Genomic DNA, 57,671 nt, shown 5'->3' on the forward strand with positions numbered 1-57,671 from the left:
CAGCCGTCAAGTCCCCTTAATAGGTTCTGAATTTCACGATCGCATTTTTTCAGATTGGGGAGGAGGATATTTTCGATCCAAACTAATTCTTGGCGGGTCAATTCCCCTGGGAATTCCTGACTATTTTGGCTGATTAATTGGTCGATTAAAATCGCGGCTTGGTCTTCGATTAAGGCGATCGCATCCCCGACCGTCCTACAGATTTCACTGTTTTTCTGGTCGCCTTCCACCTCCCATAAATCCCCCGGATTAGCTGTTAATGGGTCTAATTCCCAACCCCAATCTTGAGCGATCGCCCTGGTTAAACCCCATCGATTTTGGCTGGGATGACGCGCTATGGCTATGATTAAATCCCGCAATTGTCTCCCTTCTGGACAGCGCCCCAAAATATGTAAACCGTCGCGGATTTGACTTTCTTTGAGTTCACATAAATAACCGTCAATTGTGCCAAATAATTCCGACACCATTTCCCCGTCAGAGATGCCCAAATCCCGGTCTAACTTTTCCTTGCGGATTAACTCCACAATGCGATCGCTGATAGTTTTTAACCGAGATGGATCTAATACTTGAGCCTCATAATACTCGTCAATTAACCCTTCTAATTGTTGCAAAGGTCCATATAATTGAGCCCTAGTCATTGGCGGCGTTAAATGGTCTAAAATTACCGCCTGCGATCGGCGTTTCGCTTGGGAACCTTCCCCAGGGTCATTAACAATAAACGGATAGAAATTCGGTAAAGGTCCCAGGGCGATTTCTGGGTAACATTCCTCCGACAGTCCTACCCCTTTACCCGGTAGCCATTCTAAGTTACCATGTTTCCCTACATGAACCACCGCATGAGCCTCAAAGTGGTTTCTTAGCCACTCATAAAAAGCCAAATATTCTGGGGTCGGTTCCAAGTCCGGCGCGTGATAATTCAGACTCGGATCAATATCATAACCTCGTGATGGTTGAATGCCCACAAAAACATTGCCAAATTGTACCCCAGCAATCGGTAATATCTCCGGCGGATTCTCAAAAAAATGCACCCCCCAACGTTCTTTAATTCCCCCTTGCACAACGGCGGGTAAAGTGTTAAAATAAGTCAGGTAGTCTTGCCATTTTAAAAACTGCTTAACTTCCCGAAAATCTCGCCCTTCTGGGTCGTTAGTCACTCCCCTGGTCAGTTCCTGAATCAGATCATCTCCGGTAAGGGGAAAATCGCTGACGGTATATCCGGCTAATTTTAAAGCCTGGAGAATTTCTACACAACTGGCGGGGGTATCTAGTCCGACACCATTGGCGAGGCGACCGTTACGGGTGGGATAGTTGGCTAAAATTAGGGCGATGCGCCTTTGGTGGGTGGGGGTTTCTGAGAGTTTGACCCAGTTGGCCGCGAGGTCGGCTACAAATTCTATGCGATCGCTTTTGGGTTGATAATGAACAATATCTGTTTCTAGTCTGGTATCGCTATTTTTGACAGTTTTAAAGGAAATTGGGCGGGTAATAATGCGGCCGTCTACTTCTGGTAAAGCGATATTCATCGCCACATCACGGGGAGGTAATCCGAGGGGACTTGATTGCCATCTCTGTTCGCTAATACCACTCAGAATGGCTTGTAATGTGGGGATATCTAAAGAAAACAGAGGGGCGCTGGGTAGGTCGGAATTATCCAGGGATGAAATCGAGAAACTTGTGGTATTTATTAAGAGTCTGGCTTTGGTTAAATAGGCGATCGCCTCCTGTTGGATTTCTGGATCTCGCAAGGATGAAACAAACAGGGGAACCGGGTTAAGTTGACGAGCCGCCAAGGCTTGACAAAGGCTATCAATGGGGGCAGTATTTCCTGATAGATAATGGGCGCGATAGAATAAGATTCCCACTTCCCGATAGTTAGAGACGGGGGACAGCGCGCGCCACGGATAACGACCGACCCTGGGAATGGCTACAGGTGGCGGCGGGTTGTAATTAGTGGCTAAATAGCGATCGCTTATATATTGCAAAGCTGCGATCGTATTTTCTACCCCTCCCTCACTAAAATATTGCCAAACTCGGTTAGCTACAGTTAGGGGAACCGTAGACTGAGTAATTAAATCCGGGTCGCCGCCATCATCTCCCGGTAAAATAATCAATTCTACCCCTTTAGTTTCCGCGATTTCCGCCAAAACTTCCAAACCGTAGGACCAATAGGAACGTCCCCCCAACAGTCGCAAAACTACAACCTTCGCCTGAGATAAGACCTCCTCAGCATAGGTGTCTATAGTAAGCTGCTGTTGCAGGTTCAGCAAATTAGTTACTCGTAAATTGGGAAAGTCTGAGGGTAACTCAGCTATGGCTGCTGCTAAGGTTTGAATTTCTGTATCCGCTGCAGTTAAAACAATAATTGGCGCGGCAGTTTGTTCAATAAAGATAACCCCCTCTGTATCGGGGTTCCAGCCTCCTGGTATCGCTGCAATTCTGTGCATCTTATTTATACCCAATCATCACTATCTCGGTTTTTAGCGCGGTAAACATGACCCTCAGCATGAATGGCGCGAGTTTTCTCGAAGAGGCTGTCTTCCGTGTAATTCCACATTTGCAAAAGTCGATCTAGGTCTTTTTGGATATCCCAAGCGCCGGGGAACCCCTGGTAACGGATTTTCAGACGCGCAAGTTCCGCCAGTTCTAAGTCTCCCGGTGACTGATTGGCCAAAAGCTGATCAACCATTCGGCGATCGCTTTTGTACTGTGGGTGTTTCTGTTGGCGATCGTCCATCGTAGCAGCATTCCTAGAACTCAGGTTAATTATAGCCGCAGTTAAGCATTATTACCAGATAGGTCTAGCTAATGGGGGGAAGGTAGGGGCAATTAATGAATCCGTAAAATCCCCTATTTTCCAGTGATTAATGATTTCCTAGTTATCCCATTTTGCGATTTTTCCCGGATAGCTGATATCCCGCTGGTATTAGATAGTGGAAACTTTGATAAGGACATTCCCTCATGCGTCTTTCCAGTTTAATTATGCTATCTGGCTTGGCACTCATTAATCTAGCTAATCAACCCAAATTGGAGACTACAGCTACCCCGTCTGAGTCTTCCCATGAATCAATTTATGAGCTAGCTCAAGTCAATGAAAACCAAATACCAGAGACTGAATCCAGTCCTACCCCCCACCGAGGTAGCGGCAGGAAAGGCTAAGACATCCAACCATGTAAATATACTTTATTACCCGCAATATATCAGATAGTCTCCTCAATTAACCCTTGTCAATTGAGGGATTATTTTCATGGGTGATACTGCTGGCGTATCCAGAATGAGTGATTACCGTAACTTCTGGCTAATATTACGCCGAATATATCTGAATTATTCCGTTGACTGTCTCCCCCCCCATGTCTTCATAAAATTCTGATTGTCATCCAACTAGACTAGAGATTTTTGGGAAAAATTATATTTTTTTCCGGATATGGAAATCTAGCCCAAGTATTTTAAGCAAGTTCTGTTACCACATATCGATAGGGTCTTTAAAAATGCTATATAATGCTTTGGCTTCCTTGGCTATTAGTGCTGCGATCGCTTCTGTAGGCGCTGCTGCCTTAGTCGCCCCTTCCCCCGCGCAGACAAAAACCATCTCCGTGGCTTCCCTAGATTTTCATACACAATTGACCCAAGAGATGGCGACCATTGTTGATAGCCAGATTATGGCAGTCGATAATAAGTCCCCAGAGGAGTCTCCCTCCTATCCTCAGCCAGGAGATGGTCGGCGCTAGTCGGTCTCTACCTACCTAGCTAGTGGTCAGCACTAGACACCAGGAAGCTACCACTCATGGGAGTACCAATTTTAGTGGTGGTTTCCGGGAACTTTTGATCACCGATCGGAGACTTATAGATATATATGCCCCCCGATCGCCTTTTTGGTAGATAATTACCTGCCCCAATTCCCTAACCCAACCCGTCCGCTTTGGGGCGGTTGTCCGCTAGGTGGCTGCACCAAGAAAATTTTTGATGATATGTTAGTGTTAGTATTTGTTGGTATCCGGTTCGGTGCCAAACTCTCGTTGGTTAGATACAAGTAAACAAGCCAAACTAAATGAAATAAACGGGCCAAAAATAAAAATAATCAGTTCCAGACCGGTCATAATAGACCTCCCCCAGATGAATGCGAGTTAGTATGTAAGTAAAATCACTGGCTTTTGGCTTGAACTAATAGACCAAGTTACATGAGTAATTCAGTAATTTTACTGAGAATCTTTTGCCCCTAACACCACCGAGATATTTTGATAAATTCCCTATTTCAAATATACCCGAAAGGTGGCAAAATTCAAAGATTCTATAGATGATCTGGAGGCTAGTTTCATCAACTCTTTACAAAATCTTTACAAAGCCATGACTTAGTACCGGGGGGACTAGGGAGAATCTAGTTGTTGAAGCGATCGCCTGAGTGTAGGAAAGTTATTGATAGTATCTGGTAAGTTATCCCAGTCAAAGTCTGCAAATTGCTGATCGAGAATGGTGACATAATCTTGGAGAGGCTTCCAGGGATAGTTTTTAGCTAACTTTTGTAAGCGTCGCAAAAACGATCGCAACTCTCTTTGAGTCATGCGATCGCGTAATTCTGGCCATCCTTTCTCTTCTTCCTTGCGTAAAATTTCCTTTAACTCTAGCAATTGATTCAAGGGTAATTTAGTGATATTAATTGCTGTTTTTTCAGTTAATTGTTGAGGTATGTTAGGCGGTTGAATATCGATTTTGCGTGCTAAAATATCGGATAATACAGCGGCGAGTTGCTCTCTATTGACAGGTTTGCGTAGATATCCCTGACATAAATTTTGACTTAATTCAAAATCTTTGGCGACCACAGAAGCGGTTAACATAACAATGGGAATATTAGCAGTGTGGGGGTTTTGTTTGATGAGTTGACTGGTCGCAATGCCATCTAAATCGGGCATTCGTAGATCCATTAAAATGACATCAGGATGATGAGTTTCAACCATAGCGATCGCCTGGTATCCATCTTTAGCCTCTAGCAGTAGGTGTTCTGTGGTATCAAAATAACCAGCAATTAGCTTGCGGTTAGACTCGACATCATCGACCACTAGGATAGTAGAGGGGATTAAATCTGACAAATAAATGGCGGGTTGTAGATTAATTAATTGATGAGATTGTGTAATTTGGACATCAGGAAAGGTAAAAGTAAAAACGCTTCCTAAGCCTAACTGACTGTCGAGAGTTAGTGTACCTCCCAACAGATGGGTAAGTCTTCGAGTAATAGCCAAACCGAGTCCAGTCCCACCATAGCGACGATTACTTTGTCCCTCACTTTGTACAAAGGCTTCAAAAATCTGTTGATGCTGATCTGGATTTATTCCAATACCAGTATCTGCTACCATAATTTCCAGAGTGATGCGAGAATCATCATCACAATTTTGGGCGCGAACCGAAATCGTAACGGAACCATCTTCGGTAAATTTGATAGCATTTCCGACAATATTAAAGAGAATTTGGCGGAGTCGGACTTCATCAAATGCGATAATTTTAGGAACATTGGGTTCAAAATTAATCTGTAGTGATAAACCCTTAGCCATAGCTGTGGGTAAAAATATTTGCTGGATTTCCTGTAGTAATATTGGCAAATAGACATGGTGATACTCAAGTTCAAGTTTTCCCGCCTCAATTTTGGAGAGATCCAAAATATCATCAATCAAACTAATTAAGGCTCGACCCCCAGCGGCGATCGCATCGAGATAAGATTGTTGTTTATCATCTTCAACCAATCCTTTGAGTAAATCACAAAAACCCAAAATGGCATTCATGGGTGTGCGGATTTCATGGCTCATATTAGCCAAAAACTCACTTTTAGCTCGATTCGCCATTTCCGCGCGTTTCGCAACTTCTTCTAAGGCGAAATGAGAGAAATGCAAAACCGCCAACATTAAAGTATTGCGGAGTTCCATGGCGGCGTTAATTTCTAATTCATTCCAACCCAAAGCATGACCACTAACTGTTTCTTTCCAGGCTTCAAAAGATTGGCGAGGAGATAGGCGCATTTGGTTATGATCATCAATAACAACTGCTTTGTTAGGATTCCCCCCCCAAGTAACAGTCTGGATAATTTCTGAACGAAACCAAACTATTTGATAAGTGGCTTGATCTAAGTAAATGGAAATAGCCAGCAACCCAGCGGCTTTGTTGATGTAATTTTGAGCAGGTGGGTAAATTTCAGCGAGGCGATCGGTATAAAAAATTTCCTGTGGGTAATAGCTACGCAGCCAGGAGAGTAGATCATCTAAATCGGGTTGAGGGAGAGTTTCTCCGAACTCAGTGAGTTCTCCCTGTAAGCCAATGACGACACCTTGAGCATTAACTAATTCTAGTAAATGTTGACCACTAGAATCAATCATTGTCCTAATTCGATTAATTAAATCCGATTCATGTACGGAGAGTTCTTGTCTAAAGAGTTGCTGAATTTTTTTGACTTTAATCTGATAGGCTTCCCAATTTTTTTGATATTGACGGAACAGTTCCACTGACATAAATTGCCCTAATAATTCGCAGGCTTGGCGCAATTCATAGGAGACAAATTTAGGGCTGTAGTGATGACAAACAATTAAACCCCATAGTTTTTGGTCATTAATGAGAGAAATACACAAGGAAGCGGAAACCCCCATATTTTGCAGATATTCAATATGGATAGGGGAAACACTCCTAAGAGTGGCATAACTCAAATCGATATGTTTTTGAGTAATGGGATTATGAAGAGGGTAAATAGCGACGGGATTATCATTAACATTAACAATAATCCTCACCCAGTTTTTAGAATAGAGTTGTCGGGCTTGTTTGGGGATGTCGGAAGCGGGGTAATGGAGTCCGAGAAAAGGCTCTAATTCTGGTTTTTTATCTTCGGCTACGACAATGCCACTCCCATCAGTTTCAAACCGATAAATCATAACGCGATCGTATTCGGTTAATTGGCGAATTTCCTGGGCTAAAAATTGGGCAGATTCCTCGAAACTGTTTTTATTTTCAATAGCGGGAAGGGAAGATTGAATTTGTGCATAAATGCCATAAGCGCGGTGGGTTTGTGTGGGTATATGTGGCTCTAACTCCAGGATTAATACATGATCATGTCGATGGACAATAGCGGTCAATTGTTGGGGGGTATTGTTATGGGTTAATTCGATATCAATGGGGTTTGAATATTTGAGATCATGGGATTTCAGAGATTGGGAGATTTTTTGAAATGCGATCGGGGTAAATACTTGGCTTAAAGTTTTGCCAACAACAGCCTCTACTTCCCGCCCCAAAAATAGTTTAGTATTACAACTGGCTTGTAAAATGATTAGTTCTGGTTCCTGGAGAACTAGCAAACAACCGTGAGATTGAATCTTACCGGGAATATGGATGGGTTCACGATCGCAATTACTGAGATCAACAGATGTTAAGGCAAAATTTTCGACTTTATCCATTATCTAATTAACTCCTAGTTGTTAATCATAAAAGTAACCCAGCATTAGCCCCGATGATTTGTGAGCATAAAATTGTCAATAGAGCCTAACATATATATTATGTACCGAAAAACTTATATTGGCAATCAGCGATAAGTATTTCCGGGTAGCTACATCAAGTTAACCTCTGAGATTTATAATTAGGTGTGACTTCACGCCCGAATACTATGCTTGACCTAACTCAACTGGCTCGCCAAATGCAAGGGATGAGTAAACACTTGACCCGTGAAGCCCAAGCGGCGAGCGATCGCCTACAAGCAGCACAAAACCTGCTGACAGAGGCCCAAAAGCATCAAGAAGAATTGATAGAAAGCCTGAATTACTGGGTAGATCGGATTCCCTTTCATCCCGCCATCCCCATAGACCAATTAGATAGCTGTTTCACGATTCAAGCACCACCCGCCGCCCATACAGTTTTTGCCACAGACGGGTCCCAAATCGCCCCTAACGCCCACGAAATCGCCTATTGTTACCTAATCAACATCGGTAGGGTTGTCCTCTATTACGGTCAAAGTCGCCACCCGATCCTTGATAGTGTTCCCGAAATTTTTTATCGTCCCGAAGACCTATATATTTCGCGCCAGTGGGGTATTCGCACAGAGGAATGGATGGGCTACCAACGCAGCATTTCGGAAGCGATCGCCCTCGCGGAAACAGCCCGGGAGATTGCTACAATTCAAGGGGACAACCTTAACCCGGCCCTCGCCTTAGTAGATGGTTCCCTAGTTTACTGGTTTTTGGAAACATTGCCAACAGAAGCGCGCGATCGCATTATCGAACCGATTTTAGAAGCCTGGGATATGATTAAAGTGTCTGGTATTCCGATGATGGGTTATGTCAGCGCCTCTCGCAGTAGCGAAACTATTTCGTTTCTGAGATTGCAAGGGTGTCCGTATAATGAACCTGATTGTGCGCGAAATTGCCCAGATTTCGGTCAAGTGGACAAAAAAGGCAAGATTAAACAAGCCCCCTGTCAAATTTCTGAACCTCTGCGAGATACGGTGCTATGGTCTAATTATCTGAAACCAGGACAACGCAGCCCCCTCTGGCGATCGCGATCGCGTATTTTGGATTATTATGATTTTGATTCCATCTACTTCTGTTATGTGAATGTTGGCACGGAAATCGCTAGAATTGAATGTCCGGCTTGGGTAGCTGAAAATACGGAACAATTTGAGTTAGCTTTATCAATTATGTTAGCCCAAGTTTATAAAGGCTATGGTTACCCGGTGGCTTTAGCGGAAGCCCACAATCAAGCGGTGGTGAGAGGAGGCGATCGGACTCGGTTTTTTGCTATGCTAGAAGACCAAATGATTCGCGCCGGACTCCCTAACGTCGGTATCTCCTACAAAGAAGCACGCAAACGCGGAAGTATTGCTTAACACACCTTTAATTATGTCTGAACCATCTGATACTGATAGCAATTTACCCCCAGAACCTTCTCAGTCTTACCAGAATCATCAAAAACAGCCCAATAAAGCGCCATGGGAATCTCTTGGCGAAGGATTGAAAAAAGTCTTGACTCTAGGGAAAATAACTGATAAAATTGGGGGATTATTTAATGTTAGTGAGAGCGAAGTTGCTGAGATTTTAGAGCGCGTCCGGGCTGAACTTCCAACTACAGAAGCGCTGCTAATTGGGAAACCTCAAGCGGGTAAAAGTTCCATTGTTAGGGGATTAACAGGAGTTTCGGCGGAAATTGTCGGCCAGGGATTTAAGCCCCACACCCAAAACACTCAACGATATGCTTACCCTTCCGGGGATCTACCTTTACTGATTTTTACGGATACGGTCGGACTGGGGGATATTAATCAGGATACGGATGAGTTGGTAGCGGAATTGGTGGAGAATTTACAGCAGGAAACTCGCGGCGCACGGGTGCTAATTTTGACGGTGAAAATTAATGATTTCGCTACAGATACCCTGCGAACTATTGCGGCTAGTTTACGGTCAAAATACCCTGATTTACCCTGTTTATTGGTGGTAACTTGTCTCCATGAAGTCTACCCCACAGGAACGGCAAATCATCCCGCCTATCCGCCGGATTTTCCAGACTTTCAGCGAAGTTTTGATGCCATACAAGAGGATTTTGATAATTTATATAATCGCCTAGTTGCCATTGATTTTACCCTAGAAGAAGATGGCTACACCCCGGTATTTTATGGGTTAGAAACTTTTAGGGATACTTTGATAGAATTGTTGCCAGAAGCGGAAGCCAGGACTATTTATCAGCTTTTGGAAGGACAGGCGGGACAGGAATTAAGTAGTTTATATCGAGACGTGGGAAGGCGCTATATTTTAGCTTTTTCAATTATGGCGGCTACTATAGCAGCGGTTCCCCTACCTTTTGCGACTATGCCAGTTTTAACAGCCCTACAAGTGTCTATGGTGGGGTTACTAGGAAAACTCTACGGTCAAACTATTACCCCCTCCCAAGCTGGGGGTATTGTTAGTGCGATCGCTGGTGGATTTCTCGCTCAGGCGGTCGGTCGGGAATTAATTAAGTTTATTCCGGCTTTTGGAAGTGCGATCGCCGCTTCTTGGGCTTTCGCTTATACGGGAGCTTTAGGTGAAGCTACTTGTGTATATTTCGGGGATTTAATGGGTGGAAAAAAACCCGATCCTAAGCGAATTCAATCGGTGATGAAACAAGCCTTTAAAAATTCTCAAACCCAAATCGACAATGGACCATGAAACTCCCCCTCCCTCTGGGAAAGGGGTAGAAGGAGACAAAGGACAATTTGTTGGGGCGAAAAATTTTTCGCCCCTACTGTTCGCCCCTACTGGTGGCTAAGATTGTCTACAGGGGATATTGAAGTGCCAAGTTTTGATCTAAGATAGAATTTAAGATCGCTTAATATATATTTGTTATGACTACATCAGTTCCGCATTTAGGGAAGCAATTAAGGCCCAGTGGCGAACATATTTTGGCTTCTATTGACCTAGGAACCAACTCTCTGCACATGGTCATAGTGCGAATTGATAAGAGTCTACCCGCATTTACGATTATTGCCCGAGAGAAAGATACCGTAAGACTCGGAGACTGTGGACCAAAAGGACAACTCAAGCCGGAAGTCATGGACAGGGCGATCGCCACCCTCAAACGCTTTCAGGAACTAGCCAAAACCTTTAACGTCGAGCAAGTTGTTGCTGTCGCTACCAGCGCAGTCCGGGAAGCCCCCAACGGTCGGGATTTTATCAAACGAGTATCCGACGAATTGGATCTCGAAATTAACCTGATTTCTGGTCCTGAAGAAGCCCGGAGAATTTATTTGGGTGTCCTCTCGGCTATGGAATTTCACGACGAACCCCACGTTATTATTGATATCGGAGGGGGTTCGACAGAGTTGATTTTGGGAGATGGTGGAGAACCTAAATTTCTCAGTAGTACCAAGGTCGGGGCTGTCCGTCTCACTCAAGAATATATCAAAACTGACCCTATATCTCGCACAGAATTTCTGTTTGTACAAGCCTATATTCGGGGAATGTTGGAACGTCCCGTTGATGAGTTGCGTCTTCATCTACAACCCGGAAAAGTACCCCATTTAGTCGGTACTTCCGGTACGATTGAAACCTTAGCGGTAATGATTGCTAAGGAAAAATTAGGCACTGAACCTACACCTTTAGCCGGATACCAAATTACTTTAAATGAGTTACATAATATCGTTAGTCGTCTGCGGAAGTTATCCTACCAAGAAAGGTTGCAAATTCCTGGCATAAATGATCGGCGGGCGGAAATTATCCTGGCTGGGGCTCTAATTTTACAGGAGGCGATGAGTTTATTAGAAATAGAGTCTCTGACTATTTGTGAAAGAAGTTTGCGGGAAGGGGTAATTGTTGATTGGATGCTTACCCACGGGTTGATTGAAGACCGCCTACGATATGAAAGTTCTATCCGACAACGTAGCATCCTCAAAATTGCTCAAAAATATAATGTAGATTTAGAACATGGTGAACGGGTGGCAGCCTTCTCTCTCAGCCTATTTGACCAAACTAATGGCATTCTCCATGACTATGGATCGGCGGAACGAGAATTGCTCTGGGCGGCGGCTATTTTGCATAACTGCGGGCTATATATTAGTCATTCTGCACACCATAAACACTCCTATTATTTAATCCGTAATGGGGAACTTTTGGGTTATACGGAAACCGAAATTGATATGATTGCTAATTTGGCTCGTTATCACCGAAAAAGTGCCCCAAAAAAGAAACATGAAAATTATCAAAACTTGTCGAAGAAAAACCGTCACATTATCGACCGTCTTAATCCTTTGATGCGGTTAGCGGTGGCTTTAGACCGTCGTCAAATAGGGGCTGTAGCTGAGGTTAATTGTGAGTGCGATCGTGATAAAAAAGAGTTTAAATTGATACTGAAACCGGTTGACCCCCAGGATAATTGTGCTTTGGAATTGTGGAGTTTAGACATCAAAAAAGATGTGTTTGAGCAACAATATAACCTCAAACTGGCGGCGTTTTTAGAGCCTTAAATCAACTGTCAACTAACCCGATAATTGATGTGGCGCTACCCTTTCCCCCTCTCCCCAGAAAGCGGGTTTATTTATCTTATCGTTGGTAGGCTATGTCCTAGGGGAGGCGCGCCCCTACAATTATTAATTATTAATTATTAATTATTAATTAATTACCGGGTGGGGTGGGGCGGGTTTATTAATATTCTCCTTGAAAGCCGAGGTCCTAGGGGAGGCGCGCCCCTACAATTATTAATTATTAATTATTAATTATTAATTGATTATCGGATGTTGTTTAATTCAGGCTGGGGGGATATATTTAAAGTCCTGACTTTAATATCCTGATAAAATTCATCCTGGGATAACTCTACCTTAGACTGAGCCGATAATAATAACAAAGCCCAAAAAACCCCAACTCGGTCATGTTTAGAATTAGAAATAGGCGGAGTATTTGCGGCTGACTCTGGGAGTAGATTTGTGGATTCTAACAGGTTGGGGGTGTGTGTTTTCTGCTTACCAATCAGATTAGACCAGAGAACTAATAATTGTTCAAGATCTAACCAATCGCCTTGTGGGTCTACACCTTCAGCCCAGAGAAGTTCCTCTAATTTTCCAGCCATCTCGACCAAGTTTTCTTGGTGTGCTAATTCAGCGATCGCTTTAGCTGCTTTATTTTTGTTAACAGAAACATTACGACGGGGACGGGGACGACTCTGGTGTTGGGCGATGGTAGTCGCCATTAATTGTAGTTGATCAATCAACTCTTGGAGTGTGACTTTACGCTTTTGGGGAACCTTAGCCACAGCGCGGCGGCGTAACTGTCGTTCCAAATTCTGAGGACGCAGCCACTCAGCTTCTGAATCTTCCCCCAAAAATTCTAACTCTTCGGTAATCATAGCATCATCATCCCCAGCCGCATCAGAATCCATGAGGCTATCCGCCTTGAGTAGCACCAGCATAGAAGCATAAAGAAAGGCTTGACCAGATTGGGAAAGTTCTACAAACTGATTATTGGAGACGGAATCAACCCCGGGAGTCAGTTGGCTGAGGTAGCGATCAATCACGTCAATCACCCGCACATCCCAGGGATCTATTTCTCCCTGTTTAGCCAAATCAATCAGAAGCGCAATTCCTTCTGAGAGGCTGGCTAAAGCGTCCTGGGGTTTGTCAGAGGTCATAGGCGTTGTTTCTCCGGTCGGCTGGGGTGTGAACAGGAACTTGTGCTTACTACTATAGCTGGATGTAGGCTTCCGCATTATAGCATAAGGCTATGAGGGCTGACTTAGATATTTTTGATTACAATGAATATGATGGTCTCTAGTATGCCTGAGTTTAACTGATCATGGAATCTTTAAAATCCCAAGCCTTGTCTTATTTAAAAACCGCCCTAAATAACCCTGACGCTACTTTCCGAGATAGACAATGGGAAGCGATCGCTCGTCTAATCCAGAACCGAGAACGTTTATTAATTTCCCCCCTTCTCGCTTTAATAAAACACGGCGTAGGGTTATTGGGTGCCCTGTCTATTTGGGAATTCTGAGGCACCCAACTAGATGTAATTGACTGGAGATTTAGAAGCGTTCACCAATACCGAAGTGGATCTGATTTCCGCCTTCATCATTAATCCCATAATCAATCCGAATTGGACCGAGAGGAGACTGAATGCGAACGCCGCCCCCGAAACCAATCCCACTGCCGGGTTTACCACGAATACCGCCAGGATTTCCTTGGACACTGCTTTGAGTACCCAAAGCATGGGCACCATCAATAAATAAAGCGCCGCCAATCAAAAAATTAGCAACAGAAAAGACTGGGAAGCGATACTCGACGGAACCCAAGACAAAACTGCGGGCGGCGGCTAAAGCACCTTCACGCCAACCTCGGACAGTGTTAGCACCCCCCAAGGGGAAGGCTTCATAGGGTGGGAAATCGCCCATAATTGTGCCAGCTTGAATATTGAAAGCTAAGGCTTGGGGTGCGCCTGGAACCAACTGTAAGAAATCAACGGGGATATAATAACTATAACTACCTCGGACGCGATTAAAAAATATATTCCCGGAACCTATGGGAATCGATTGTTCTGTTCCGAAGCGAAAAGCATAGCCACTGGTGGGAATTTGGCGATTATTACGGCGATCGGTGGCCAACCCAAACTGAACGGTAAATAAATCATCCTCGCCAGACTCACTAGCGGAAAGAAGTTTACCTCTCTCATCGCGGGGGGTGATACGTTCACGAGAATCTGTTACCTGAGCGCGTTGATATTGAAAACCCAAGGAAGCCACCCAGTCGGGGTCAACAAAAGGATTTTCGGCAAAGGGACGGGTAAAACTAATACCACCACCAGTCCGAATTACCCTAGGGCGGTCTTCATTAGGGAGTCTAACATCTTCGGAGCCTTCCTCAAAAACTAGAGAAATCCCACGGCGGCGAAAAGCATTAACAGTGTAGGAGGTGCGGTAAGGGTCTCCAGCAATCCAAGGGTCTGTAAAGCTCAAATCGACGAGTAAAACCTGTTCACCAACCTGCACTTCGGCGGCTAATTGGTGATTATTTCCCCCCAAGTTGGCTTCACGATAGCTAAGAGTTCCAAACAAACCGGTGGCGGAACTGAAACCACCCCCAAAGGCGACGGACCCAGTGCTACGTTCAATGACATTAACAATCATATTAGCCTTGGTGGGGTCTTCGGGGGCAGGTTCAAGCTGAAGTCGGACATCATCAAAAATGCCTAATCTGAATACCCTACCTAAGTCCTGTTGAATAGTTGCTTGGTTAAAGACATCTCCGGGCTGCAACTGAATTTCACGGGTGATAATAAAGTCACGGGTGCGACCTGTAACGGGATTACCGTCAGGGTCGGTTGGGTCTCCATCAGCATTGAGGAAACGAACTATAATCTCGGAAATTACGCCCTCAGCGACTCTTAAAGTTACTACCCCCTCTGTGGTAACGTCTGGGGCGGCAATTACCTGGGCGAGTACATAGCCATTTTGTTGGTACCAGGTTTGGATATCGTCGATCGCTTCTTCAATGCGTCGGAGGTTGATAATTTGACCGAATTGATTAGCAAAACTAGCATCAACGACCTCGGAGGGGAGAACCTGATCTCCTTCGATAATAACCTGCTGTAGGGGAGGGTTAGGTTCGACATCAAAAGTGACTCTGACTCCCAGGGGGGTATCTTCTGGGACAGCTCGGACGTTTCTAAATAGACCGGTGGCAAAAATGGCATTAATATCTTGTTGGAGTTGGGAACGGGTAGCGGTGCGTCCTGGTTGAACTGCGATCGCCCCATAGACAACATCCACCAACTGCTCATTATCAGTTCCCGATACGAGAACTTCAGCAATTAGCACATCAGGTTCTCCCGGCTGGCCTGTTCCGGGGACTGATGGCGGTAGATTATTTTGGGCTAACTCCAGATTTTCCTGGCCCCTAGTGCCGTCGAGGCTGCAATGTTCACACTCGTAGGCGATCGCCTGCATCAAATTAACCACCCATTGAGGCTCCCTAGACCAGTCTTCTGATGGCCTTACCCCGGCGGCGCGCTCCTGAGACACAGCCAAAGGTGTCTGAGGGGTCAATAAATGGCTTTTGGTGGAACTATCCAAGTCTTGTGGAGAGTGAGGGAGCCTAAACTTTGACCTTTCCTGAAGGTTAGCAATGGCTATTTGGTCTGCTGACGGCATGACATCAAAATTCGCCTGTTTTGACTCCGGCTTACCCAGAGAGGGTTCAAAAGGCGAATATACTGGCGTGGGTGGATTTTCCGACCAGGAGGCGAGACCCATTTCCACCTTGGTCGAGGCAGGCTCCTTGTGTGCCTGTGTTCTGGCGCTGGCGGTGCTGTCGGACGCTACAAGGCTATCATCGACGTTTTCCAGTGCTACCAATGGGGAACTTACGGACCGAGGAAAATCTGCCAGTTTCTGGTAGTCGTTATTTTTGAGTTGAAATAGGGGAAACTGGGTCGGGTCTGAGCTGGTCGTCCCCGATTGGACAGAAGGGATAGCGATCGCTTCTGACTCCTTATGAGCATCGTTAGACTGATCAGAAACTGCCAAAGACCCTTGATAGTCATTGAAAATCAGTGGAGGGGTTTTACCACTAGCAGAATTTGATAGCCCAAACGTTGCTGAAGTTGCCAAACAGGCAACCCAGAAAGAACAGAAGCCCATGTTATTGACATTCTTGGACATCCACACACCAAATAATCAGCCATCGATCATGTTACAACCTCAAGGTGGAAAAATTCCTTTTCCCGTCCCAGATACCTGACCCAATCCGAAATTTTCAGGTATTTTGCCCAATTATTCGGAGAGACAACCCGGTTTCTTGGCACAATCTTTTGAGGAAGCCAGAAGACTGAGAGAAACCGGGTTTCGCGGGTTCCTGTCGTGTCCCTATAAGGGGGCTGATGGTAGAACCCGGCAGTTCAACCCAGACGACTGAGAATCCTAGCTAATACTTGCTGATAAGCACTCTCGACATTTCCGAGGTCATTACGGAAGCGATCCTTATCCATCACCCGGAGGTTAGGGTCAGTTTCGGCTTGGTCCCAGAGGCGACAAGTATCAGGGCTAATCTCATCAGCCAATATTAACTGACCATCAGAGGTAATGCCAAATTCTAGCTTAAAGTCTACCAGAGTGATACCACATTCACTGAAAAAGTCACTCAAAATCTGGTCAATCTGGCGGCTGAGGTCTTCCATAGATTTAAGCTGTTCTGGGGTCGCCAAATTCATCACCAAGAGGCGATCGCGAGTTAGTAGAGGATCACCTAGCTGGTCATTTTTATAGCAAAATTCCACCAAAGGGGGCTGCAAAACTGTTCCCAGGGGAATTCCCGTCTGTTTACACAGACTCCCTGCGGCGATATTACGAACAATCACTTCCACAGGAACAATCTTCACCCGTTTGATCCGCATTTCATTAGGACTAGGGGTATCAATGTAATGAGTGGGAACACCCGCCGCCTCTAGGAGTTTGAACAGATGACCAGACATGGTGTTATTAATTTCACCCTTCCCTTTAATCGTCCCCCGTTTCTGGGCGTTAAATGCTGTGGCATCATCCTTATAGTAAGCCAGCAACACCTCTGGGTCATCAGTGGTATAGACGATTTTGGCTTTCCCTTCATACAGTTGTTGTCGGTCAGAGATATCAGACATATAGCGCGATGGTTAAGTTAGTATTTTGGTAATTGCTACCGGGACTGTGCCATCAGAATAACTGATCCGCGTCCCTGGACTCGATAGTGATTCCCTTGAATTGGGGGGGCTGTTTTCTCGGTACAGAAATCATTGGGGACTGCTAAAGCTGTATCCACAATACGATACCACCGTTGACCTTTTGGGAGAATAGGTATCTCAAACAGGAGGGGTTCCCAATAAGAATTGAGCATAATATGAAGATATTCCTGTTTTTCGGGATGTCGTAAACTAAAGGCAATACTGCGGGAATAATCTGCCCAATCGGGTTTATTTAAGCGTACCCCATGCCATGTAATGTTAGGTAATTTACTATTGGGGTCCATGACTAAAATGCTTTCAATCCGAAAAATTTGCAGTCTTTGGGTAAATCGGATCAGATTTTTCACAAATCGCAATAGTTCCGGGTGTTTACCGACATCACTCCAGTCAAACCAACCTAACTCGTTATCTTGACAATAGGCGTTATTATTTCCGTTTTGGGTGCGGCGGACTTCATCACCCATTAACAGCATGGGAGTTCCTTGGGATACTAACAGAATTGTCCACAAGTTTTTCATTTGTTGATTGCGTAGGGCTTCGATATAGGTATCATTAGTTAAGCCCTCAACTCCACAATTCCAACTGCGATTATCATTGTGTCCGTCCCGGTTATTTTCACCATTGGCTTGATTATGTTTCTGGTTATAGGAAACCAAATCATTGAGGGTAAAGCCATCGTGACAGGTGATAAAGTTAATGCTACAATGAGGTTCGCGATCGGGTTTGGGGTAAATATCTGGACTCCCCATAATTCGATAGGCTAGGCGTTGGATTTGTTTGGGTTCACTTTTGACAAAACTGCGAACATCATCCCGAAATTGTCCATTCCATTCGGTAAAGCGATCGCCTGCAAAAGACCCCACCTCATACAGTCCCCCTGCGTCCCAAGCCTCAGCAATTAGTTTGGCTCCCGCCAATACCGGGTCAGATTTAATAATCCATAAAATCGGCGCATCTTCCATGGGTGTACCATCACGATTTCGGGAAAAAATTGATGCCAAATCGAACCGAAAACCATCCACGTGCATCTCGGAAACCCAATAGCGCAGACTATCAATAATCATTTGTCCCGCGATTTCATGGTTGGCTTTAATGGTATTTCCGCAGCCACTATAGTTACTATAAAACGACTGATTCTCCTCCTCCAGCATATAATACATAGAATTGTCAATCCCCCTAAATGAGAGAGTCGGACCATTCTCATTTCCCTCGGCGGTGTGGTTATAAACTACATCTAAAATTACCTCAATACCCGCTTTATGAAGGGCTTTCACCATATCGCGAAATTCATCAACAGGTCCGAGGTGGTCGCGCCTAAAACTATACTGTCTATGGGGAGCAAAAAAGGAAACTGTACTATAACCCCAGTAATTTTTTCGAGGCGGAACAGCGTCTTGTTCATCAAATTGATGAACAGGCATTAATTCTACTGCAGTGATTCCCAAGTCTTTTAGATAAGGTATCTTATCAATTAAGGCTGCATAAGTTCCTCGTTTAGACGGGGGAATACCTGAGTTAGGATTGCGGGTAAAACCGCCCACGTGCATCTCATAGATTACGGTTTGAGAATAGGGGATTTCCAGCGGCTTATCATCTTCCCAATCATAAGTTTTGGGGTCTACGACTACGGCTTTCATAGCCTTAGCACAGTTATCACCACGTTTGGAGGCCGCTTCCCGACTATAATTTTCGGTATTAACCACAGCTTTAGCATAGGGGTCAAGCAGTACCTTATCCGCGTCAAATCTATAGCCCAATTCCGGCTCAAACATTCCATAGGCGCGATATCCATAAATTTGCCCTGCCTTAATGCCTTTGACAAAAATATGCCAGTAGTAGAAAGTTTTATTATACTGAGGGTCAAACTTGATCACACGGCTAGGTTTGGCATCATCTTGGGCATCAAAAAACAGCAACTCTAAAGATGCACAGGTTTTGGAAAATAAGCAAAAATTGACCCCATCAGGATAAACTGTAGCACCGAGGGGGAAACTCTGACCGCGCCCAATATCAGACTTCATTAATTAATCGACTCCTTTGAAAATCTTAGAGGTTTTAATATTCTCAGGTGGAACGCCAAATTCTCACCGGAAACTGTTGAGGTTGGTCCTCAAAGGCTGTATGTAGCAACCATGCTTTAATGGGAGAAATTGTTTCTCGTTGACTTTTAGTTAGATTTGGGTGTTTTCTTAGTATGTTCAGTCTATGAGGGATGTCCCCTAGTTCCCAATCGAGGCAGCTATGGCCAAGATGTTGTCAAGAAATCCTTTAAGATTTTAGGCGATCGCGACACATTTCGCGACAGATTTATGGTAAAATGAGACTCGGCGAAACTGTTAAGTCTACCAACTCTGAAGTTCAGGGTGATCTCGTGGGAATGCCAATTTTCAATGTCGCCGAATCAAAGCATGATTTAATCTCAAATTAGGTTAACATTTTACGGCAATACGGTATAATAAGCGAGAAGAGTTGAGGATAAACCTATTGCCAGATATGTCAAACCCAAGGAAGCCGCCCAAATCCTTGGAGTCCATGAAAGAACACTCCGCAGATGGGACGACAATCGCTCAATCGAGACCATCAGAACCCCCGCTGGGCAACGACGATACAACGTTGAGTGATATACTGCTGCCAAATCAGGCAGTGACAAACGCAAAGTCGTTATCTATGCCAGAGTTAGTAGCCGCGCCCAGCAGTCCGACCTCAACCGACAGGTGGCCGCACTGTCCAACCTCTACCCCGAAGCAGAAGTCGTCTCAGAAATCCGAGGCGGGCTCAACTTCAAGGGAAAGAAAATGCTGGCCTTACTGGGACATCATTTGTCAGGAGATGCCCGCATGGTTGTCGTTGCCCACCCAGACCGATTGGCAAGGCTTGGATTTGACTTGTTTCGATGGCTCTGTGAGCAAAACAGGTGCTCACTCATGGTTCTCAACGAGACAAGTCTCAGTCCAGAACCAGAAATGGTTGAGGACATCCTCACTATCCTCCACTGCTTCAGTTCCCGATTATACGGACGGAGTAAATACAAAACTCAGGTCAAAGAAGATCCGGATTTACCCCAGCCCAGAGCTAAATCAAGTCTGGCGCAAATGGTTGGCCGCTTGTCGGTATTGCTACAACCAAGCAATTGCATTATCCCGGAGTGGTAAACGACTAAGCAAGTTAAAGTTACGCAATAAAGTGATGCAGAGCGACTTGCCTGCATGGGTCAAAGAAACACCCTGCCACATTCGGCAAAATGCCATCTTTGATGCCTATCAGGCTTTGACCGCCAGTCCTGATGCAAGGTTTAGAAGTTGTCGTGACAGCTCTCAAGGGATTAAGTTCAATAATACTAATTTCTCTTCAGGGAGTTGGTATCCAAGACTAACGAAAGGATTAACTTTCATGGTTTCCGAACCCATCCCTAAAACTTGCGGGCAAGGGACTCAGTTGGTGTTTACCAAAGGTCGATGGTTGGCGATTTTCCCTGAACCAGTTGCCGTTACCCCAACTGACGCTACTGGCGTGATTGCATTAGACCCGGGTGTGCGAACTTTCATAACTGGGTTTGATGGCTCTCGATTTCTGGAATTGGGCTCCGGGGATATTGGAGGCATTACTAGGCTATGTCAACATTTGGATGATTTGATGAGCCGAATCGCCAAGGAACCCTGTCGTTCAAGGAGGCGACGGATGAGGCAAGCGGCTCAACGAATGAGAACTAAAATCCGGAATTTAGTGGATGAGGCCCACAAGCAAATTGCTCACTACTTGACTCACAACTACAGCCTAATTTTTTTGCCCACCTTCGAGACTTCCGATATGGCCAGTCAGGTGAAGCGTCTAATCAGGTCTAAGACTGCCCGCGCCATGCTGACATGGGCGCATTATCGATTCAAACTAACCCTGAGACATCAAGGGGAAATAACTGGAACCACAGTTGTAGATATGACGGAAGAATACACCAGCAAAACCTGTACTCACTGTGGTCATGTGCATTCCCAGCTAGGTGGCTCAAAAGTGTTCCGATGTCCGGAGTGTGGGTTCACTCTACCCAGGGACTGGAACGGTGCTTTGGGAATCTTTCTAAAAGCTTTGCGGGATACCGCCTCTGTTACCTTAACGGGTAATAGTGCTATCGTCGCATTGTCAGGCAATAGCCGGATAAATGTTGCGTAAATGTATCAGTCCGACCCTAAGTATTGCGATCGCTCGTTTGAACTCACCCACAGGCAACCACTTCGCCACCTGGGTGTTTAATTCTGTCAATGCCAGCGATTATGTCCACCATGACTGTATATGGCCAGAATCCCTCTCACAATTATGGCAAGCCTGGTTAGAAATGTTTTCCCCAGATAGCTTACCCTTAGCGGTGAGTGAGTCAGCCATGAGTGACCCGCAATTTAGTCTACCACCATTATCAGCCGCTCTGGAAACCAAACCCAGCTACAGCAGCCGACTAATGCAACAATTGGGAATAGATTTATGGCAGTGGCTGTTTCAGGGAGCAATTCAAAGCAGTTTCCACCGTTGTCAAGGACTAGCCCTAGGCCAAAAATGTCCGCTGAGAATACGATTAGATGTGCGATCGCCCAATTTAATTCCCCTACCATGGGAAATTATGCAATCACAGGCGGGACAACCAGCCATCTCCCTAAGTCCGAGGCTGTTATTTAGTCGCACTACCTGTGATGTCCAACCATTAAGCGATCGCCCCTTAATCCAAGCCCTAAACATCTTATTAGTTTTAGGTCATAACGACATCCCCCAATGTCAAACCCCACCAGCCACAAATTCCCATGGGCTGGAATTAGAAAAGGAAGCCTCACAAATTGCGGAAGTTTTAGCCAACACCACCGACCCAGGATCTGACTCATCAAGAAGCGATCGGCTACCCTGTTTCATCAAAACACTAATCCAGCCCAGTGTAGCCCAACTAATTACGGAACTAGAAACCCCCCAGCAGCTAGGTCAGATACCGTATAACGTGATCTTCTATGCAGGTCATGGCTTGACGGGTCCTGATGGTGGTTTACTATTTCTACAAGAGCAAACTACCATTAATGGTACAGAATTGGCTCAAGTTCTAGTGCGCTGTGGTATCACTCTAGCGGTATTTAATGCCTGCTGGAGTGCAGTCCCAGCCATGGAATTATCATCGACTCTACAAAACATCACTCTTCCCGCCATTCCCAGCAGCAGCTTGGCTAAAGTATTAATCCATCATGGAGTCCCAGCGGTTTTAGGAATGCGGGACTCCATTACGGACAGCGAAGCCCTCAGTTTTATTCAAACCTTTGCTAGAGCCTTATCAGAAAGGATGCCCATTGATCGGGCTGTAGCGATCGCCAGACAACAGTTGCTGACCCTCTACAAATTCAACCAGCCAGCTTGGACTCTGCCCATATTATATATGCACCCTGAGTTTAATGGCTTCCTAGCCCCCACCGAGGACGCTATTCGCACCCAACTACCCGCCAACTCACCCACGGCGCTAGGATATTGTCTCCCCCGCGCCTATCTGAAACTCCAGCAAACAACTGAGGAAGTCACATCAAAAAGCTGGCTAATAGAAGCCGGACGGGTTCAGATAGGGCGATCGGAACAAAATGATATTGTTTGGCATGAATCATGGATTTCTAATCAACACGCCGAGATTTTCTGTCGCAATGGTAACGGGTCTCCCACCAATCCGCCGACCTACTTTCTGCGAGATTTCTCTCGCTACGGTACTCTAGTTTGGGAGGAACAGAAGCAGCAGTGGCACCGCATTCATCATCAAGAGGTACAACTTTCATCGGGAACTAAGTTAAAATTTGGCAGTTCCCAGGGTCGCATTTGGGAATTTTTGATTGATAGCCCGTAAAACTCTATCCTTATCCTCAGAGAACTTGCGGAATTGCTGCTCTCAGTTTTGTAGCTATGGGTGCGGGATACCATCCCGAACAATTATCCATTATCCGCCTATCCCGAACCTTGGATTATGTTGTCAACAAAGGATGTTACTCAATGACTAAACTTAATTGCCACAATGATGAGACCGCATTGGATTTCTGGTCACTACTGTTAGATGACTCGGAAAATTCTGCCTATCCCTGGAGCCATGAACAAACAGAATCTTATGGCTATTTTGAGGAGGCAGATCTAAACTTGTCTCTGTCAGACTGTTTCAGTGACGATGATATAACTCAAAGATCCCAAGTCTTCTTTGAACATATAGAAAATCGGTGGCCGCGGATTTCTCTGTATCAATTATTAGTTGATAAATTAACACTTAATGGCGAGGTAAGTCTCCTATCTCGCATTCCTGAAAATATACTTAGGGGAATATCTAAAGCAGTTGCTCAGGATAAGACTTTCCAGAGTCTTGGTGAACAGCTTGTATTTTGCGTTAGTCAAATTTTACCTGAGTGGGACCCGGAAGATTTGCAGGTTCTCGCTCGTCCTATGGTTAATGCTATGCGCGGAAATGACAATCGCGCCCTAGAATCAATATTGACAAAAGTGGGTTCCCAACAATGGCATGAACTCTCACCCGTAGAACAAGCTCGCTTGAGTTTGGCGATCGCTCATTATGCCCTAACTTTAGCAAACACTACCGGAACTTCTTTGCAGGAGAGTTAATCAGATTAATTGATGGGATTTTTCAAAGACTGTTAACAATTGTGGCAATTTTCGCCAAAATATCTGCCAAAAAGTTGACGATATTATAGGGCTTATGGTATCATTGAAGAAATCGCACCCAAGGGGTTATTGTGTCTATACGCAAAAAAAGACGCGATCGCCCTGATTCTATCGTCCCCCCAAATATTATCTGGGCAAAAATTAAAATTCCCGATTATTGGCTATATGGACGAGATAATTGGTAAACCCGCCCGTACAGGGCTACTGTCCTTGGTGATATATATTGGCACAAACTAGGTTTGGTGCATAAGAACTCAGGAAAGGGAACCGGGAAGGTAGGGGGTCAATCTGTTTTGGGTAAAATCGGGAAATATTGATAGGCTAGTAAAAGCTGTAGTGGAATATTCATACACCAGGGGAAAGTAAGTGTCTTTAAGTTATGGTTAATGGTGTCTGTCAGCACCCCCGGCTGAAGCACGGGGGCTTCGTGCCCCCGCTTTCAGGTAGCTGACCAGCTTAAGCCTTAACTGGCTACGTTCAGAGCAAGAGTTAAAGTTCCTACCCTGGAATGCGTGCTAGTTCCAGGCACTAGAACCAAATCGTTAAACAGTTCTAAGGGGTTAAGACAGTGCGATTTGGAAAGTACCGACTCTGAACATTAGCGTTCGCGCAGCGTGCGCGTTAGCGCATAGCAGACGTTACGAGCAATCAGAACAGACGCAACAATGTCTAACCATATTTTCGTTTTAGATACCAACCGCAAGCCCCTGACACCGTGCAAGCCAGGGGTGGCACGATCACTGCTCAAAGCCGGGAAAGCATCGGTATTTCGACGCTACCCATTCACCATTATTCTAAACAAGGAGGTTGACGCTAATCCTGAACCCCTCGAACTGAAATTAGACCCAGGCTCTAAAGTCACTGGAATTGCCTTGAAACAAGGGAATCATATTATCTTTGCTGCCGAGTTGCAGCACCGAGGACAGCAGATTAAAGAAGCATTGCTCTCTCGTCGTCAACTCCGACGTTCTCGACGAAACCGCAAGACCCGATATCGACCAGCTCGGTTCTTGAATCGGACTCGGAGCAAGGGTTGGTTAGCTCCCAGCTGGCAGCATCGAGTAGATACTCTAATGACCTGGGTTCAACGATTTCGTAGACTTGCCCCAGTTGGCCGCATTGCTCAAGAGCTAGTACGGTTCGACCTGCAATTGATGGAAAACCCTGAGATATCAGGTGTTGAGTATCAGCAGGGAGCATTACAAGGCTACGAAGTCAGGGAATACCTGTTGGAGAAGTGGGACAGAACCTGTGCTTACTGTGGGGCTCAAAATGTACCACTTGAAGTTGAGCATATCCACCCTCGGTCTAAGGGTGGCTCTGACCGGGTTTCTAACCTGACGATGGCTTGCCACTCATGCAATCAAGCCAAAGGCAATGGGGACATTCGGGATTTTTTATCGAGCCAGCCTGATGTACTGAGTCGTCTTCTCAGGCAGGTAAAATCGCCGCTTAAAGATGCAGCAGCCGTTAACTCGACCCGATGGGCTTTGTTCAATGCTTTGAAAGCAACAGGACTCCCAGTTACCACAGGAACGGGCGGACAAACGAAGTTCAATCGACTGAGGCTCAACCTACCTAAAGCTCACTGGCTTGATACTGCCTGTGTTGGACCAGTCGAATCACTCGAAGTTCTGACTTCAAAACCGTTGCTAATTTTAGCAAAGGGGCATGGAACCCGTCAGATGTGCGGGACGAATAAGTACGGATTCCCGAATCGTCACCGCTCCAGGAGGCAAATTCATAAAGGCTTTCAGACTGGCGACATGGTGACGGCACTGGTCACAGCGGGGAAGAAAATTGGCTCATATCTAGGACGGGTTCTCTGCCGTGCGTCTGGTAGTTTTGATATTACCACCGCTTCGGTACGGGTGGCAGGCATCAGCCACAAATACTGCCAACCGATTCACAGGAAGGATGGTTACGCCTATGCTTGAAAGATTGACGGGGACTAAAGTCCCCCTGTCGCGTTTCCTCCCCGGTCTAAAGACACGGGGCTTCCACGCTCCCAAGAGGTTTACGTGAACGGGACCAGAGGGCTGACCGAGACTAAATGTGGATCAGGTCATTGTCTAAGTAGAACGGAAAACCATTAAGCAAACAGGGAAGATATTTAGCAAGGGGTTAAGCTCCCGCTGGCTGATCAACGAAGAATCCCTAGCCTAGCCTTTGTAGGCGGGGAGTGTTAAAGAATAAGAATAGCTGAGGGTAGAGTGTGAATATGAAAGCGATGATTTTGGCTGCTGGTAAGGGGACTCGTGTTCGCCCTATTACTTACACCATACCGAAACCATTAATTCCGATTCTCCAAAAGCCAGTAATGGAGTTTTTGGTAGATTTGCTGCGTCGCCATGGTTTTAAGGAAATCATGGTCAATGTGAGCCATTTGGCGGATGAAATTGAGAACTATTTTCGTGATGGTCAGCGGTTTGGGGTAGAGATTTCTTACTCATTTGAGGGGAGTATCGAAGATGGTCAACTGATAGGTAAGGCTTTGGGGTCTGCTGGAGGAATGAAAAAAATCCAGGACTTTAACCCATTTTTTGATGATACGTTTGTGGTATTGTGCGGGGATGCCTTAATTGATTTAGACCTGAGTGAGGCGGTAAAATGGCATAAACAGAAAGGTGCGATCGCTACTGTAGTGATGAAATCTGTACCGAAAGATGAGGTTTCCAGCTATGGGGTGGTGGTTACGGATGAAATGGACAGGATTAGGGCTTTTCAGGAGAAACCATCTGTAGAAGAAGCTCTCAGCACCAGCATTAACACGGGGATTTATATCTTTGAGCCAGAGATATTTGACTACATCCCGTCTGGGTGCGAGTATGATATTGGTAGCCAACTGTTCCCCCATTTGGTGGAAATGGGCGCGCCCTTTTATGGGATTACTATGGATTTTGAATGGGTAGATATTGGGAAGGTTCCCGACTACTGGCGGGCTATTCGCAGTGTGTTGCTGGGTGAGGTGAAAAATGTGCCTATCCCAGGTAGAGAAGTGGCTCCGGGGATTTACACTGGGCTAAATGTGGCGGTGAATTGGGATAAAGTGCATATTGAAGGCCCGGTCTATATCGGTGGTATGACCCGCATTGAAGATGGTGCAACTATTATCGGTCCGACTATGATAGGTCCGAGTTGCTCAATATGTAGCAACTCCTATGTCAGTAATAGCGTGATTTTCGAGTATTCTCGGTTGGGGCGTGGGGTGCGCCTGGTAGACAAATTGGTGTTTGGTCGCTACTGTGTGGATAAGCTGGGAGCTTCGATTGATGTTCAGGCGGCGGCTTTGGATTGGCTGATTACTGATGCTCGACAGGCTGTGGGTGATCCCCCAGAAGAACATCAGGCGATCGCAGATATTCTCAGCACCTCATAACTTTTGGGTAGGTTGTATGCATAAATCTTCCGTGGTATTGTACGGGGGGGCAATCGAATCACCCTCTGTTTCCAGCAGGTTATTTCCGAAAAGCGACCCACTTCCCCTAAAACTGGCTGAAGGTGGTCTATCTTACGGTTCAGAAAATTGGGGCGGTAATGGTGACCATCAACTGGTTGAGGTTTTAGTGGATATACCCACCCTCCGCCAGACGGAGGACACGGAAGATATAGAACAACTTTATACCTACCAAGTGCCGCCTCACTTAGATATTATGCCGGGGGATATTCTCAGTGTCCCCTTTGGCGCTCAACAGATAGGGGCGATCGCCATTAGGTTAACATCAGAACTGCCAGAAAATCTGAGGGAACCGGGTAAGGCTACCTCTATCAAAGTGCGTCCCGTAGAAGATATCACTGTCAAGGGATTTTTCCCCCCCAATTATTGGCAATTACTACAACAGGTCGCCCAGTATTATCAAACCCCCCTAATTAAGGCGATCCGAACTGCCCTCCCCCCCGGACTCCTACGCCGTAGCCAGCGACGTATTCGTTTAGTTACTAATGCTATTCCAGACGGTGCTGAAGAGTTTTTGCAACCGAAAGCCCAAAGGATTTTACAACTTTTGCGCCAGTCAGCTACGGGAGACTATACCTGGCAGTATTTGCAACGACAAATTAAGGGAGGCTCTCGGGGACTACAGGATCTGATCAAACGGGGTTGGGTGGAAAGCTATCTCGAACCGCCGACACCACCGCGCCCTAAACTCAGACCAGCAATCACCCTAGTGATAGATTGGGTAGAGTTAGACTTTATAGACATAACCACCCGTCAGCGGGAAGTGCTGGAAATTTTGCGGCGGCGGGGTGGGGAAATGTGGGTAACTGATTTATTGCAAACCTGCAACACCAGTTCTAGCTTACTCAAAACTCTGGAGAAAAAGGGATGTGTAGTAATTGGCGATCGCGAAATTCTACGCACGGAACAGGGTATTTCGACAATAGCGGATCAGCCTTTATCTCTGACGGAACACCAACAACAAGCCTTAGACGTAATTTTGGGGTTATCTGGTTTTCATCAACTGCTGCTGCATGGTGTGACAGGTTCGGGCAAAACTGAAGTATATTTACAGGCGATCGCCCCCATTATTGACCAGGGTAAATCAGCCCTAGTCCTAGTCCCGGAAATCGGCTTAACTCCCCAACTAACCGATCGCTTTCGCGCGAGGTTTGGTGAGGTGGTGTTTGTCTATCATAGTGGTTTGTCAGAAGGTGAACGCTACGATACCTGGCGTAATATGATCCAAGGTACTCCCCAGGTAGTAATCGGAACGCGATCGGCAATTTTTGCCCCTTTACCCAATTTAGGCATAATTGTTCTCGATGAAGAACATGACAGCAGCTTTAAACAGGACCAGCCGCAGCCATGCTACCATGCTCGCACTGTGGCAGCGTGGCGGGCGGAACTGGAAAACTGCCCCTTAATTTTGGGTTCAGCCACTCCCGCCTTGGAAACTTGGCAGCATCATCGCCACAATCATAACCCATCCATTCATTATCTATCTTTACCTGAAAGGGTATTATCTCGCCCCCAGCCGCCGGTAGAAGTCGTTGATATGCGTCGGGAATTGAAGCAGGGGAATCGATCCATTTTCAGTAGAAGTCTACAATTGGCGATCGCCTCTTTGCGAGACAATAATCAACAGGGCATTTTATTCATCCACCGTCGCGGACATAGCACCTTTGTTTCCTGTCGCAGTTGTGGCTACGTCATGGAATGTCCCCGTTGTGATGTTTCTCTCTCCTATCACCACATTCACGCCGAAGCTATCCCATACTTACGCTGTCACTACTGCAACCATTCCCAATCCTACCCCCAACGCTGTCCCCAGTGTGACTCTCCCTATTTTAAACATTTTGGCAGTGGGACCCAACGAGTCGCCCAGGAATTAACCCGCCTTTTTCCAGAATTGCGGTTTATCCGTTTTGACAGTGACACCACCCGCACCAAAAATGCCCATAGAATTCTTTTAACTCAGTTTGCTAACCGGGAGGCTGATTTATTAGTTGGTACTCAAATGCTCACCAAAGGTTTAGACTTAGACTCTGTAGGGCTGGTGGGTATTGTCTCCGCTGATGGACTTCTGCACCTGTCCGACTACCGCGCTAGTGAACGTGCTTTTCAGACTTTGCTACAGGTGGCCGGACGTGCGGGACGTGGTAACGACCCCGGACAGGTAATTCTCCAAACCTATACCCCCGAACATCCCGTCGTGGAAGCCGTCCGAAACCATGCTTATCAGTCTTTTGTCGAAACCGAGCTACAACACCGCTCAGAGCTTAATTATCCCCCCTCTGGTGGCTTGATTTTACTCCAGTTAAGGGGTTATAATGCGATCGAGGTTGAACAAACCGCCCACCTTCTCGCCTCAGAGTTAAGTTCTGATCTGCTTCCGGGAACTTGCGAACTGTTGGGACCCGCACCCGCTCCCATTATGCGTGTTGCTAATCAATACCGCTGGCAGATTTTATTAAAATTCCTCCCAGGTCAGACTACCCCGCCTCCCTCTCTGGCTGCTTTGGCGGAAAAATGCCCCCCCTCTGTTCGCTTCTCCATTGATGTTGACCCTCTCAGTTTCGGTTAATTATTGCCACTTATCCCCCCACAGCCATAGTTTTTTCGCAACTATCCAGTCATCTCGTATCGTGGATGACAAATTTTTGGGTTAGATCTGTTATGGTAAATCCAAAGATTTGGGTATATTAAGGTAGGCACTTTGTCAAATAATTGTTATAATTTGTAATAATTGCCCGGACAAGGGTGGCCACCCCAGAAAATTAACCCAAACCCACTTTTAAGGAGTTCACGTCATCATGGAACCTAGTAGCTTATCTTTGGAACAACAATTCAACCTGTCCTCATTTAGAATGCAGGTAAACCAAATGAGCCGGGAACAAGCCCAGGAGTTTTTGGTTAATCTTTACGAACAAATGTTGGTTAGGGAGAATATGTATCAGCACTTTCTCAAGTATCAGTGGGGCTTAGAACCCAATTCCAGTGCTGATTAAGTGGATATTACCCCCATATTAGTTGGCCACCTCTGTCTCTTACTTTCTTTTTCTGACAAGAAGCGAGTTGGGGGTAGTTGGGTGTTTACTGACTCACATTAGCCTGGGTCGGAGTCCAAAATGGCGAAATTGCAGATAGTCTTGTAAAATGCGATCGTGGTCAAAGCATAGATTCTGTGGAATGCACCAAGGCTCAAAGATGTCTAAATTTTGGGCATCATCAGCCGCCTGGGGTTCTCCCTTCGCCGTAGCGATAAATACCACAGCTAGGGTATGTTGGCGAGGGTCTCGGTTAGGGTCTGAGTAAACATGGAACTGTTGAATCAAGGTGACATCTAGCCCCGTTTCTTCTTTGGCTTCTCTGGTGGCTGCGGTTTCTACTGACTCGCCGTAGTCTACAAATCCTCCGGGAATAGCCCAGCCTAATGGGGGATTTTTTCGGTCTATTAATACAATCGGTCGCGATCGCCGATCTATAAGTTCGATGATGATATCTACTGTCGGCGCGGGATTACGATAGCTCATTGGATTGATGATAAAATGGATCTAGGTATGCTGAGATTTGCTAAATAACCTGAAATAGCTAGAAACCAAAAACTCTTTAATCGGGATAGCCACAAATGTTATAGGGTTAATGGTGACAATAATCGTTCTCACGTTGGACTTGGCTTGTTTGATAATTTGCTTCGCTACCCAGTCGGCTGACATCACCCCAATGGGGTTAAGATTACTTTTAAAAGGCCCTAAAATCAGCTTGCGAATCACACAGGGAGAATCGAGGCGGCGTAATGTGACTAAATCCCCTAAAGTGCGTTTACTGAGTTCATAAAGAGGACTAAAGGCGGGGCTAACTTCTGCCTCGGAAGTATTGACCCAGACCTCCTTGCGGGCGATATCTGTGTTGGTGCGAACGGTTTTTAAAAACAATTCTAAGAGTCGCCAACTGGAGAAAGTATTGATTTCGTAGGATTTGCCGATCGCCTCTGGGGTTCGTTCCCCGTGTACATTAATACCATGATTGATAATCAGGATATCTACGGTTTCTAACAGATTCGCTAACTGTTCCTCTTCTCCTACTTGCCAGGTGATAGTTTTTAGGGGTAATTCTTGCTGGTCAATGGTGAGGGTGATAGTTTGGGAAGTTGATGATAAAGCGATCGCCTTCGCCCCAGAGTTGTGGAGGTGTTTAAGTAGCGCGCGCCCTAAACTCCCAGAAGCGCCAGTCACCGCCACTGTTTTACCTTTTAGAGAAAGTCCTGTTCCCATAATTTTATCTAAAACCGTGAGAGTTCCGCAAAAGTAGGCATTTTGGTTATCAAAATGGTGTCGCCAGTGATAAGATGGGTTCACCAATAACCGCGACGGTGGCTGAGAAAAATTACCCGGAAGGTGGGTTAAATCAGTGAGTGTGTCCGCGTGGGGAACTCCTGAACCTCTAGCGATCGCAGGCAGTAGAAAGCCGAGGGTGTACACTGAACCCGTCAGCGTCAACCAGTGAGGATCTCCTGTTAGTCCATAGATACCCAACCAAAACCCCAGACTGAATACTAACATAACCATCGCCTCTGGCACATCATTATACCAGTGGGCTTTCCGATAAATCTCCTCACTTTTAATGCTATAGTCGGGACGAAATACCCGATGATGCCAAGAATGGAGGCGATACAGGGGTTGCCAAACATGGGCGAGGGCGTGGTAGGTGTCTCGGACTAATTCTACCCACACCACCGAAGCTACTACCCAAACTGTATTTATGATCACTAGCGTTAGCATAAACTTAGAGTTTCAGACCTCATTGGTTTTGTTAAAATTTACCATTTAGCATTGTATATGCCAAAGGGCTGTTAAATGTTTGAAACTTCCAGAAAATCTCGATTCTGGGAGTTGGGCTGGTTATCTCTAGCCGAAATGGAGGGTTAGACACCTTCCCCCTCTGGCTGGATGCAGATGGTTATCTGAATAATAGTGTATACTGGGTTATTTATTCTAGTTTGATATAAATGATATGGGTTCAAAGACCTGGAAACGGTTTATAGGTTGGGCTTTGTTGGGTTTGCTGTTGACTTGGGGGGTTAGTTGCGCCTCCCCAACTGCTGATCAAAGCGATCGCCGTGAGGTGGAGTTTTGGACAATGCAGCTTCAACCTCAGTTTAATGACTATTTTAATCAGTTAATTGCTAACTTTGAAAATGATAACCCCGAAGTCAAAATTCGCTGGGTAGATGTACCTTGGTCAGCTATGGAGAGTAAAATCTTGGCGGCGGTGTCCGCCCAAACTGCGCCCGACCTGGTGAATTTAAACCCCGATTTTGCCTCTATGTTGGCGGGTCGCGATGCTTGGTTAAATTTGGATGAACACCTATCCGAAGAAGTGCGATCGCTATATTTACCCAATATCTGGGAAGCTAATATGATCCAAACCTGCGACGGTGATAATTGTCAGAATCGCACCTTTGGCATTCCCTGGTATTTGACTACCCAAATTGTCATTTATAATCAGAATTTACTCAATCAAGCCGGTCTGGAAAATCCCCCCACCACCTATGAGGAAGTCGCTACAGTTGCCCAAACTATTCGCGAGAGAACCGGAAAATATGCCCTATTTGTTTCCTTTGTACCCACCGACTCCGCCCAAGTTTTACAGTCCTTAGTTCAGATGGGGGTCCAGTTGGTTGATAATAATAGAAGGGCTGCTTTTAATACTCCCGAAGGTCGCGCCGCCTTTCAATATTGGGTTGATTTATATCAACGGGATCTGTTACCCAGAGAAGTCTTAACTCAGGGACATCGAAGGGCGATCGAATTGTATCAAGCTGGGGAAATTGCCCTATTGACTACCGGACCTCAATTCTTTAGGGCGATCGCAGAAAATGCCCCCGATATCGCCAAAGTTTCCGCACCATCTAGCGCTATTACTGGCGAAACTGGTAAAATCTCCGTGGCTGTCATGAACCTAGTTATCCCCCAAAATACTCGCCACCCAGAAGATGCCATAAATTTTGCCTTATTTGTGACTAATAGTGCTAATCAATTAAACTTTGCTAAAGCCTCAAACGTCATCCCTTCCAGTATTGAAGCATTAGAAAATCCCTTTTTTCAAAACATCCCCGCAGATGCCACACCCCAAGACCAAGCCAGGAAAATTAGCGCCCAACAGATGACAAACGCTCAAGTTTTGATTCCCCCCCTAGAAGACATCAAAGAATTGCAAAGCATTATTTACAACAATTTGCAAGCAGCCATGTTAAATCGAAAAACTGTTGATCAGGCGATCGTAGATGCTGAAACAGATTGGAATCGGCGCTTAAATTAAGCCTTTAAGTTCAACTAAACCCAACTTTATCTAGGGTGGTTGCTATTCTCATATTCCCTTAAACAACCACCCCATTTTATTCCTATATCCCCTAATAAGCCATGTAAATTATTCGGAATCATCCCAGCCAATGAACCTTCTTGCTGCACTAACTCTTGTAGTTCATTTAATCCCTTCATCACCTGATTTTTAACCTCTTGAATTTCCTCGCTAATTTTAACCGAAAGTTGCTGTTTTTCCCGAATTTTATCCTGCCTTTTTTCGTTCCATGTATATATTTTATTATTAGTCTGTGTGTCTAAATCTTGGCAATTTTTTTTAATCACATTTATCTGATGTTGTAAATTAGTCAATTCCTGGTTAAGTCCTTGTTTACGTCCTTGATTTATTGCATATAATTGTTGCAGTTGATAGTTATGATGATAAAAGCCTTCACTATCATCTATCTCTATCTCTAGCCTGAGAATACTGCATTCAATCATATTTTTTTGCTGTTCCAAACTTTTGATATTTTGGAGATTTTTGGAAAGAGACTCAACCAACACTCTTTTCGCATCATTAATATTTTCCGAGAGTTTCCTAATGTCCTGTTCAACCCTACCTTTTCGGCTTTCCAGATAATTAGGATTTTGTAAATCCAGAACCCTGTTAATTTGGGTATATATATCATCAACAATTGTATTAAATAACTGTAATTTTGCGCGTCGTATCTCATCTTTATCATTGGGAATAGTCCCATTATCAGCCGCCTTAATTTCCCTCAAATAATTTCTAACCACACCCATCAGCATATCATTAGTCTGGTTTTTAAAAATCCTATAATACTCACCAGACAAACGATTTCTCTTCAGTAAATCATCATAATCAGTGCATTCATGGCGCGCGCGATCCAGACCTTTAGACTGCTTCAGTATTTCTAAAACCGCCTGTGGCGAAGTAGTAAGTTTAGCTTTAGGAATATGATAAAACATACTATATAGCACTCCTAAATAAGTGTAAAAATTAGGCTATCTTTAGACCATAGTAGTGCATCGTGATAATTAAGAAACCCAGTTTCTCCCGTCTGCTGAAAAATAGGGGGGAAACATGACCAGAAACCGGGTTTCAGAAACCGTCATTATTTAACCAGCCAGTTAATTAACCCCGATACAATATTCCCTAAATCCGAGATAATAGTTCTTGTTTTTTCGCTTGAAATTCCTCCTCACTCAAGACACCTTGCTGCTTCAATTGACCCAATTTCTCTAAAGTTTGATAGATATTAGCCGCCTCATCAGCCTTGTCTTTTTCCAGGTCAGAAACATAGTTTTTTCCCTTTTCAAAAGCCGAGTCATAAGCCCATTTAACCTCTTCTTCCGCAAAATTATTCAGAGACCCACCACTAGAAAAATGGTTAATAGCAACCTGTCCCACCGCATAGGTAGAAGCCCCAGAAGTCAAAGCCATTGAAGTCCCACCAATTAACGAACCAATACCCGGAATTGCCTTAATGAAACTAGAACCCAAACGAGCAATAGTTGTACCTGTTAATGCCGAAACAAATGCTTTTCCCGTACTAACAGAATAGTTGACTCCATACAGTTTAGCAAGTTCTTGTAGCATTTCCATTTGAATAGCAGTAACAGCCATAAAATCCACTATGGGGATAGGGATTAATCCACCTCCCATTGACCAGAGGACGTGATTGCGAATAATAGCTTCTGCTTCGGTTTTTTTACTCATTAGGAGTACCTGGTAAACAATAATGATTTGGGGGGCGCTTCGGGAGATGTTGCCAAAACGACCCTCTTTTATTTTACCCTTTCCCAAACTATTGAAAATTGCTAATAAATCAATCTATAGCCCCCCTAAAGCCCAGCCAGTCCAGTTTTTCAGCCACATTAGCCAGCGCCTAGGTGTCACCGCCTTAACAAAAATTAACAAACTCATTTTTCCTGGACTAGCAACCTTTTTGGCATTTCCCAGAGTCTCAAATTGGGCTTGCTTACAGCCAAGGACAGCATAATCAATCATAATTATCAAGCTATAATTGATAACTAGACATTCCTAGTCGTCCCCTATTCAAGTAGTAGGGAATAATCCCATAACATTGTTAAAACGGAGAGAAAAGCGTGGATATTCTATCCAACACCGTGGCACTGTCCCGAATGCAATTTGCACTGACAGCCATCTTTCATATGTTGTGGCCAGTTCTTACTACCGGGCTAGGTATCTACCTAGTTATTATTGAAGGACTATGGCTAAAAACTCGCAACCCAGACTACTATTATCATGCCAGATTTTGGTCTAAATTTTACGTCCTTAACTTCGGAATAGGTGTCGCTAGTGGCATTCCTATGGAGTTTCAATTTGGCACTAATTGGGCTCCTTTATCAGAGGCTATTGGTAACTTTTTTGGCAGTGTAATTGGCTTCGAGGCTTCCTGGGCGTTTATGCTAGAAGCGGCTTTTTTGGGAATTATGGTGTTTGGTTGGGAGCGCGTCAACCCTATTATTCACTTTGTTTCCACGATTCTTGTGGCTTTTGGCGCTAATCTTTCAACCTTTTGGATTTTGTCGGCTAATTCCTGGCTGCAAACCCCGGCGGGAGTGGAAATGGTGGAGGGTAAATTTATCGTGCTTGACTATTTTCAAGCTATCTTTAATCCCTTCATGTTAAATAGCTTTCTGCATATGTTCTTCGCAACATTAGAAACATCGCTATTTGTGATTGGTGGGATTAGTGCTTGGTATATCCTCAAAAAACGGCATCATCAGTTTTTCTCCAAATCTCTGAAAATTGCGATCGCAGCTACTATCGCTGTCGCACCTATGCAGCTTTATATCGGACATTTGAGTGGCGAACAAGTTTATCACTACCAACCTACTAAATTAGCCGCTATGGAGGCGCAGTGGGAAACTATCCCCGCTGGACAGTCTGCTGATTGGAGTTTGTTGGCTTTTCCTAACCCCCAGACCCAAAAAAATGATTGGGAAATTACTATCCCGAATGGTTTAGGGTATATTCTCGAATTTAAAAAAGAATTATCCGAACCTGTCTTGGGTTTAAAAGAGTGGAAACCAGAAGATAGACCGCGTTTATTGGGTTTGATTTACTACTCTTTTCGGATTATGATTGCTATTGGTTTCTTTCTGGCTGGACTCATGGCGGTCACCGTTATTCAGTGGTTACGGGGGAAACTTTCAGCGGACAATATTACTCAACAGGGTTGGTTAATGTGGGGTTGGATTATTTCTGCACCTCTGGGTTATATTGCGGTTGAGGCTGGCTGGACTGTGCGTTGTGTAGGACGACAACCTTGGACGGTTTATAATGAAATTCGCACGGTTGATGCTGCTTCTAATTTACCCCCGGAAAATGTGTTAACTACTTTGGTTGGTTTCGCTGTGGTTTATAGTTTGCTGTTGGTGGCGGCGATTTATTTTGGGAGTCGAATTATTCGCCGTGGTCCGAATTTGGAGTTGGCTATTCCTGGTGGAGTTCGCCCGGCTTTTGATACTAGCCCCGGTCAGTTTTCCCCGGACGAAAGACCAGCAGAAACTCAAGGTTAACTCTGGTTTTATCTTACCCGAAAATTAGGGGCGATCGCTACATCGCCCCACTCATCATCAAGTCATCATCCCGGAGAAGAATTAATGGAAACTTTGCAATATTTACTCCCTCAAGTCTGGTTTGGAATTTTGGCTTTATTCCTGTTTTTGTATGTGATGCTAGATGGCTTTGATTTGGGGGTGGGAATTTTGTCTATCACTTCCTCTAGCGAAAAACGCCGCAGCATCCTGATGACCAGTCTCAGTAATATTTGGGATGCTAATGAAACCTGGTTAGTGTTGATGGGGGGTAGTCTATTTGGCGCATTTCCTCTGGCTTATAGCACTATTCTTAGCGCCCTATATGTGCCGATTTTCGTGATGATTTTTGGCTTAATTTTTAGGGCTGTAGCCTTTGAATTTCGCGAACAAGCGACTAATAAGTTATTCTGGAATTTTGCTTTTGGGGCGGGTAGTTTTTTGGCGGCTTTGGGTCAAGGTTTCGCCCTCGGTGGGGTTCTGGAAGGGATTAGGGTTGATGCTAACGGTCATTTTATTGGCACCACTTGGGATTGGTTACGTTTCCCGACTATAGTAGTAGCATTAACTTTGATTCAAGGATATGTTTTGATTGGGTCTACCTATCTAATTTGGAAGACTGAAGGCGAGTTACAAAAAACTCACTATAAAACGGCTAAACTGGCGGCTATTACTACTTTAATTGGCGCGATTTTAATCACTGTGGTAACGCCGATTTTTTATGAATCAGCACGCGATCGCTTATTTTCTCAACCCCTAGTTTATATCTTTTCCCTAATTCCAATTTTGGGAATAGTGCTAATTGGCTTATTACTCAGAAGTATTACCCGTCAGGAAGAAAGAACCCCATTTATCTGGACAATTTTAATTTTTGTCCTCACTTTTTTGGGATTAGCAATGGTCGTTTTTCCCTATATTATCCCCCCGACAATTACCATTTATCAAGCTGCGGCTGACCCCAGTTCAATGGTGGTTATGATTATTTTTGTCGGCGCTTTAATTCCGGTCATGTTGTTTTACAATATTTATCAATACTTTGTCTTTCGTGGGAAAGTTACTGAGGCGGTTTATGAGGAATAGCCTCTAAATACTTAGGGAGTGTCTCACTCCCTATATCAAAATCCCCTAATTATACCAGATCCCCCGACAAACGGCTATAATAACCATCAAATCCTATTAATTTGTTGATTATGCCAAAATTCATCAAGTCCCTGTTTTTAACTACTTTGGGAAAATTAGTAACCACGGGTCTAATTACTGCGTTGGTGGTGATTTATGTTTCCCAGGTGACACATTTACACGCGGCGGAGTCTAAACACTTCCTCTGGTCTGTAGAAACTCCCCAAAATCAAGTTTATTTTTTGGGTTCTATTCATGTTTTGAGTGCAGATGATTATCCTTTACCCCAGGTAATGAATGATGCTTTTAATCAGGCTGATAATGTGGTATTTGAACTGAATATCAATGACCTAGAAAGTCTGGAAAGCCAAGCGATTATGCTAGAGATAGCTACGCCGCCAGATGGTAAAACCTTGCTAGATCTAATCAGTGATGAAACTTATCATCTGGTTCAACAAACCATGGAAAAGTTGCAATATCCCATCCAAATATTTACGAATTTTAAGCCGTGGTTTGTGTCGATGTCTTTGATGTCGTTACAACTGCAAAATCTGGGTTTTGACCCGCTTTATGGTGTGGACAGATACTTTTTTGAGCAAGCGATCGCCCAAGACAAAACCATCATGAGTTTAGAAACCATGAGGGATCAACTCAAGATATTTGATAGTCTGTCCTGGGAACAACAGGATGAGATGCTAAGACAAACCCTCCAAGAAATTGACACCTTAGAAGACTCATTTCAACAAATGCTACAGGCTTGGAAGTCGGGAGATAAACAGACTTTAGAAGATTTGATAATTACTGGGTTTAAAGATTATCCAGAGTTGGGAAATCGTCTTTTTCGCGATCGCCACCTCAAATGGATGACCGAAATACAGAATTTTTTACAAGATGATAAAAACTATTTGGTAGTAGTTGGTGCTGGTCATTTAGTGGGAGAAGATGGTATCGTCCAAATGTTGCGCGACCAAGGTTATTCAGTCCAACAACAATAACCACAGATCAGGAAATTAAAAAAGCGGGTAGTTAACCCGCCCAATCAACCATTAACTATTGAGAGTCAATCAAACCCCAATTATCCTTGATAACCCGGAACCCGACAACCAATGATAATTTCCTGGGTTCTGGGATAATTATTGAGAAGTTGATAAAAAAGCTGTGAATTAAAACTTCTGGGGTCAGATCTATGACCAGATCTATCAACAGCTTGATGGGTAGTAATGCGGTCATTAGGAACCCCCGTCCGCGAAACTAACCAAGCCAAAGACTGATATTGAGCCATGGTATATCCACTGTGGCTAGAACCGTTATTCATGCCATCTGGTGGTGTTTCCAGGGAAACATGATAAGCAAAATTATTGACAGAAGCGGGATATTTAGGATGAGTCCTGACTGCTTCTTCACCGCGACTACCAACAAACACAGAATTTCCGGCACCAAAAGCCCTTAAATCGGGAGGGACAATATAAACAATATCTCCATTGAGGGTAATTAAGGTATGGTAACTGGCCTGATTATCTTCGGAAGTGTGGCGGGTGCGGAAAAAATTAATGGCATTTTGACTGGTGGTAACAGTTTCGTGGAGGACAATAATTGGCTGATTATTGTTCAGTTGACCATTAATATCATAGACAAACCGTTGGCCGTAGTTAGTCTGATTGGCGATCGCCTGATATTCTTGAGGAGTATGGCCAGAGGAACTTTGAGCAGTTAAGGGACGACGAAACCGCGTCAAAGGTGCTGGTTGTTCAATAGGGGGACCCACCTGGGTAGAAGCCACAGCCACATTAGTAGTAGGTCTAACCCCACAGGTAGGCTGCAATTCTAAAGTAACATTAGCCACTTCCTCGGCTACCACCAGTCTCCCAGTAGACAAAAACATAGGAACCGCCAAAGCCACCACAAACATGATCAACAGCAAAACCGGGGTAAATTTTAACTTCATCTAAGCAACCGCAAACCATGAATAAGGGAATTTTCAACAGTTTAATCCAAATATTCAGGATAAGCGATCGAGATCTTAAAGTTTGCCTAAAGGCTGAACCGGAAACTCCGTTGAGTTCAGGCTGAGTCCATATCGATACTTTAGCCTTGGCTTCTATTTTAGGGAACTGTTGGGAGCCAGAATTTAATCCAAGATTTGCTTGACATCTTAGGACAATAAGGTACAATACCTCAAAAGATTCGCAACTCAATAATGAGTATACGGTCAAACCCCAGACCATGCCAAATTTCCTTGACGACATACTCATCAAGTCGGATTCTTCATGGTAAAATCCAATCATGGTGCCAATCAAAGCTTTCCGGACAAAACTAAAACTCAATGACCGTCAAGCTACCTTGATGGCCAAACACGCGGGGTATGCTCGATTTGTGTTCAATTGGGGATTACACTTATGGATGTCAGCTTATGAAGAGGGACTCAAGTCTAACGTCAACTCCATCAAAAAGGTTTTTACTCATTATGTGAAACCTCAATATCCTTGGATGTCCGAATTGTCTTCTAAAGTTTATCAATATGCCTTCATTAATCTAGGGGATGCCTTTAAGCGCTTCTTCAAGGGAATAAGCAGTTATCCTAAATTTAAGAAGAAAGGCTACCATGATAGCTTTACCCTTGACAATTCCGGAAAGCCATTCAATCTGTCAGGAACTCGCCATAAGCTGCCTTTTGTGGGCTGGGTTTCTACATTTGAGGCACAACCCGAAAGTTGGGTTAAGAAAGTCACCCTAACGCGCCAAGCAGGTGACTGGTATATGAGCTTTTTTGTAGAAACCACACCAGAAATTACACCGAAATTCCGAGAGAGAATCGGGGTAGACCTAGGAATTAACAATTTGGCGACTTGCTCCGATGGGACCCAATTCTCTAATCCCAAGGCTTATAAAGCAGCGACCAAAAAACTAGCCAGATTACAACGCCATTTAAGTCGCAAAGTCAAAGGCTCAAAAAATTGGGCCAAATGTCTCTTAAAAGTTCAAAAGCTACATCAAAGAGTAGCTAATATTCGCCGTGACACGATTCATAAAATAACTACTTTTTTGGCTAAAAACCACAGCCAAGTAGTCATTGAAGATTTGAATGTGTCAGGTATGCTGAAAAATCATGGTTTGGCGGGTTCTATCGCTGATGCTTCATTTTATGAGTTCCGTCGGCAACTAGGTTACAAGGCAGAACGTTATGGTTCAAAGTTGATTATTGCCGATAGATTTTATCCATCCAGTCAACTGTGTTCTAATTGCGGTTATCGTCAAAAAATGCCCCTAGTCCGTCGGACTTTTGAATGTCAGAACTGTGGCCTGAAGATTGATAGAGATTTGAACGCCAGTAGAAATTTAGAAAAATCGCCTGGTTCCGACGATTACACTGGTGGACGGGGTGCTGCCGACAGTCCCGGACGAAGCCAGAAATAAACGTCAATATCCGGCTATGTCCGGTTTTGTTTAAGTTTTATAGAGCAGAATTTAACTTATGGTACAGACAGCAAGCGGTCAAATCCAGCCAGATCCCCTAGGTTCAGATAGAGGATACTACTTAGATCGCGACTGTACAACCCTATCGCGGCACGTTTTACAGCAACTCGAAAGTTTCGGTCCTGATGCTCAAGATATTAGCGCCCTGATGAACCGCATTGGACTAGCGGGGAAACTGATCGCCCGTCGTCTGTCAAGGGCGGGGTTGGTAGAAGGAACCCTAGGATTTACGGGAGAAGTGAATATCCAGGGGGAAGAAGTCAAACAAATGGATTTTTTCTCCAATGCAGTTTTTATCTCGACCTTCAAACAAAGCGGCTTAGTGTGTCGCCTAGCTTCGGAAGAAATGGATAAACCGTACTACATCCCAGAAAACTGCCCCATCGGACGCTATACTCTGCTTTATGACCCCCTAGATGGTTCCTCAAACCTGGATGTTAATATGAATGTGGGTTCCATCTTCGCGATCCGTCAACAGGAAGGTTACGACGAAGAAGGAGAAGCCCTAGACTTATTGCAAGACGGTCATAAACAAATCGCTGCTGGATACATCCTATATGGTCCTAGCACACTCCTGGTTTATTCAATTGGTAGGGGGGTTCATTCCTTTACTTTAGACCCCAGTCTGGGGGAATTTATCCTGGCTCAGGAAAATATCCAAGTTCCCGAACATGGTCCGGTCTACAGTGTGAACGAAGGTAATTTTTGGCAGTGGGAGGAATGCTACCGAGACTATATCCGTTATGTTCACCGCCATGATGGCTACACAGCCCGCTATAGTGGGGCTTTGGTGGGAGATATTCACCGCATTCTCTGTCAGGGAGGAGTATTCCTATACCCGGGAACAGTGAAAAACCCTGATGGTAAATTGCGCCTATTATATGAGTCGGCACCAATGGCCTTTTTAATGGAACAGGCGGGGGGTCGCGCTAGTACGGGTAGTCAGGATATCTTAAATGTGGTTCCCGAAAAACTCCATCAACGCACACCTCTGATTATTGGTAGTAAAGAGGATGTAGCTTTAGTGGAGTCATTTATAAGCGATCGCAAACGTCGCGAAACCGAAACTTAGATCAATAATAAAATCCGGCAACCTCTGTTAACTTAATTATTCACGACAGCCTAGATGGTTACACTCTCAGAAAATCCCCTCCGCGTTGGTCTACAACAAGACCGCATTCCCGAACCCCAAATTTTAGTAATTTTCGGGGCTTCCGGCGATTTAACCCAGCGTAAGCTAGTTCCCGCCATTTATCAAATGCACCTCGAACGTAAGTTACCCCCAGAATTAACCATTGTTGGGGTAGCACGCCGAGACTGGACTGATGACTATTTTCGTGAGCATCTTCGACAGGGTATTGAAGAATTTGGCGGCGGGCTACAATCGGAAAAAATATGGCATAACTTCGCCCAAGGCTTATACTACTGTTCCGGTAATATGGACGAACCGGAAAGCTACCAAAAGCTAAAATCCCTTTTGGCTGAATTAGACTCGAAACGCCTAACCCGTGGAAATAGGGTATTTTATCTATCGGTGGCTCCTAGATTTTTTGGAGAAGCAGCTCAACAACTGGGACAAGCCGGAATGTTGGAAGACCCCAAAAAGCAACGCCTAGTTATTGAAAAGCCTTTTGGTCGTGACCTGGGTTCGGCGCAAGTCCTTAACCGGGTGGTGCGTAATGTCTGCACTGAGGAGCAAGTTTACCGTATTGACCACTACCTCGGTAAGGAAACAGTACAGAATTTGATGGTGTTTCGGTTCGCTAACGCTATTTTTGAACCGTTGTGGAATCGTCAGTTTGTTGATCATGTACAAATAACGGTGGCGGAAACTGTAGGCTTGGAAGGACGAGCGGGATATTATGAAACGGCTGGGGCGCTGCGGGATATGGTACAAAACCATTTGATGCAGTTGTTCTCGCTCACGGCTATGGAACCCCCTAACTCTTTGGATGCTGATAGTATCCGCACGGAAAAGGTTAAGGTGGTACAAGCTACCCGTCTGGCAGATTTTAATAACCTAGAAGCAGCAGCAGTCCGAGGACAATATATCAAGGGATGGATGAATGGTCAGCAGGTTCCGGGCTATCGTGACGAAGATGGCGCATCACCAGAGTCTACTACGCCTACCTATGCGGCTTTGAAACTTAGTGTTGATAATTGGCGCTGGAAGGGTGTACCTTTTTACCTGCGTACTGGTAAGCGAATGCCTAAGAAGGTTACGGAAATCGCTATTCAGTTTAAGGAAGTGCCTTTTTTAATGTTCCAATCTGCTGCTAAACAGGCTAATCCTAATGTGTTGGCGCTGCGAATTCAGCCGAATGAAGGGATTTCGATGCGGTTTGAGGTGAAAACTCCGGGAAATTCCCTCAGAACTCGCTCGGTGGATATGGATTTCCGCTATGATACGGCTTTTGGTAAGCCTAGCACTGATGCTTATGCTAGGTTATTGATTGACTGTATGCTGGGAGACCAAACTCTATTTACGCGAGGGGATGAGGTGGAAGCGTCCTGGCGGGTTCTAACTCCGGTATTGGAAGCCTGGGATGCTCCGGCGAAGCCAGATAGTATCCCTTTCTATGAGGCGGGAACCTGGGAACCTGTGGAGGCGGAACTATTGCTTAACCGGGATGGTCGCCGTTGGCGTAGGCTTTGATATTTGGGTCTATCTATAACTTTTGTTCGCGTTCAATCAATAAGCTACTGAGTTAAATATGAATACACCACTTGTTGCACTCCAGAAACCAAAGGATATTTCTCTGAGTGAAATTGAGGCAGAACTTAATAGCATCTGGCTTAGTCAAAGTTTCGGTCAGGGTAAAACGGCGGCGATCGCTACTAGGGCGGCTACTTTTAGCATGGTGATCTATGAACCGGAGGAGTTTCAGCAACTCCTGGGGGGTCTCGGCTTTTATAAAGGGGCGATCGATGGTATTCATGGTACGGAGACCCGTGATGCTGTTCGTGATGCTCAAAAGGCTTATCAATTGCCGATTACGGGTCGGGTAGATTCGGATACCCTGGAACACCTACGCACTGAGTTTGCTAAACTTTCCCCAGCACAGCGGGTGATTAGAAATATTGATGCTCGTGGATTTAGCATCAGCGAAACTATTGCTAACCAAAATCCCTGTCGGATTATCACCCTCTGTCCGACTTTGGGAGAAGATACGGGAGTTACGGCCCAGGTTTCTGCCTATTGTCCCCTACAAAACAACAAGGAAGAGGGTTTAATCTGTTGTGAATATGTCACCCTCCGAGGCACTAAGGCGGCTTTGGAAAGGGTTAGTAATGTGGTCACATCTTTATTAATTCCCGATTTGCCTAAGTTTGTCTGGTGGAAGGCTACCCCTAACCCGGAACAAGAATTGTTTAAGCATTTGTCCTGTTGCAGTAATTGTGTGATTGTCGATTCCTGTTATTTCAGCGACCCTGAATCGGAATTACTCAAAATGCAGGAACTGGTTGACCAAGAAACCTATATTGCTGATTTGAATTGGCATCGTCTCTCGCCTTGGCAGGAGTTGACAGCGGCTACTTTTGACCCCCCAGAACGTCGGATGTATCTTGGGGATATTGACCATATTACCCTCGACTATGAAAAGGGTAATGCGGCTCAGGCTTTGATGTTCCTCGGTTGGTTTGCTAGTCGTTTGCAGTGGGAACCTCTGGAGTTTACTGAGTCGGGGGGAGACTATGACCTGAAGCACGTTAAGTTCCGTGGTCCTGATAATCAGGAGATTATTGGGGAACTCGCTGCTATTCCTATGGCAGATACTGGGGAAATTCCGGGCGATTTGGTGGGTGTGCGCCTGACTTCTACTAATCCCAAGGCTAATTGCTGCACTATTCTATGTTCGGAAACTACTGGCTGTATGCGTATGGAGGCGGGGGGTAGCGCCCAGTCGTGTCAGACTGAACAAGTGACTTCGGTGACAGACCAAAAAGCAGAATATCTGATGGCGCAACAGCTACAACGCTGGGGCCGAGATGTTTTGTATGAGGAAAGCCTGGCGGCGGTATCTGCAATTCTCAATCTGCGCTAGGTTTTGGTATAATCGGTTACTTTAAGGATGACTGGGATACTATAGAATCAATTTGTGTTTTGGGGTTTGGTGTTGCTGGCGATCGCTTTTTTAATAAAATGGAGGCGATCGCCTCACACTTACTTTCAAAAATACCCATATTTTTAAGTATTAAAAATCCTGGTTTAATTGGAAGCCAGCCAGCCAGAGGTTGGCAAGACTACGGGAAGCATCTACAATATAGCGCGAATTTACATTGATATCATCAGAGGTGTCTGAATATGTATTCCCATAAAGATAATTCCCCGGAAACCCCGGAAAATGAACCACTTATCCCTCAGCAAAATGTCAATAACTCGACAACTACCTCGGAACTACCCCCGGTAGTGAAAACTGGGTCTATTGTAGCCCTAATTGCGGTGGTGATGATGGCGGTGGTGGGGTCGCTGATGGTTAGTCCTGACCAGGCTACGACAACGGGAAGTCAGTCAGAAGAAGAAACTGTGGCTACGGAAGAGGCGACTATGGAAGTGGTGACTACTCCCGCCGCCTCTGTGGTGGAAGAAACAGCAGAGACTACGACGACGGAGACAACAGAAACTCCTGATGCGATCGCTTCTGAACCCCAGACCCCAGAAACTACGGAGGACCTTACTGCTGCGACTCCAGAAACTACACCAGAAACTACAGAAGTGTCGGAGTCCCCGGAAACTGAAGCAGCCATGACTCCTGACCCAACTCCGACGGCTGAGATGACGACAGGAAACGAGGTAGCGGCAGTTCCTGAGACGGTCAATATTGAAGAATTGAATAATATTATTTACGATAAAATTGACCGGGCTTGGACTGTGAAAGGAACCCCGGTTCCTACGGCGGTCAGTTACATGGTGACAGTGACTCCGACGGGGGCGATCGCGGAATTTGAACCTAAGTCTTCTGAGGCTTCGGAAAACGTTGATAATACTCCTCTACCTACTCTAGTGGAATCTGACGCTATGGCGGCGGAAACTGCGGGTAAAACAGTGGTATTTGAGGTGGTATTTACAGATAGGGGGGTTTTGGAGGTTAGACCTTCTCAGCAGTAATCCCCTGGCTTTTGCGATCGCGTTTTGTACATAATGGGGGTATGGAAATTTTTAGCAAAACCTCCCAAATGCCAGAAACCCAGCCACCCCAACCACAAACCACCTCGGATCAATCTCGGTGTGTCCTGGTTTGTCAGCATCAGTCCTGCTTGCGGAATGGTTCCGAGGGTACTCTGAAAGCCTTTGAGGATGCAGATGTCCCTAATGTGAAGGTGGAGGCTAGTGGCTGTCTAGGACAGTGTAATATAGGTCCGACGGTGCGGGTAATTCCCGATGAGACTTGGTACTATCGAGTTCAACCGGAAGATGCAAAGGCGATCGCCACCCAACATTTACAAGGGGGAAAACCTGTCCAGGAAAAACTGAATCCTAGGATACATCCTCAGTTCAATTTTTAAGCGCGATCACATCGGATAACCATGTTTCTAAGCGATCGCCTAAAGCTACTAAGGAATATTCCTTTTCGGCTAAAGCGCGACATTGGCGGCGGTCAATTTGCTCTAATTTGGCGATCGCATCGACCAAACCCGTTACGCTGTCGGGTTCGACTAGCCAACCCGTTTCACCATCTCGGACAATTTCGGCGGGTCCACCCCGTCGATAACTAATCACCGGAACCCCACAGGCTAAGGCTTCAATAGCGACATTTCCAAAGGCTTCTACCCAGCGATGAGTCATTAATAAACCTCGACATTCACGCAGACCCTGTTGTAGTTCATCTGTATTCAAAAATCCCCGATAATTTAGGGGCGCATTCGGATAAGTATTCAGGATATTTTGCCAATATTGCTCATCCTGAATTTTGCCAAAAATTGCCAGAGGGATACCTGTTTTATCCGCCGCCGCGATCGCATCCTCTAAGCCTTTTTCTGGGGAAATACGACCCATCCAAGCTAGTTGTTGATGGGGTTGATCACAAAACTGATAGCGATCCATTTCTAAGCCACTTCCTAAACAAGCATAGCCTAGGTCTGAACCAAAGGTGGCGGCTTGGGTATGGCTATAAAATCCGACAGTCCCCGGAAACTGTTTCATCACCTCAACAACTATCTGATCTAAGGCGGAAATTAGGGAACCCATACTCACCCAGTGAGCGATCGGAGTCGGGAAAAAAGGAGTCAGATAAAATGGTAGCCAATCAAAGGCAAAATTGACAATTGCATGATAGTTTGTCTGTACCTGTCGCCCATATTCCCACATATTTCCTAACACAGAATTTTCCGGTATGGTAATCAGAGAATCTCGGTCTTGATTTTGGGCGATCGGTTGTAGTTTCCCCGAAATTTCTATAACTGATAGGGACTCTAACACTGACCCAGAAGGCGCAACAACGGTTATATCATGACCTCGGCTGTGTAAGGCTTTTGCCATATTCAACAATGTTAATTCGACTCCCCCCCCTAATCCTGAACCCAGGGGACCGACCGGGGTGGATATAAATAGTAATTTCCAGCTTTTTTGAGGCATACTTATGAGTTAATTAACTAGAGTAATTTGATGCTATAATTAGTCCGCACGCTTGACGGCAGAGGCGATCGCTTCTTGTAGCCCTTTAGGTATCTGTAAACAGACCAAAACCCACCGCCCAGGGGATAGGTTTCTGGGCGTATGGTCTGGGACTACCAACACCGAACATAGGGATTAATTTACTTTATTTCCTTGTATCTTAATCGTTTTCCCTTGCGACGTAGATAACGTTTTATTTCGATATCTGATGTTACCCAAGTATTCATTTCTTCATCCCAATAAAATTTTAAGGTCTGGCGAATACGCAAAGTTCTAACCCGTTGGTGAGATACTCCTAAAATCCGCATCACATCAGACTGTCGGAATTTGGGGACACTATTGAGGTAAGAGGTTCTGGCTTTGGGTTCTTCCTCATCAAATACCGATTCCCATAGATGCTGAATACTATTAAGAATAGCTTGAGAAGGTTCACCCCGACCATTTTCCCAACGATTGACACTACCACGAGACACGCCCAGCTTTTGGGCTAACCCTTCTTGGGATAAATGCAGTCTCCGTCTCAAAGTTCGCATCAAGATCTGGAGATTCGATTCAATCTCTGACATTAGCTTTCAACTGTGGTTTGCTTCAGTGTACAGTTTAACAACTTAATAGAGTATCAAATATCTGATACCTTGGCGTTAAACGTTAATTTTGTTTAAGAATCTAGTCCATTCACCTTGTGGACTAAATCCGCTGGCTGGAGTTGTTCGTAATATTCAAAGGGTTGATGAATCCAGGGATTATTACTCAGAAAATCCACATAATAATCGGGGACAAAGCCAGAAGAACTTTTATACCAGATGACTCCTGTACGAATTTTTTTAATTTCATCAGGGTAGTGTTCTGTTAACCAAATAATTGAACGTTCAAGACTAATCCCAGAATCAGCTAAATCATCTACTAACAAAATGCGATCGCCCAAATTTTCTGTAGTCATGCTAAGATGATGGGCGATCTGAATTTCTCCTCGAATTTTTCCACCGGGTCCCCCATAGGAAGAAGCCGCCAAAATCCCTAGGGGGACATCATAAATACGCGAGAGTATATCCCCAATTCGTAGCCCTCCCCTAGCCAGACAAATAATCTGATTAAACTCCCACTGAGATTGATATATTTTAGCTGCTAAAACTTCGATTTTTTGGTAATATTCCGACCAAGAAATATATAAGTCATTCATAGACACAAATTGACTATTAATATATTGATAATTATCTGATTAATTGGAAAGCAGCAGCCAGAAGTTAGCTATCAGGATTCCGGCTAGGGGAGAGTTAATCAATTCCCCTCAGCGCCGGATTAGTCTCTGTTACCTACCTGATAATCGTGATTTATTCAAGCTCCTAAATAACCCAATTTTTGTAAACTTTGAATCACCTTATCAACACTTTCCGAAAGTTCTTCGAGGTCGGTGCGACATTCAATCTCAGGATTTAGGGGAGGTTCGTAGGGGTCATCAATACCAGTAAAGCCTTTAATTTCGCCAGCCCTAGCCCGTTGATACAGTCCTTTCACATCCCTTTCTTCACAAACATTTAAGGGTGCATTAACAAAGACTTCGACAAAATCACCAATCCGTTGACGGACTTCCTCACGAATTTCTCGATAGGGAGAAATTGCGGAAACAAATACAATCACACCGTTGCGAGTTAATAAATGAGAAACAAAGCCAATGCGGCGAATATTCTCATCGCGGTCTTCTTTGCTAAACCCTAAGCCTTTAGTTAAGTTAGTGCGGACTATATCCCCATCTAAAATTTCTAATTTGTATCCCTGAGATTTCAGCTTTTCGGCTACAGCTTGGCTAATGGTGGTTTTCCCCGCGCCACTCAAGCCGGTAAACCAGACTGTTACACCTCTTTGCTCCATTGATTGAGTTTCTCCTGTCAACATTATAATTGAGCTAAAATCTGCGCCCCTTCTCATAGAGGTGGAGCCTCTAAAAAACTCCCCGCCCAATATAATAGAGTAGTTGTTGACATTTTGATCATGAAATTAAACAGGTTGGCCAGCCTGTGAGCGGTTGTTTATGTCAATTTGGGGAATGGTGAGTAGGGGTGGGGGAAAATTCCCCCAATAGTTCAACCCTAACGGCGAGCAATTCCTTCTTGGCGCGCAGTATGGGAGACGGCTGCAGCTACAGCGATCGCCACACGCTTATCAAAAACGGACGGCACAATATTCTCAGGACTCAACTCATTAGCTGTCACCAAAGCAGCGATCGCCGCCGCCGCTTCCAAATACATACTCATAGTGAGGCTGGAAGCCCGACAGTCCAAAGCGCCCCGGAAAATGCCAGGAAATGCCAAAACATTATTAATTTGATTAGCATAATCACTGCGTCCGGTAGCAATCACCGCCACATCATTAGTGATTAATTCTGGCTGAATTTCGGGAATGGGGTTAGCCATAGCAAATACAATGGGATCACTAGCCATAGATTTAACCATTTCCCTGGTGATCACACCGGGAACACTGATCCCCATAAACACATCAGCCCCTTTCATGGCATTAGTAATAGTTCCAGATAACTCGACAGCAAATTCTTGTTTTTGGGGGGTGAGGTCCGATCGCCCTTTGGAGATAATGCCGCGAGAATCACAGATAATAATTTGAGTAGCCCCGGCTTTTTTGAGAAGTCGAGCGATCGCAATTCCCGCAGCCCCGGCCCCATTTAAAACAATCTTGACCTCCTCTATGGGTTTGTTAACCAACTTCAGGGCATTGATTAAAGCAGCTAAACTGACAATAGCCGTACCATGCTGGTCATCGTGAAATATGGGAATCTCGAGAATTTCTCGGAGTCGCGCTTCAATCTCAAAACAGCGAGGGGCGGCGATATCCTCTAAATTGATGCCACCAAACACCGGGGCGATATTTTTGACTGTTTCCACAATGGCATCAGGGTCTTGAGTATCCAGACAGACGGGAAACGCATCAATATCGGCAAATTCCTTAAACAGCATAGCCTTACCTTCCATGACAGGTAAAGCACCTCCCGGTCCCAAATTACCCAGACCCAAAACGGCGCTACCATCAGTGACAATAGCCACGGTATTTTGTTTAATGGTGAGGTTGTAGACCTGTTCCGGGTCATCGGCGATCGCCCGACAAATGCGACCCACACCGGGAGTATAAGCCATGGCTAGGTCGCTTTGAGATTTGAGGGGAATTTTGCTATTAATGCTAATTTTGCCGCTGCGATGTAGGTTAAAAGTGCGATCGTAAACTTCCAGCAGCTTTGAATCTGGCAGATTTTTGACCGATTCGATAATTTCCTCGGCGTGTTCTGTACTCGAAGCATCAACGGTGAACTCCCTGACGGTGGTATGGAGAGTTTGTTCGATCAGATCAATCGGACCCATATTGCCCCCAGTATTGGCGATCGCCTGAACAACACTGGCCAGCTTACCCGCTTTATTGGGCAATTGTAAGCGCAGGGTGACACTAAAACTCGGATTTGGTGTGAGATTGACCATGCTGCAATAACCATAGAAGTTAAACCGTAGATTTTAGCTTGCTATGAGAAAATCTCGATATCTCGTTTGATACAAGTTCACTTAATCATCATTGAGTCAGGAAAGCCAGATAATGCCTGTGTAGTTCACCGATAGCATAAAATCAGATTAGCTTTTTGGCTTTTGTCTAATGTCCCATTCGCTGTCCTTCCACAAATGGGGAACCATGATCAAAATTAACTATTTTCCCAAGTTAGTCTGCGCGGTTGTCCTCAGTTTATCGGTGCTGGTTTCCGGCTGCTCTGATCTAACCACTAGCACACCTGATACTGGTACTACCGGGGCGGTTCAACAGGTCGCAGATGCTCAACCTCTCCCTGGGGGTCAGTTTAACCGATATTTCCCTAGGGGTGCCGATGGCTATAGTGTTACTTTCCGCCAAGAAAAAGAGGGATTTGCTCAAGCGCAACTTTCTCGCGGTGGTGATGCTCTGGCGCTGCTATCGATTAATGATTTGGCTAATAACCCTAGCGCCGCCCGCAAGTTTCAGGAGTCTACCCAGAGAATTGGTGGATATCCCGCAGTTACTCAGGGTAGAAACACTACGGCGCTACTGGTAGGCGATCGCTTTCAGGTTAAGGTTCAATCTAGTTCTGAGTCTTTTACTCCCAGCGATCGCGAAGTCTGGTTACAAAATTTTAATCTCTCTGGTCTAGCACAATTGCGTTAATCTATCAAGTTTTTGGGAGCATGATTTAATCACAAATTAGGTTAATATTTTAGGGCAATACGGTATAATAAGCGAGAATGGTTGAGGATAAACCTATTGCCAGATATGTCAAACCCAAGGAAGCGGCCCAAATCCTTCGAGTCCATGAAAGAACACTCCGCAGATGGGACGACAATGGCTCAATCGAGACCATCAGAACCCCCGCTGGGCAACGACGATACAACGTTGAGTCATATTCTGATTCCATTTCAGGCAGTGACAAACGCAAAGTCGTTATCTATGCCAGAGTTAGTAGCCACGCCCAGCAGTCAGACCTCAACCGACAGGTGGCCGCACTGTCCAACCTCTACCCCGAAGCAGAAGTCGTCTCAGAAATCGGAGGCGGGCTCAACTTCAAGGGAAAGAAAATGCTGGCCTTACTGGGACAAGTCTTGTCAGGAGATGTCCGCATGGTTGTCGTTGCCCACCCAGACCGATTGGCAATATGGGGATTTGACTTGTTTGGATGGCTCTGTGAGCAAAACAGGTGCTCACTCATGGTTCTCAACCAGACAAGTCTCAGTCCAGAACCAGAAATGGTTGAGGACATCCTCGCCATCCTCCACTGCTTCAGTTCCCGATTATACGGACGGAGTAAATACAAAACTCAGGTCAAAGAAGATCCGGATTTACCCCAGCCCCGAGCTAAATCAAGTCTGGCGTAAATGGCTGGCTGCTTGTCGGTATTGCTACAACCAAGCAATTGCATTATCCCGGAGTGGTAAACGACTAAGCAAGTTAAAGTTACGCAATAAAGTGATGCAGAGCGACTTACCCGAATGGGTCAAAGAAACACCCTGCCACATTCGGCAAAATGCCATCTTTGATGCCTATCAGGCTTTGACCGCTAGTCCTGATGCAAGGTTTAGAAGTTGTCGTGACAGCTCTCAAGGGATTAAGTTCAATAATACTAATTTCTCTTCAGGGAGTTGGTATCCAAGACTCACGAAAGGATTAACTTTCATGGTTTCCGAACCCATCCCTAAAGCTTGCGGGCAAGGGACTCAGTTGGTGTTTACCAAAGGTCGATGGTTTGCGATTTTCCCTGAACCAGTTGCCGTTACCCCAACTGACGCTACTGGCGTGATTGCATTAGACCCGGGCGTCCGAACTTTCATAACTGGGTTTGATGGTTCACGATTTCTGGAATTGGGCTCCGGAGATATAGGACGCATCACTCGGTTATGTCAACATTTGGATGATTTGATGAGCCGAATCGCCAAGGAACCCTGTCGTTCAAGGAGGCGACGGATGAGGCAAGCGGCTCAACGAATGAGAACCAAAATCCGCAATCTAGTTGATGAAGCCCACAAACAAATTGCTCACTACTTGACTCACAACTACAGCCTAATTTTTTTGCCCACCTTTGAGACTTCCGATATGGTTGCCAAGGTGAAGCGTCTAATCAGGTCTAAGACTGCCCGCGCCATGCTGACATGGGCGCATTATCGATTCAAACTAACCCTGAGACATCAAGGGGAAATAACTGGAACCACAGTTGTAGATGTGACCGAAGAATACACCAGCAAAACCTGTACTCACTGTGGTCATGTCCATTCCCAGCTAGGTGGCTCAAAAGTGTTCCGATGTCCTGAGTGTGGGTTCACTCTACCCAGGGACTGGAACGGTGCTTTTGGAATCTTTCTAAAAGCTTTGCGGGATACCGCCTCTGTTACCTTAACGGGTAATAGTGCTATCGTCGCATTGTCAGGCAATAGCCGGATAAATGTCGCGTAAATGTATCAGCAAGGAGTCTGAATTGTGAGTAAGTCTATTATTGAATTGGTTGATGAACTCCCTACTGGTGGGATAACTGTAATGGTGTTGCGGGGGCTAGATTTTGCAGTTCCTGGTCAGTGGGATAATTTGGTAGGTTTTGAAAATACCGTTAAAACTATCACTGGCGAGGATGATCCGGGTCTGATTCAGGATATCAGTGAACGCGCCCTCTGGCTTTATAATGATAAATCTCAGGGCTACCAGCGCGCACTTTGGCTATATCAAACTATTGACAGTGCGGGGACCGCTTTAGGGACGGCGGCGCTGGCTAATAAAATTAGCCAGAATGTCAGTTTTCTCGGTTTCCTGGGGAACTTGACCCCCAAAGCTGATAAAGCACAGGCGATCGATTTATCTTTAAAGGTGGTCACTGAATTGGTCGCCTTTTGCCAAATTAATGGCATTCCTGGGGATAGTATCGGCGATTTTGTCGCCTCTCTCGCTAACTATGGCGGCGAGTCTATCATGCGTATGGCGGCTTTGGTCTGTTTGGATGGGTTAATCCCTTTGGGTCCCGATTTTATTCAAAAGGGGTTGAGTATTATTGCGAATTTGACTCCCTCTGAATTGGAGAAAAGTGAGGGTTTTAAACGGATTAATCCCATGATTCCTGGGGGAGACCCAGACGGAAAGCTGCATTTTGTTCAGGAAAGTTTTAATTCCGTCACAGGTTGGATGAGTGGTTTTGTCAGCGATCATGATTTGACACCTTCTAAGGTGGTTAGCAACCTTCAGAGTTTTGTCGATATCGCTGACGATAAGTTGGATTATGTGGCGGCTTTCCTCGACATGACCACTAACTACTACACTCATACCGGTATTCAAACTCTGGCGCGACGTTTAATTGAACGTGCTTACGCTGAGATTTAACACTACCCAATTGTAGAGATAAGACACCCGCCTTGTCTCTACTTTCTCTGGTTTCCTTATACGGTAATTACCGGAATTGTACTCATCTCTAAAACGGCTTGAGAGACTGAGTTAACCATCATCTTTTTACCGTTCATGGATTTGGTACCAATTACTACATCAGTCACCCCGCGACTGGCGGCGGTCTTGACAATGGTTTCTGGTACTAATCCTGATAATACCATAAATTCAAAGCGGATATCTGCTAGAAGTTGGTGCGCTTGTTTTTCTAGTTGTAATCTTCCCGGTTCGTCTCCCACATTATCTACATATAAAACGATGATTTGACCATGGCTGCGCCGCGCTAGGTCGGCGGCTTTTAGCAATACGGAAGTTGATAGGGGTGACGGGTCTACAGCAGCTAATAAAACTGGATGACCTTTAACGGCTACTTTGGTGGGGTCTACTTCTCCCCTTTCTAAGAGTTTCGGCGCAAATACTTGGGTAGACCAAGCACCCAAGGGGGCGGTTACTAGAATTGATAAGGCGGCGATCGCTAAAATTATTTCCCCTCCCTCAATTCCCGCCGCTAAAGGTAAAGCACCAATAGCCGCTTGTACGGTGGCTTTTGCCATATTTCCCGGCAATAAAAACAGCTTTTCTTGGCGATTCCAATTACTCCCTAATGTCGATAAATACCAGCCTATTCCTCTACCTATTACCAGACCAATTACTATTAATAATAAACCCGGTAATAAGACATCCCCTAAAACCTGTAACTGAATGGTAGCCCCCATGATTACAAATAAAACAATTTCCGCTACTATCCACAATACATCAAAACTATTGCGGATTAATCGCGCTAGGGGGGCATCAAATTCGATTAAAAAGAATCCCATCGCCATCACGGCTAGATAGCCGGAGTAGTAGGGAAAGGTGTTGCTGAAAATTACCAGAAACAGTCCTAAACTGGCGGCGATGATTATGTCTTGAACTACGTTGCGCGTCCAGGTCTGCTTGACTAATACAAATACTAATAATCGCGCGCCTAGGAAACCGGCTACTAATCCTAGGACGATTTCTAGGATTACTTGGAATGGTAGAATTTGTAAGGATGATAGGCTGATGAACCCTAGGTTAATGGCTTCTGTACTTCCTGAACCCAGAAAGTTTAGCAGTAGGCTAAATACTAATAATAGCAGGACATCTGATAAGGCGCTACCTGTTAAAATCGCGTCGGGAATGCCTTTGGTCACACCCCAGCCTAGGCTTTTTAGGCGCAACATTCCGGGGACAATAACGGCGGGTGACTCTGCGCCGACTACGCAGCCTAATAGTAGACCTGTCATGAAGTCAAAATTGAATAGGAACATTGAGGCGATCGCTACTACTAAGGCTTCTATTGAGGCGGGGAAAAATCCTAGCCGGAGGGCGACTGTTCCTTGTTGCGCTAGTTTAGAGCGATCGAGTCCTAGACCTGCTTTCATTAAAATGATCATTACGGCTACCAGTCGCAGATCATCGGCAGCCCCTAGGACTTCTGGACTAATTAAGTTGCCAAATTCCTTACCCATGATCATGCCAATCCCAATCATCCCAATTAGAGGCGGCGCACCTAATCGGCGGGCAAGTTCCCCAGCAAAAAAACCCATCACTAGGATTAATATCGCACTCGCTAACATCCTTTAAATTCCCTCACTGCGGAAAATTGCATCCTATGCACATAATGTCGATTTTGTCAACATCTCAGAAAATGGCGATCGCTTTTGGCTTCAAAACTCGTGCATCGTGAATTTTAACTTGTGGTGAGAGAATAATTTAGGCGACGATATAATCAGGGTTGTAGCCTCTATTTTGGCATCAAGACACAGGAAGCCCTTGGATGCGATTTATCTGAGGATACCATAACCCCCAGAATCTCGTCAACTTTTTGCGAGAGATTAGCAATAAAAATGTATTAATTCTTAACAATCTTTGGAATATTAAATAGATGGAGGGGCATAGATTAGCAAAACTGATGTGATTATTTGAGGGTGGGGAAATTGACTGTTGTGGAAGGTGGGGAGGTTTTTTGGGGGAAGGCGATCGCGATCGAATAGCGATAGAATACGTTTGGGTGAATTGTAACTCAGGAACTATCGATGTCAGAAGAAGAAAAGAAAAAACCGGCCGCCAAGGCGAAAAAGGAGAAACCCCCCGCAGTGGAGGATAAGCCGTTTCCAGAGTTTATCGAAAATCATTATATTCCGGCGGTTAAGAAAGCCCTGGAGGAACAGGGAATTACAGATCTCGATGTGGTATTAGTCAAGGCTAAGTTTCCGCCTAGCCTACAAATTGCAGAAGATTGTTGGCAGGTGACGGGAAGCTGGGAAGGTGGCGCACGGAAGTTTAATATCTACTTTCCCCAAGAAGATATTAAGGGTCCA

The 57,671-nt window shown here is 45.1% G+C and carries 48 protein-coding genes and 1 pseudogene (2 of these 49 cut by a window edge); 30 read left to right on the forward strand and 19 right to left on the reverse strand.

The features are described from left to right. Both cobN and XZ46_RS26725 read right to left on the reverse strand, forming a co-directional pair. Positions 1–2,444, reverse strand: the 5' portion of a protein-coding gene (gene cobN / locus XZ46_RS26720; RefSeq protein WP_008056292.1) for a cobaltochelatase subunit CobN. It extends 1,267 nt beyond the left edge of the window; the window shows 2,444 of its 3,711 coding nt (coding positions 1–2,444); its start codon is at positions 2,442–2,444; the stop codon falls past the left edge of the window. A 5-nt stretch (positions 2,445–2,449) separates the two neighbouring features. Next, positions 2,450–2,734: a DUF3288 family protein gene (locus XZ46_RS26725; protein ID WP_006618290.1), complete on the reverse strand. Its 285-nt coding sequence runs from the start codon at positions 2,732–2,734 to the stop codon at positions 2,450–2,452. Positions 2,735–2,958: 224 nt separating this feature from the next. Here XZ46_RS26725 and patX point away from each other — a divergent pair, with 224 nt between their 5' ends. Together patX and XZ46_RS26735 are read left to right on the forward strand one after the other, a co-directional pair. Then, positions 2,959–3,156, forward strand: coding sequence for a heterocyst-inhibiting protein PatX (gene patX, locus XZ46_RS38505; RefSeq protein WP_048895325.1), 198 nt, complete (start codon positions 2,959–2,961; stop codon positions 3,154–3,156). Between the two features lie 329 nt (positions 3,157–3,485). Then, positions 3,486–3,725 carry a hypothetical protein gene (locus tag XZ46_RS26735; protein WP_006618292.1) on the forward strand — a complete coding sequence of 80 codons (240 nt, stop codon included), beginning with the start codon at positions 3,486–3,488 and terminating at the stop codon, positions 3,723–3,725. Between the two features lie 636 nt (positions 3,726–4,361). Here XZ46_RS26735 and XZ46_RS26740 read toward each other — a convergent pair. Next, positions 4,362–7,421 (reverse strand): ATP-binding protein, encoded by a 3,060-nt coding sequence (locus tag XZ46_RS26740; protein ID WP_008056283.1) that lies wholly within the window; start codon positions 7,419–7,421, stop codon positions 4,362–4,364. A 206-nt stretch (positions 7,422–7,627) separates the two neighbouring features. Between XZ46_RS26740 and XZ46_RS26745 the strand changes: the two genes are divergently transcribed. The 3 genes from XZ46_RS26745 (at position 7,628) to XZ46_RS26755 (ending at position 11,947) form a co-directional block, all read left to right on the forward strand. After that, the gene (locus XZ46_RS26745; protein WP_008056281.1) at positions 7,628–8,842 is read left to right on the forward strand and encodes a DNA double-strand break repair nuclease NurA; all 1,215 of its coding nucleotides are present in this window, start codon (positions 7,628–7,630) and stop codon (positions 8,840–8,842) included. Positions 8,843–8,855: 13 nt separating this feature from the next. Next, positions 8,856–10,154, forward strand: coding sequence for a YcjF family protein (locus tag XZ46_RS26750; RefSeq protein WP_008056279.1), 1,299 nt, complete (start codon positions 8,856–8,858; stop codon positions 10,152–10,154). A gap of 176 nt (positions 10,155–10,330) precedes the next feature. Then, positions 10,331–11,947 (forward strand): Ppx/GppA phosphatase family protein, encoded by a 1,617-nt coding sequence (locus XZ46_RS26755; RefSeq protein WP_008056277.1) that lies wholly within the window; start codon positions 10,331–10,333, stop codon positions 11,945–11,947. A gap of 260 nt (positions 11,948–12,207) precedes the next feature. Here the strand turns inward: XZ46_RS26755 and XZ46_RS26760 are convergent, their stop codons facing one another. After that, on the reverse strand, positions 12,208–13,104 hold the full coding sequence (locus tag XZ46_RS26760) for a segregation/condensation protein A (RefSeq protein WP_008056275.1): 897 nt from the start codon (positions 13,102–13,104) through the stop codon (positions 12,208–12,210). A gap of 164 nt (positions 13,105–13,268) precedes the next feature. Between XZ46_RS26760 and XZ46_RS26765 the strand changes: the two genes are divergently transcribed. Next, a complete protein-coding gene (locus tag XZ46_RS26765) occupies positions 13,269–13,466 on the forward strand; it encodes a hypothetical protein (protein WP_008056273.1) in 198 nt (65 codons plus the stop codon). Positions 13,467–13,497: 31 nt separating this feature from the next. Here the strand turns inward: XZ46_RS26765 and XZ46_RS26770 are convergent, their stop codons facing one another. The 3 genes from XZ46_RS26770 to glgX form a co-directional block, all read right to left on the reverse strand. After that, positions 13,498–16,128, reverse strand: a complete 2,631-nt coding sequence (locus XZ46_RS26770; protein WP_006622505.1) for a cell surface protein — start codon at positions 16,126–16,128, stop codon at positions 13,498–13,500. Positions 16,129–16,364: 236 nt separating this feature from the next. After that, positions 16,365–17,102, reverse strand: a complete 738-nt coding sequence (gene purC / locus XZ46_RS26775) for a phosphoribosylaminoimidazolesuccinocarboxamide synthase (RefSeq protein ID WP_006622504.1) — start codon at positions 17,100–17,102, stop codon at positions 16,365–16,367. Between the two features lie 35 nt (positions 17,103–17,137). Then, positions 17,138–19,204 (reverse strand): glycogen debranching protein GlgX, encoded by a 2,067-nt coding sequence (gene glgX / locus XZ46_RS26780; RefSeq protein ID WP_006622503.1) that lies wholly within the window; start codon positions 19,202–19,204, stop codon positions 17,138–17,140. Positions 19,205–19,666: 462 nt separating this feature from the next. Here glgX and XZ46_RS31145 point away from each other — a divergent pair. The 8 genes and pseudogenes from XZ46_RS31145 to XZ46_RS26815 form a co-directional block, all read left to right on the forward strand. After that, positions 19,667–20,242: pseudogene (locus XZ46_RS31145) on the forward strand (IS607 family transposase); the annotation flags it as partial. Then, positions 20,151–21,347: an RNA-guided endonuclease InsQ/TnpB family protein gene (locus XZ46_RS31150; RefSeq protein ID WP_081593333.1), complete on the forward strand. Its 1,197-nt coding sequence runs from the start codon at positions 20,151–20,153 to the stop codon at positions 21,345–21,347. The pseudogene XZ46_RS31145 and the gene XZ46_RS31150, both read left to right, overlap by 92 nt. After that, the gene (locus XZ46_RS26790) at positions 21,337–23,034 is read left to right on the forward strand and encodes a CHAT domain-containing protein (RefSeq protein ID WP_006622500.1); all 1,698 of its coding nucleotides are present in this window, start codon (positions 21,337–21,339) and stop codon (positions 23,032–23,034) included. The genes XZ46_RS31150 and XZ46_RS26790 overlap by 11 nt, the downstream gene beginning before the upstream one ends. Positions 23,035–23,177: 143 nt before the next feature. Further along, positions 23,178–23,792, forward strand: a complete 615-nt coding sequence (locus tag XZ46_RS26795) for a hypothetical protein (protein WP_228116433.1) — start codon at positions 23,178–23,180, stop codon at positions 23,790–23,792. 725 nt (positions 23,793–24,517) lie between these two features. Then, positions 24,518–25,789 (forward strand): RNA-guided endonuclease IscB, encoded by a 1,272-nt coding sequence (gene iscB / locus XZ46_RS26800; RefSeq protein WP_008056264.1) that lies wholly within the window; start codon positions 24,518–24,520, stop codon positions 25,787–25,789. A gap of 284 nt (positions 25,790–26,073) precedes the next feature. Further along, positions 26,074–27,231 (forward strand): nucleotidyltransferase family protein, encoded by a 1,158-nt coding sequence (locus tag XZ46_RS26805; RefSeq protein WP_008056262.1) that lies wholly within the window; start codon positions 26,074–26,076, stop codon positions 27,229–27,231. 16 nt (positions 27,232–27,247) lie between these two features. Continuing rightward, positions 27,248–29,875 (forward strand): primosomal protein N', encoded by a 2,628-nt coding sequence (gene priA, locus XZ46_RS26810; protein ID WP_008056260.1) that lies wholly within the window; start codon positions 27,248–27,250, stop codon positions 29,873–29,875. Between the two features lie 229 nt (positions 29,876–30,104). Then, positions 30,105–30,299, forward strand: a complete 195-nt coding sequence (locus tag XZ46_RS26815; RefSeq protein WP_008056258.1) for an NblA/ycf18 family protein — start codon at positions 30,105–30,107, stop codon at positions 30,297–30,299. Between the two features lie 93 nt (positions 30,300–30,392). Here XZ46_RS26815 and XZ46_RS26820 read toward each other — a convergent pair whose 3' ends face one another. After that, complete coding sequence (locus XZ46_RS26820; RefSeq protein WP_006622492.1) at positions 30,393–30,824, reverse strand: NUDIX domain-containing protein; 432 nt, start codon at positions 30,822–30,824, stop codon at positions 30,393–30,395. A 21-nt stretch (positions 30,825–30,845) separates the two neighbouring features. Continuing rightward, entirely contained in the window at positions 30,846–32,072 is a 1,227-nt protein-coding gene (locus XZ46_RS26825; protein ID WP_006669433.1) for a bifunctional sterol desaturase/short chain dehydrogenase, read from the reverse strand. Between the two features lie 232 nt (positions 32,073–32,304). On the opposite strand from XZ46_RS26825, the gene XZ46_RS26830 reads away from it, so the two are divergent. After that, a complete protein-coding gene (locus tag XZ46_RS26830; protein WP_006622490.1) occupies positions 32,305–33,612 on the forward strand; it encodes an ABC transporter substrate-binding protein in 1,308 nt (435 codons plus the stop codon). 26 nt (positions 33,613–33,638) lie between these two features. On the opposite strand, the gene XZ46_RS26835 is transcribed toward XZ46_RS26830, so the two are convergent. From XZ46_RS26835 to XZ46_RS35665, 3 genes are all read right to left on the reverse strand, one after another. Next, complete coding sequence (locus XZ46_RS26835; protein WP_006622489.1) at positions 33,639–34,583, reverse strand: hypothetical protein; 945 nt, start codon at positions 34,581–34,583, stop codon at positions 33,639–33,641. 187 nt (positions 34,584–34,770) lie between these two features. Next, positions 34,771–35,334 (reverse strand): DUF697 domain-containing protein, encoded by a 564-nt coding sequence (locus XZ46_RS26840; RefSeq protein WP_008056253.1) that lies wholly within the window; start codon positions 35,332–35,334, stop codon positions 34,771–34,773. Between the two features lie 114 nt (positions 35,335–35,448). After that, a complete protein-coding gene (locus XZ46_RS35665) occupies positions 35,449–35,625 on the reverse strand; it encodes a hypothetical protein (RefSeq protein ID WP_006622487.1) in 177 nt (58 codons plus the stop codon). A 98-nt stretch (positions 35,626–35,723) separates the two neighbouring features. On the opposite strand from XZ46_RS35665, the gene XZ46_RS26845 reads away from it, so the two are divergent. The 3 genes from XZ46_RS26845 (at position 35,724) to XZ46_RS26855 (ending at position 39,295) form a co-directional block, all read left to right on the forward strand. After that, positions 35,724–37,163 (forward strand): cytochrome ubiquinol oxidase subunit I, encoded by a 1,440-nt coding sequence (locus XZ46_RS26845; RefSeq protein ID WP_006669435.1) that lies wholly within the window; start codon positions 35,724–35,726, stop codon positions 37,161–37,163. Positions 37,164–37,247: 84 nt separating this feature from the next. Further along, the gene (cydB, locus tag XZ46_RS26850; RefSeq protein WP_008053330.1) at positions 37,248–38,261 is read left to right on the forward strand and encodes a cytochrome d ubiquinol oxidase subunit II; all 1,014 of its coding nucleotides are present in this window, start codon (positions 37,248–37,250) and stop codon (positions 38,259–38,261) included. A gap of 110 nt (positions 38,262–38,371) precedes the next feature. Further along, positions 38,372–39,295 carry a TraB/GumN family protein gene (locus XZ46_RS26855; protein WP_048895328.1) on the forward strand — a complete coding sequence of 308 codons (924 nt, stop codon included), beginning with the start codon at positions 38,372–38,374 and terminating at the stop codon, positions 39,293–39,295. A gap of 80 nt (positions 39,296–39,375) precedes the next feature. Here XZ46_RS26855 and XZ46_RS26860 read toward each other — a convergent pair whose 3' ends face one another. Then, a complete protein-coding gene (locus tag XZ46_RS26860) occupies positions 39,376–40,245 on the reverse strand; it encodes a peptidoglycan recognition protein family protein (RefSeq protein ID WP_008053234.1) in 870 nt (289 codons plus the stop codon). Between the two features lie 341 nt (positions 40,246–40,586). Here XZ46_RS26860 and XZ46_RS26865 point away from each other — a divergent pair, with 341 nt between their 5' ends. The 7 genes from XZ46_RS26865 to XZ46_RS26890 are packed head-to-tail and all read left to right on the forward strand — an operon-like array spanning position 40,587 to position 47,282. Further along, positions 40,587–41,714: an RNA-guided endonuclease InsQ/TnpB family protein gene (locus XZ46_RS26865; RefSeq protein WP_048895485.1), complete on the forward strand. Its 1,128-nt coding sequence runs from the start codon at positions 40,587–40,589 to the stop codon at positions 41,712–41,714. 58 nt (positions 41,715–41,772) lie between these two features. After that, positions 41,773–42,846: a class 1 fructose-bisphosphatase gene (gene fbp, locus XZ46_RS26870; protein WP_008053232.1), complete on the forward strand. Its 1,074-nt coding sequence runs from the start codon at positions 41,773–41,775 to the stop codon at positions 42,844–42,846. A 54-nt stretch (positions 42,847–42,900) separates the two neighbouring features. After that, entirely contained in the window at positions 42,901–44,430 is a 1,530-nt protein-coding gene (zwf, locus tag XZ46_RS26875) for a glucose-6-phosphate dehydrogenase (RefSeq protein ID WP_008053231.1), read from the forward strand. 58 nt (positions 44,431–44,488) lie between these two features. After that, positions 44,489–45,820, forward strand: a complete 1,332-nt coding sequence (gene opcA / locus XZ46_RS26880; RefSeq protein WP_008053230.1) for a glucose-6-phosphate dehydrogenase assembly protein OpcA — start codon at positions 44,489–44,491, stop codon at positions 45,818–45,820. 59 nt (positions 45,821–45,879) lie between these two features. Next, the gene (locus XZ46_RS31155) at positions 45,880–46,059 is read left to right on the forward strand and encodes a hypothetical protein (protein ID WP_006622477.1); all 180 of its coding nucleotides are present in this window, start codon (positions 45,880–45,882) and stop codon (positions 46,057–46,059) included. 21 nt (positions 46,060–46,080) lie between these two features. Next, positions 46,081–46,884: a hypothetical protein gene (locus tag XZ46_RS26885; RefSeq protein ID WP_006622476.1), complete on the forward strand. Its 804-nt coding sequence runs from the start codon at positions 46,081–46,083 to the stop codon at positions 46,882–46,884. Between the two features lie 41 nt (positions 46,885–46,925). Then, positions 46,926–47,282: a (2Fe-2S) ferredoxin domain-containing protein gene (locus tag XZ46_RS26890; RefSeq protein WP_006622474.1), complete on the forward strand. Its 357-nt coding sequence runs from the start codon at positions 46,926–46,928 to the stop codon at positions 47,280–47,282. Here XZ46_RS26890 and XZ46_RS26895 read toward each other — a convergent pair. The 5 genes from XZ46_RS26895 to XZ46_RS26915 form a co-directional block, all read right to left on the reverse strand. After that, entirely contained in the window at positions 47,272–48,351 is a 1,080-nt protein-coding gene (locus XZ46_RS26895; protein ID WP_006622473.1) for a glycosyltransferase family 4 protein, read from the reverse strand. The genes XZ46_RS26890 and XZ46_RS26895 overlap by 11 nt on opposite strands. Before the next feature lie 179 nt (positions 48,352–48,530). Beyond that, a complete protein-coding gene (locus XZ46_RS26900; RefSeq protein ID WP_006622471.1) occupies positions 48,531–48,956 on the reverse strand; it encodes a helix-turn-helix domain-containing protein in 426 nt (141 codons plus the stop codon). Positions 48,957–49,048: 92 nt separating this feature from the next. Then, positions 49,049–49,570: a phosphoribosyltransferase gene (locus XZ46_RS26905; protein WP_008056410.1), complete on the reverse strand. Its 522-nt coding sequence runs from the start codon at positions 49,568–49,570 to the stop codon at positions 49,049–49,051. Between the two features lie 155 nt (positions 49,571–49,725). After that, the gene (gene cysC, locus XZ46_RS26910) at positions 49,726–50,259 is read right to left on the reverse strand and encodes an adenylyl-sulfate kinase (RefSeq protein ID WP_046319043.1); all 534 of its coding nucleotides are present in this window, start codon (positions 50,257–50,259) and stop codon (positions 49,726–49,728) included. Between the two features lie 218 nt (positions 50,260–50,477). Continuing rightward, positions 50,478–51,869: an NAD-dependent malic enzyme gene (locus XZ46_RS26915; RefSeq protein WP_008056408.1), complete on the reverse strand. Its 1,392-nt coding sequence runs from the start codon at positions 51,867–51,869 to the stop codon at positions 50,478–50,480. A 205-nt stretch (positions 51,870–52,074) separates the two neighbouring features. Here XZ46_RS26915 and XZ46_RS26920 point away from each other — a divergent pair, with 205 nt between their 5' ends. The 4 genes from XZ46_RS26920 to XZ46_RS26935 all read left to right on the forward strand — a co-directional run bounded on the left by XZ46_RS26920 (position 52,075) and on the right by XZ46_RS26935 (position 55,266). Then, on the forward strand, positions 52,075–52,578 hold the full coding sequence (locus tag XZ46_RS26920) for a hypothetical protein (RefSeq protein ID WP_006670789.1): 504 nt from the start codon (positions 52,075–52,077) through the stop codon (positions 52,576–52,578). Between the two features lie 95 nt (positions 52,579–52,673). Beyond that, positions 52,674–53,282 (forward strand): IS607 family transposase, encoded by a 609-nt coding sequence (locus tag XZ46_RS31160; protein WP_071829428.1) that lies wholly within the window; start codon positions 52,674–52,676, stop codon positions 53,280–53,282. Continuing rightward, a complete protein-coding gene (locus XZ46_RS26930; protein WP_230428130.1) occupies positions 53,245–54,354 on the forward strand; it encodes an RNA-guided endonuclease InsQ/TnpB family protein in 1,110 nt (369 codons plus the stop codon). The genes XZ46_RS31160 and XZ46_RS26930 overlap by 38 nt, the downstream gene beginning before the upstream one ends. Before the next feature lie 24 nt (positions 54,355–54,378). Continuing rightward, the gene (locus tag XZ46_RS26935; protein ID WP_006622465.1) at positions 54,379–55,266 is read left to right on the forward strand and encodes a hypothetical protein; all 888 of its coding nucleotides are present in this window, start codon (positions 54,379–54,381) and stop codon (positions 55,264–55,266) included. A 56-nt stretch (positions 55,267–55,322) separates the two neighbouring features. Here XZ46_RS26935 and XZ46_RS26940 read toward each other — a convergent pair whose 3' ends face one another. Beyond that, the gene (locus tag XZ46_RS26940) at positions 55,323–56,927 is read right to left on the reverse strand and encodes a cation:proton antiporter domain-containing protein (RefSeq protein WP_008056404.1); all 1,605 of its coding nucleotides are present in this window, start codon (positions 56,925–56,927) and stop codon (positions 55,323–55,325) included. 459 nt (positions 56,928–57,386) lie between these two features. Here XZ46_RS26940 and XZ46_RS26945 point away from each other — a divergent pair, with 459 nt between their 5' ends. Beyond that, positions 57,387–57,671 carry the 5' portion of a DUF2996 domain-containing protein gene (locus XZ46_RS26945; protein WP_008056402.1) on the forward strand. It continues 144 nt past the right edge of the window, so 285 of the gene's 429 nt are visible here — the first part of the coding sequence; the start codon lies at positions 57,387–57,389; its stop codon lies beyond the right edge, outside the window.

This window comes from Limnospira indica PCC 8005, assembly GCF_000973065.1.
GTDB lineage: Bacteria > Cyanobacteriota > Cyanobacteriia > Cyanobacteriales > Microcoleaceae > Limnospira > Limnospira fusiformis.

Bases quoted from the DNA above. Each gene is read 5' to 3' on its own strand.
- XZ46_RS26725 (WP_006618290.1), bottom strand. From the start codon at position 2,734: ATGGACGATCGCCAACAGAAACACCCACAGTACAAAAGCGATCGCCGA.
- patX (WP_048895325.1), top strand. From the start codon at position 2,959: ATGCGTCTTTCCAGTTTAATTATGCTATCTGGCTTGGCACTCATTAAT.
- XZ46_RS26735 (WP_006618292.1), top strand. From the start codon at position 3,486: ATGCTATATAATGCTTTGGCTTCCTTGGCTATTAGTGCTGCGATCGCT.
- XZ46_RS26740 (WP_008056283.1), bottom strand. From the start codon at position 7,421: ATGGATAAAGTCGAAAATTTTGCCTTAACATCTGTTGATCTCAGTAAT.
- XZ46_RS26745 (WP_008056281.1), top strand. From the start codon at position 7,628: ATGCTTGACCTAACTCAACTGGCTCGCCAAATGCAAGGGATGAGTAAA.
- XZ46_RS26750 (WP_008056279.1), top strand. From the start codon at position 8,856: ATGTCTGAACCATCTGATACTGATAGCAATTTACCCCCAGAACCTTCT.
- XZ46_RS26755 (WP_008056277.1), top strand. From the start codon at position 10,331: ATGACTACATCAGTTCCGCATTTAGGGAAGCAATTAAGGCCCAGTGGC.
- XZ46_RS26760 (WP_008056275.1), bottom strand. From the start codon at position 13,104: ATGACCTCTGACAAACCCCAGGACGCTTTAGCCAGCCTCTCAGAAGGA.
- XZ46_RS26765 (WP_008056273.1), top strand. From the start codon at position 13,269: ATGGAATCTTTAAAATCCCAAGCCTTGTCTTATTTAAAAACCGCCCTA.
- XZ46_RS26770 (WP_006622505.1), bottom strand. From the start codon at position 16,128: ATGTCCAAGAATGTCAATAACATGGGCTTCTGTTCTTTCTGGGTTGCC.
- purC (WP_006622504.1), bottom strand. From the start codon at position 17,102: ATGTCTGATATCTCTGACCGACAACAACTGTATGAAGGGAAAGCCAAA.
- glgX (WP_006622503.1), bottom strand. From the start codon at position 19,204: ATGAAGTCTGATATTGGGCGCGGTCAGAGTTTCCCCCTCGGTGCTACA.
- XZ46_RS26790 (WP_006622500.1), top strand. From the start codon at position 21,337: ATGTTGCGTAAATGTATCAGTCCGACCCTAAGTATTGCGATCGCTCGT.
- XZ46_RS26795 (WP_228116433.1), top strand. From the start codon at position 23,178: ATGACTAAACTTAATTGCCACAATGATGAGACCGCATTGGATTTCTGG.
- iscB (WP_008056264.1), top strand. From the start codon at position 24,518: ATGTCTAACCATATTTTCGTTTTAGATACCAACCGCAAGCCCCTGACA.
- XZ46_RS26805 (WP_008056262.1), top strand. From the start codon at position 26,074: ATGAAAGCGATGATTTTGGCTGCTGGTAAGGGGACTCGTGTTCGCCCT.
- priA (WP_008056260.1), top strand. From the start codon at position 27,248: ATGCATAAATCTTCCGTGGTATTGTACGGGGGGGCAATCGAATCACCC.
- XZ46_RS26815 (WP_008056258.1), top strand. From the start codon at position 30,105: ATGGAACCTAGTAGCTTATCTTTGGAACAACAATTCAACCTGTCCTCA.
- XZ46_RS26820 (WP_006622492.1), bottom strand. From the start codon at position 30,824: ATGAGCTATCGTAATCCCGCGCCGACAGTAGATATCATCATCGAACTT.
- XZ46_RS26825 (WP_006669433.1), bottom strand. From the start codon at position 32,072: ATGCTAACGCTAGTGATCATAAATACAGTTTGGGTAGTAGCTTCGGTG.
- XZ46_RS26830 (WP_006622490.1), top strand. From the start codon at position 32,305: ATGGGTTCAAAGACCTGGAAACGGTTTATAGGTTGGGCTTTGTTGGGT.
- XZ46_RS26835 (WP_006622489.1), bottom strand. From the start codon at position 34,583: ATGTTTTATCATATTCCTAAAGCTAAACTTACTACTTCGCCACAGGCG.
- XZ46_RS26840 (WP_008056253.1), bottom strand. From the start codon at position 35,334: ATGAGTAAAAAAACCGAAGCAGAAGCTATTATTCGCAATCACGTCCTC.
- XZ46_RS35665 (WP_006622487.1), bottom strand. From the start codon at position 35,625: ATGATTGATTATGCTGTCCTTGGCTGTAAGCAAGCCCAATTTGAGACT.
- cydB (WP_008053330.1), top strand. From the start codon at position 37,248: ATGGAAACTTTGCAATATTTACTCCCTCAAGTCTGGTTTGGAATTTTG.
- XZ46_RS26855 (WP_048895328.1), top strand. From the start codon at position 38,372: ATGCCAAAATTCATCAAGTCCCTGTTTTTAACTACTTTGGGAAAATTA.
- XZ46_RS26860 (WP_008053234.1), bottom strand. From the start codon at position 40,245: ATGAAGTTAAAATTTACCCCGGTTTTGCTGTTGATCATGTTTGTGGTG.
- fbp (WP_008053232.1), top strand. From the start codon at position 41,773: ATGGTACAGACAGCAAGCGGTCAAATCCAGCCAGATCCCCTAGGTTCA.
- zwf (WP_008053231.1), top strand. From the start codon at position 42,901: ATGGTTACACTCTCAGAAAATCCCCTCCGCGTTGGTCTACAACAAGAC.
- opcA (WP_008053230.1), top strand. From the start codon at position 44,489: ATGAATACACCACTTGTTGCACTCCAGAAACCAAAGGATATTTCTCTG.
- XZ46_RS26885 (WP_006622476.1), top strand. From the start codon at position 46,081: ATGTATTCCCATAAAGATAATTCCCCGGAAACCCCGGAAAATGAACCA.
- XZ46_RS26890 (WP_006622474.1), top strand. From the start codon at position 46,926: ATGGAAATTTTTAGCAAAACCTCCCAAATGCCAGAAACCCAGCCACCC.
- XZ46_RS26895 (WP_006622473.1), bottom strand. From the start codon at position 48,351: ATGCCTCAAAAAAGCTGGAAATTACTATTTATATCCACCCCGGTCGGT.
- XZ46_RS26900 (WP_006622471.1), bottom strand. From the start codon at position 48,956: ATGTCAGAGATTGAATCGAATCTCCAGATCTTGATGCGAACTTTGAGA.
- XZ46_RS26905 (WP_008056410.1), bottom strand. From the start codon at position 49,570: ATGAATGACTTATATATTTCTTGGTCGGAATATTACCAAAAAATCGAA.
- cysC (WP_046319043.1), bottom strand. From the start codon at position 50,259: ATGGAGCAAAGAGGTGTAACAGTCTGGTTTACCGGCTTGAGTGGCGCG.
- XZ46_RS26915 (WP_008056408.1), bottom strand. From the start codon at position 51,869: ATGGTCAATCTCACACCAAATCCGAGTTTTAGTGTCACCCTGCGCTTA.
- XZ46_RS26920 (WP_006670789.1), top strand. From the start codon at position 52,075: ATGATCAAAATTAACTATTTTCCCAAGTTAGTCTGCGCGGTTGTCCTC.
- XZ46_RS26940 (WP_008056404.1), bottom strand. From the start codon at position 56,927: ATGTTAGCGAGTGCGATATTAATCCTAGTGATGGGTTTTTTTGCTGGG.